At 71.2% G+C, this 55741-nt stretch carries 56 protein-coding genes (1 of these 56 cut by a window edge); 20 read left to right on the top strand and 36 right to left on the bottom strand.

Features of this window, described 5'->3' with window-relative positions:
• Positions 1 to 1075, bottom strand: the 5' portion of a protein-coding gene (locus tag Q9G87_RS32780) for a TIGR02677 family protein (RefSeq protein WP_305920405.1). The gene continues 470 nt to the left of window position 1, outside the view; only the first 1075 of its 1545 coding nucleotides appear in the window; it begins with the start codon at positions 1073 to 1075; its stop codon lies beyond the left edge, outside the window.
• A gap of 140 nt (positions 1076 to 1215) precedes the next feature.
• On the opposite strand from Q9G87_RS32780, the gene Q9G87_RS32775 reads away from it, so the two are divergent.
• Together Q9G87_RS32775 and Q9G87_RS32770 are read left to right on the top strand one after the other, a co-directional pair.
• The gene (locus Q9G87_RS32775) at positions 1216 to 1635 is read left to right on the top strand and encodes an SRPBCC family protein (RefSeq protein WP_305920404.1); all 420 of its coding nucleotides are present in this window, start codon (positions 1216 to 1218) and stop codon (positions 1633 to 1635) included.
• Between the two features lie 70 nt (positions 1636 to 1705).
• Positions 1706 to 2755 (top strand): SRPBCC domain-containing protein, encoded by a 1050-nt coding sequence (locus Q9G87_RS32770; protein WP_305920403.1) that lies wholly within the window; start codon positions 1706 to 1708, stop codon positions 2753 to 2755.
• A gap of 15 nt (positions 2756 to 2770) precedes the next feature.
• Here the strand turns inward: Q9G87_RS32770 and recD2 are convergent, their stop codons facing one another.
• Genes recD2 through Q9G87_RS32755 form a run of 3 tightly spaced genes read right to left on the bottom strand, consistent with a single transcriptional unit; the run spans position 2771 to position 7332 of the window.
• Entirely contained in the window at positions 2771 to 4903 is a 2133-nt protein-coding gene (recD2, locus tag Q9G87_RS32765) for an SF1B family DNA helicase RecD2 (protein WP_305920402.1), read from the bottom strand.
• A gap of 36 nt (positions 4904 to 4939) precedes the next feature.
• The gene (locus Q9G87_RS32760) at positions 4940 to 6196 is read right to left on the bottom strand and encodes an erythromycin esterase family protein (protein WP_305920401.1); all 1257 of its coding nucleotides are present in this window, start codon (positions 6194 to 6196) and stop codon (positions 4940 to 4942) included.
• Positions 6193 to 7332, bottom strand: a complete 1140-nt coding sequence (locus Q9G87_RS32755) for an acetate/propionate family kinase (RefSeq protein ID WP_305920400.1) — start codon at positions 7330 to 7332, stop codon at positions 6193 to 6195. The genes Q9G87_RS32760 and Q9G87_RS32755 overlap by 4 nt, the downstream gene beginning before the upstream one ends.
• 115 nt (positions 7333 to 7447) lie before the next feature.
• Between Q9G87_RS32755 and Q9G87_RS32750 the strand changes: the two genes are divergently transcribed.
• The 4 genes from Q9G87_RS32750 to Q9G87_RS32735 are packed head-to-tail and all read left to right on the top strand — an operon-like array spanning position 7448 to position 11380.
• Entirely contained in the window at positions 7448 to 7948 is a 501-nt protein-coding gene (locus tag Q9G87_RS32750; protein ID WP_305920399.1) for a (2Fe-2S)-binding protein, read from the top strand.
• Positions 7945 to 8913, top strand: a complete 969-nt coding sequence (locus Q9G87_RS32745) for an FAD binding domain-containing protein (RefSeq protein WP_305920398.1) — start codon at positions 7945 to 7947, stop codon at positions 8911 to 8913. Before Q9G87_RS32750 ends, Q9G87_RS32745 begins: the two co-directional genes overlap by 4 nt.
• Positions 8910 to 10940: a xanthine dehydrogenase family protein molybdopterin-binding subunit gene (locus tag Q9G87_RS32740; RefSeq protein ID WP_305920397.1), complete on the top strand. Its 2031-nt coding sequence runs from the start codon at positions 8910 to 8912 to the stop codon at positions 10938 to 10940. Before Q9G87_RS32745 ends, Q9G87_RS32740 begins: the two co-directional genes overlap by 4 nt.
• A gap of 29 nt (positions 10941 to 10969) precedes the next feature.
• Positions 10970 to 11380, top strand: coding sequence for a DUF6328 family protein (locus tag Q9G87_RS32735; protein WP_305920396.1), 411 nt, complete (start codon positions 10970 to 10972; stop codon positions 11378 to 11380).
• Here the strand turns inward: Q9G87_RS32735 and Q9G87_RS32730 are convergent.
• From Q9G87_RS32730 to Q9G87_RS32700, 7 genes are all read right to left on the bottom strand, one after another.
• Positions 11302 to 11655, bottom strand: coding sequence for a monovalent cation/H(+) antiporter subunit G (locus Q9G87_RS32730; RefSeq protein WP_305920395.1), 354 nt, complete (start codon positions 11653 to 11655; stop codon positions 11302 to 11304). The genes Q9G87_RS32735 and Q9G87_RS32730 overlap by 79 nt on opposite strands.
• Positions 11652 to 11912, bottom strand: a complete 261-nt coding sequence (locus Q9G87_RS32725; protein ID WP_305920394.1) for a monovalent cation/H+ antiporter complex subunit F — start codon at positions 11910 to 11912, stop codon at positions 11652 to 11654. Before Q9G87_RS32725 ends, Q9G87_RS32730 begins: the two co-directional genes overlap by 4 nt.
• Complete coding sequence (locus tag Q9G87_RS32720; protein ID WP_305920393.1) at positions 11909 to 12412, bottom strand: Na+/H+ antiporter subunit E; 504 nt, start codon at positions 12410 to 12412, stop codon at positions 11909 to 11911. The genes Q9G87_RS32725 and Q9G87_RS32720 overlap by 4 nt, the downstream gene beginning before the upstream one ends.
• Positions 12409 to 13974 carry a Na+/H+ antiporter subunit D gene (locus tag Q9G87_RS32715; protein ID WP_305920392.1) on the bottom strand — a complete coding sequence of 522 codons (1566 nt, stop codon included), beginning with the start codon at positions 13972 to 13974 and terminating at the stop codon, positions 12409 to 12411. The genes Q9G87_RS32720 and Q9G87_RS32715 overlap by 4 nt, the downstream gene beginning before the upstream one ends.
• Positions 13971 to 14783, bottom strand: coding sequence for a Na(+)/H(+) antiporter subunit C (locus Q9G87_RS32710; protein WP_305920391.1), 813 nt, complete (start codon positions 14781 to 14783; stop codon positions 13971 to 13973). The genes Q9G87_RS32715 and Q9G87_RS32710 overlap by 4 nt, the downstream gene beginning before the upstream one ends.
• Complete coding sequence (locus Q9G87_RS32705; RefSeq protein WP_305920390.1) at positions 14780 to 17518, bottom strand: Na+/H+ antiporter subunit A; 2739 nt, start codon at positions 17516 to 17518, stop codon at positions 14780 to 14782. Before Q9G87_RS32705 ends, Q9G87_RS32710 begins: the two co-directional genes overlap by 4 nt.
• A 128-nt stretch (positions 17519 to 17646) precedes the next feature.
• The gene (locus Q9G87_RS32700) at positions 17647 to 18843 is read right to left on the bottom strand and encodes an alpha/beta hydrolase (RefSeq protein WP_305920389.1); all 1197 of its coding nucleotides are present in this window, start codon (positions 18841 to 18843) and stop codon (positions 17647 to 17649) included.
• Positions 18844 to 19176: 333 nt separating this feature from the next.
• Here Q9G87_RS32700 and Q9G87_RS32695 point away from each other — a divergent pair, with 333 nt between their 5' ends.
• On the top strand, positions 19177 to 19719 hold the full coding sequence (locus Q9G87_RS32695) for an RNA 2'-phosphotransferase (RefSeq protein WP_305920388.1): 543 nt from the start codon (positions 19177 to 19179) through the stop codon (positions 19717 to 19719).
• Positions 19720 to 19774: 55 nt separating this feature from the next.
• Here Q9G87_RS32695 and Q9G87_RS32690 read toward each other — a convergent pair whose 3' ends face one another.
• Positions 19775 to 20731 carry a helix-turn-helix transcriptional regulator gene (locus tag Q9G87_RS32690; protein ID WP_305920387.1) on the bottom strand — a complete coding sequence of 319 codons (957 nt, stop codon included), beginning with the start codon at positions 20729 to 20731 and terminating at the stop codon, positions 19775 to 19777.
• A 64-nt stretch (positions 20732 to 20795) separates the two neighbouring features.
• On the opposite strand from Q9G87_RS32690, the gene Q9G87_RS32685 reads away from it, so the two are divergent.
• The 4 genes from Q9G87_RS32685 to Q9G87_RS32670 all read left to right on the top strand — a co-directional run bounded on the left by Q9G87_RS32685 (position 20796) and on the right by Q9G87_RS32670 (position 24646).
• Positions 20796 to 21950: an epoxide hydrolase family protein gene (locus Q9G87_RS32685; protein ID WP_305920386.1), complete on the top strand. Its 1155-nt coding sequence runs from the start codon at positions 20796 to 20798 to the stop codon at positions 21948 to 21950.
• A 206-nt stretch (positions 21951 to 22156) separates the two neighbouring features.
• Positions 22157 to 23506: a TrkH family potassium uptake protein gene (locus Q9G87_RS32680; protein WP_305920385.1), complete on the top strand. Its 1350-nt coding sequence runs from the start codon at positions 22157 to 22159 to the stop codon at positions 23504 to 23506.
• Positions 23499 to 24161, top strand: coding sequence for a potassium channel family protein (locus Q9G87_RS32675; protein WP_305920384.1), 663 nt, complete (start codon positions 23499 to 23501; stop codon positions 24159 to 24161). The genes Q9G87_RS32680 and Q9G87_RS32675 overlap by 8 nt, the downstream gene beginning before the upstream one ends.
• A gap of 41 nt (positions 24162 to 24202) precedes the next feature.
• Positions 24203 to 24646, top strand: coding sequence for a CBS domain-containing protein (locus Q9G87_RS32670; protein WP_305920383.1), 444 nt, complete (start codon positions 24203 to 24205; stop codon positions 24644 to 24646).
• On the opposite strand, the gene Q9G87_RS32665 is transcribed toward Q9G87_RS32670, so the two are convergent.
• Complete coding sequence (locus tag Q9G87_RS32665; RefSeq protein ID WP_305920382.1) at positions 24647 to 25375, bottom strand: MerR family transcriptional regulator; 729 nt, start codon at positions 25373 to 25375, stop codon at positions 24647 to 24649.
• Positions 25376 to 25457: 82 nt separating this feature from the next.
• Here Q9G87_RS32665 and Q9G87_RS32660 point away from each other — a divergent pair, with 82 nt between their 5' ends.
• Positions 25458 to 26087, top strand: coding sequence for a TetR/AcrR family transcriptional regulator (locus Q9G87_RS32660; protein ID WP_305920381.1), 630 nt, complete (start codon positions 25458 to 25460; stop codon positions 26085 to 26087).
• Here the strand turns inward: Q9G87_RS32660 and Q9G87_RS32655 are convergent.
• The 15 genes from Q9G87_RS32655 to Q9G87_RS32585 form a co-directional block, all read right to left on the bottom strand.
• Entirely contained in the window at positions 26038 to 26973 is a 936-nt protein-coding gene (locus tag Q9G87_RS32655) for a hypothetical protein (protein ID WP_305920380.1), read from the bottom strand. The two genes, Q9G87_RS32660 and Q9G87_RS32655, sit on opposite strands and share 50 nt — an antisense overlap.
• Positions 26970 to 27461 carry a hypothetical protein gene (locus Q9G87_RS32650; RefSeq protein WP_305920379.1) on the bottom strand — a complete coding sequence of 164 codons (492 nt, stop codon included), beginning with the start codon at positions 27459 to 27461 and terminating at the stop codon, positions 26970 to 26972. The genes Q9G87_RS32655 and Q9G87_RS32650 overlap by 4 nt, the downstream gene beginning before the upstream one ends.
• Positions 27462 to 27464: 3 nt before the next feature.
• Positions 27465 to 28688: a macrolide family glycosyltransferase gene (locus Q9G87_RS32645; protein WP_305920378.1), complete on the bottom strand. Its 1224-nt coding sequence runs from the start codon at positions 28686 to 28688 to the stop codon at positions 27465 to 27467.
• On the bottom strand, positions 28685 to 29644 hold the full coding sequence (locus Q9G87_RS32640) for a patatin-like phospholipase family protein (RefSeq protein WP_305920377.1): 960 nt from the start codon (positions 29642 to 29644) through the stop codon (positions 28685 to 28687). Before Q9G87_RS32640 ends, Q9G87_RS32645 begins: the two co-directional genes overlap by 4 nt.
• Before the next feature lie 133 nt (positions 29645 to 29777).
• Complete coding sequence (locus tag Q9G87_RS32635; RefSeq protein WP_305920376.1) at positions 29778 to 30626, bottom strand: aldo/keto reductase; 849 nt, start codon at positions 30624 to 30626, stop codon at positions 29778 to 29780.
• The gene (locus Q9G87_RS32630) at positions 30520 to 31392 is read right to left on the bottom strand and encodes a nitroreductase (protein WP_305920375.1); all 873 of its coding nucleotides are present in this window, start codon (positions 31390 to 31392) and stop codon (positions 30520 to 30522) included. Before Q9G87_RS32630 ends, Q9G87_RS32635 begins: the two co-directional genes overlap by 107 nt.
• A 165-nt stretch (positions 31393 to 31557) precedes the next feature.
• A complete protein-coding gene (locus tag Q9G87_RS32625; RefSeq protein WP_305920374.1) occupies positions 31558 to 32043 on the bottom strand; it encodes a MarR family winged helix-turn-helix transcriptional regulator in 486 nt (161 codons plus the stop codon).
• A gap of 39 nt (positions 32044 to 32082) precedes the next feature.
• A complete protein-coding gene (locus tag Q9G87_RS32620) occupies positions 32083 to 32886 on the bottom strand; it encodes a carbon-nitrogen hydrolase family protein (protein ID WP_305920373.1) in 804 nt (267 codons plus the stop codon).
• A 14-nt stretch (positions 32887 to 32900) separates the two neighbouring features.
• Positions 32901 to 33548 carry an RraA family protein gene (locus Q9G87_RS32615; protein WP_305920372.1) on the bottom strand — a complete coding sequence of 216 codons (648 nt, stop codon included), beginning with the start codon at positions 33546 to 33548 and terminating at the stop codon, positions 32901 to 32903.
• Between the two features lie 31 nt (positions 33549 to 33579).
• Entirely contained in the window at positions 33580 to 34371 is a 792-nt protein-coding gene (locus Q9G87_RS32610; protein ID WP_305920371.1) for an ABC transporter permease, read from the bottom strand.
• A gap of 11 nt (positions 34372 to 34382) precedes the next feature.
• The gene (locus tag Q9G87_RS32605; protein ID WP_305920370.1) at positions 34383 to 35243 is read right to left on the bottom strand and encodes an ABC transporter permease; all 861 of its coding nucleotides are present in this window, start codon (positions 35241 to 35243) and stop codon (positions 34383 to 34385) included.
• A complete protein-coding gene (locus Q9G87_RS32600) occupies positions 35240 to 36289 on the bottom strand; it encodes an ABC transporter ATP-binding protein (RefSeq protein ID WP_305920369.1) in 1050 nt (349 codons plus the stop codon). Before Q9G87_RS32600 ends, Q9G87_RS32605 begins: the two co-directional genes overlap by 4 nt.
• Before the next feature lie 9 nt (positions 36290 to 36298).
• On the bottom strand, positions 36299 to 37369 hold the full coding sequence (locus Q9G87_RS32595) for an ABC transporter substrate-binding protein (RefSeq protein WP_305920368.1): 1071 nt from the start codon (positions 37367 to 37369) through the stop codon (positions 36299 to 36301).
• Positions 37366 to 38067 (bottom strand): GntR family transcriptional regulator, encoded by a 702-nt coding sequence (locus Q9G87_RS32590; RefSeq protein WP_305920367.1) that lies wholly within the window; start codon positions 38065 to 38067, stop codon positions 37366 to 37368. Before Q9G87_RS32590 ends, Q9G87_RS32595 begins: the two co-directional genes overlap by 4 nt.
• An 86-nt stretch (positions 38068 to 38153) precedes the next feature.
• Complete coding sequence (locus tag Q9G87_RS32585; RefSeq protein WP_305920366.1) at positions 38154 to 38714, bottom strand: TetR/AcrR family transcriptional regulator; 561 nt, start codon at positions 38712 to 38714, stop codon at positions 38154 to 38156.
• 118 nt (positions 38715 to 38832) lie between these two features.
• Between Q9G87_RS32585 and Q9G87_RS32580 the strand changes: the two genes are divergently transcribed.
• The 4 genes from Q9G87_RS32580 (at position 38833) to Q9G87_RS32565 (ending at position 43202) form a co-directional block, all read left to right on the top strand.
• On the top strand, positions 38833 to 39507 hold the full coding sequence (locus Q9G87_RS32580; protein WP_305920365.1) for a class I SAM-dependent methyltransferase: 675 nt from the start codon (positions 38833 to 38835) through the stop codon (positions 39505 to 39507).
• Positions 39508 to 39526: 19 nt separating this feature from the next.
• Positions 39527 to 41653, top strand: coding sequence for a DEAD/DEAH box helicase (locus Q9G87_RS32575; protein ID WP_305920364.1), 2127 nt, complete (start codon positions 39527 to 39529; stop codon positions 41651 to 41653).
• Between the two features lie 58 nt (positions 41654 to 41711).
• Entirely contained in the window at positions 41712 to 41888 is a 177-nt protein-coding gene (locus Q9G87_RS32570; RefSeq protein WP_305920363.1) for a transposase, read from the top strand.
• Between the two features lie 258 nt (positions 41889 to 42146).
• Positions 42147 to 43202 (top strand): aldo/keto reductase, encoded by a 1056-nt coding sequence (locus tag Q9G87_RS32565; RefSeq protein WP_305920362.1) that lies wholly within the window; start codon positions 42147 to 42149, stop codon positions 43200 to 43202.
• On the opposite strand, the gene Q9G87_RS32560 is transcribed toward Q9G87_RS32565, so the two are convergent.
• Positions 43190 to 44473, bottom strand: a complete 1284-nt coding sequence (locus tag Q9G87_RS32560; protein ID WP_305920361.1) for an ArsB/NhaD family transporter — start codon at positions 44471 to 44473, stop codon at positions 43190 to 43192. The two genes, Q9G87_RS32565 and Q9G87_RS32560, sit on opposite strands and share 13 nt — an antisense overlap.
• A 226-nt stretch (positions 44474 to 44699) precedes the next feature.
• Here Q9G87_RS32560 and Q9G87_RS32555 point away from each other — a divergent pair, with 226 nt between their 5' ends.
• Positions 44700 to 45254, top strand: coding sequence for a hypothetical protein (locus Q9G87_RS32555; protein ID WP_305920360.1), 555 nt, complete (start codon positions 44700 to 44702; stop codon positions 45252 to 45254).
• Positions 45255 to 45274: 20 nt separating this feature from the next.
• Here Q9G87_RS32555 and Q9G87_RS32550 read toward each other — a convergent pair whose 3' ends face one another.
• The 4 genes from Q9G87_RS32550 to Q9G87_RS32535 all read right to left on the bottom strand — a co-directional run bounded on the left by Q9G87_RS32550 (position 45275) and on the right by Q9G87_RS32535 (position 51912).
• Entirely contained in the window at positions 45275 to 46312 is a 1038-nt protein-coding gene (locus Q9G87_RS32550; protein WP_305920359.1) for a LacI family DNA-binding transcriptional regulator, read from the bottom strand.
• A gap of 118 nt (positions 46313 to 46430) precedes the next feature.
• Positions 46431 to 47984: an SLC13 family permease gene (locus Q9G87_RS32545; RefSeq protein WP_305920358.1), complete on the bottom strand. Its 1554-nt coding sequence runs from the start codon at positions 47982 to 47984 to the stop codon at positions 46431 to 46433.
• Positions 47985 to 48010: 26 nt separating this feature from the next.
• The gene (locus Q9G87_RS32540; RefSeq protein WP_305920357.1) at positions 48011 to 50776 is read right to left on the bottom strand and encodes an FAD-binding and (Fe-S)-binding domain-containing protein; all 2766 of its coding nucleotides are present in this window, start codon (positions 50774 to 50776) and stop codon (positions 48011 to 48013) included.
• Positions 50773 to 51912, bottom strand: coding sequence for a pyridoxal-phosphate-dependent aminotransferase family protein (locus tag Q9G87_RS32535; RefSeq protein ID WP_305920356.1), 1140 nt, complete (start codon positions 51910 to 51912; stop codon positions 50773 to 50775). Before Q9G87_RS32535 ends, Q9G87_RS32540 begins: the two co-directional genes overlap by 4 nt.
• Before the next feature lie 91 nt (positions 51913 to 52003).
• On the opposite strand from Q9G87_RS32535, the gene Q9G87_RS32530 reads away from it, so the two are divergent.
• Entirely contained in the window at positions 52004 to 52717 is a 714-nt protein-coding gene (locus Q9G87_RS32530; protein ID WP_305920355.1) for an IclR family transcriptional regulator, read from the top strand.
• Positions 52718 to 52743: 26 nt separating this feature from the next.
• Here the strand turns inward: Q9G87_RS32530 and Q9G87_RS32525 are convergent, their stop codons facing one another.
• Both Q9G87_RS32525 and Q9G87_RS32520 read right to left on the bottom strand, forming a co-directional pair.
• Entirely contained in the window at positions 52744 to 53718 is a 975-nt protein-coding gene (locus tag Q9G87_RS32525; protein WP_305920354.1) for an aldo/keto reductase, read from the bottom strand.
• Between the two features lie 116 nt (positions 53719 to 53834).
• Complete coding sequence (locus Q9G87_RS32520; protein ID WP_305920353.1) at positions 53835 to 54314, bottom strand: nucleoside 2-deoxyribosyltransferase domain-containing protein; 480 nt, start codon at positions 54312 to 54314, stop codon at positions 53835 to 53837.
• Between the two features lie 58 nt (positions 54315 to 54372).
• Here Q9G87_RS32520 and Q9G87_RS32515 point away from each other — a divergent pair, with 58 nt between their 5' ends.
• Both Q9G87_RS32515 and Q9G87_RS32510 read left to right on the top strand, forming a co-directional pair.
• A complete protein-coding gene (locus tag Q9G87_RS32515; protein ID WP_305920352.1) occupies positions 54373 to 55116 on the top strand; it encodes a phytanoyl-CoA dioxygenase family protein in 744 nt (247 codons plus the stop codon).
• Between the two features lie 7 nt (positions 55117 to 55123).
• The gene (locus tag Q9G87_RS32510; protein ID WP_305920351.1) at positions 55124 to 55369 is read left to right on the top strand and encodes a hypothetical protein; all 246 of its coding nucleotides are present in this window, start codon (positions 55124 to 55126) and stop codon (positions 55367 to 55369) included.
• Between the two features lie 257 nt (positions 55370 to 55626).
• On the opposite strand, the gene Q9G87_RS60845 is transcribed toward Q9G87_RS32510, so the two are convergent.
• On the bottom strand, positions 55627 to 55737 hold the full coding sequence (locus Q9G87_RS60845; RefSeq protein ID WP_371825863.1) for a transposase: 111 nt from the start codon (positions 55735 to 55737) through the stop codon (positions 55627 to 55629).
• Between the last annotated feature and the right edge of the window lie 4 nt (positions 55738 to 55741).

The following is a 55741-nucleotide window of genomic DNA, read 5'->3' as shown; positions in this document are numbered from 1 at the left end:
TGAGCTCGGCATCGGCGTGACCGAGATGCGCGTGCCTGGCCGGCCCGAGCCCGAAGGCCGCGTCCCACAGCCGGTGCGCGTCCTCCTCGCCCGCCGCCGTGGCGAACCAGCGGGCCAGGGTGCGGAAGTCGGCCGCGGCGCTGGAGGAGCGCCGGCGCGAGTCGGTGATCCGGTCGAGCACCTGCAGCAACGACACGATGGCCCGCCGCGCCACATGGTGCAGCTGCCGCACTCGCGGGACGCCCCCGTCTTCGGGGGCGAACCAGAGCCGCAGCCCCTCCCACCGCGCCGCCCGGACCGCCAGCCACGGCGTGGCGTGATCGACTCCTGGCATCGCCGGCAGGTCGGCCCCGTCGAGCGCCCGTGCGTGCACCACGCTCACTCCGTGCCGGGCGACCCCGCTCAGCGCGGCGGCGATGACGTCCGCCCGCTGCTCCAGATTGGTCACGAACTCCTGCAGATAAGCCACCGTGGCGGCCTTGACCTCGTGGAACGTCGTGAGATCCGTCCCCTCGACGCGCAGCAGCCGCTGCAGCTCCCCGTTGAACTGCTTGGTGTTGGTGCGCAGCCCGTCCAGATGCGCCTCGAGCTCCTGCAGGCTGGTGAAGATGCGCCGGTTACGGCTCGGGTCGGGGTCCCCAAGCAGCTCTTCGAGCTCCCCCAGCCGGTCGGCGATGGCATCCAGCACCGCGGTCTGCAGCGCCCCCGCCGAGGCCAGCATCGCCATCGCGTGCTGCACTCCGGCGAAGGCCGCCTCGCCGCGCTTGGTCAGCGAATATTGCAGGTTTTTCCGCTCGTACTCCTCGGCCGTGGCGAAGCTGCCGGCGTGATTGAAGATCACGTCCAGCAGCCGCCACCCCACGAGCTGCTTGAGCGTGCCGGCCAGATCCTGCTCGGCGATCGGCGCGTACCACCCCACGCTCCGCAGCCGCTCCCGCACCTCGTCAAGGGTGAGCGCCGTCTCCAGCCGCTCGTTGGCCTCCCCGAAGGCGTAGAGCACGGCGGTATGCAGATCCGCCCTCTCCGTGGTGGTGAACCGGAACATCTCCGGCGGCACTCGCGGCAGCTCGGCCATCGCTCTGCTCCCCTCCTCATGCTTCCCGCCACCGCAAACCGTAGCGGGGAACGCCGACAGGACGGCCGCGGTTTGCGATCAGATCACACGGGTACGGCGCCACCATTGGCCCGGGCCGGGCGATGAGAAGGGGGACGGACGTGGCTGAGTTCGAGGCGACGCGCGGGATGCCGGCCACCAGCACGATCGTGTACGGCGTCGCGTCCGACGTCGCGGTCATGGACCGCTGGCTGCCCCGGGGCCTGCACGTCACCGACGCCGGCCCCGGCACGGTCGAGGCGGACGGCGACCTGGTGCCCGGCGAGGGAACGCACGAGGGGCTGTTCCGCGCCTCGGAGGAGCAACTGCGGGTGGAGTGGGGCGGCCGTGACCACCCCGACTACGCCGGCTGGCTGCAGGTGGCGGACTCGGCGAGCGGGACCAGCGAGGTGACCGTCCACATCTCCCTGCTCGACGAACCGGACTCGGGACCCCGGGCCGACGAGGTCCGCGAGCTGCTCGACCGCTCCCTCGACCGCCTGGCCGACGAGGTGGCCCACCGCGTCCAGGGAGCCGGCTGACGCGCCGGCCGATCGAGCGGGATTCGGTAAGCCCCCACCACCGCTCGTCCTGATTCGGTACCGTCGTCCCGTGCTCACCGGATCACAGGACACGACCCTCATCGTCATCCGCGGCAACTCCGGTTCGGGCAAATCCACCGTGGCACACGCCGTGCGGGAGGCCTACGGCCGCCGGGGCATGGCCGTGATCAGCCAGGACGTGGTCCGTCGCGACATACTCCGCGAGCTGGACCGGCCGGGCGGTGTGAACATCGGCCTCCTGGACGTGATGTGCCGGCACGCCCTGGACGCCGGCTACCACGTGATCTTGGAAGGCATCCTCGCCGGCAGCCGTTACGGGCAGACGCTTCAGGCGTTGTGCCGCGACCACCGCGGCAGGACGCTCTGCTACTACCTCGACGTCTCCTGGGAGGAGACGCTGCGCCGGCACGAGACCCGGCCGCAGCGCGCCCGGTTCGGCCCGGAGGAGATGCTGCAGTGGTATGTCAAGGGGGACGTCCTGCCGGACGTGCACGAGACGATCATCGGCGAGAGCAGCCCACTGGAGGAGATCGTCCAGCTGATCCTGCAGGAGGCCGGGCTGCTGGTCGATGAGACGGTCCGATCGGCGTCCGCGCAGGCGACGGCCACGCCCCAGGAGGGCCTGCCGGACCGGCCGGCCATCGGCAGGATGACCACCATGGGCGAGCAGCGGAAGGAACCCTTGGTCGACGAGTCGATCGCGATCGTCGCGCCGGCACGGGACGTGTGGCAGGCGATCGTCATCGCCGAGATCCGGGCCGGCTGGTGGGGTCACCTCGACCTCGACGCGACCGCCGGCGGACGGTTCGAGGAGCGCTGGACCGACGACGGCGGGCGGCAGGCGCGCACGAGCGGAAAGGTGATCGAGGTCGTCGCCGATCATCTGCTGGTCTTGTCGTGGGCGGACGAGGGCTGGTCGGCCGCGACCCGGGCCGAGATCCAGCTCACGGAGATCGGCGGCTCCACGATGGTCCGGATCCTGCACACGGGCTGGGGGGCGCTGCCGGACGGCGCGGCCCTGGCCGCGCAGCACCGCGCGGGCTGGCTGATGCACCTGGCCGACCTCCGCCGGTACGTCGAGGACAGCGCCGTCTTCTAGGCGTTCACGCAGGGGTCAGGACTCCAGGGCCAAGGACAGGCGGCGCGCCAGGCCCGTGTTGCGGCGGTGGCCCACCCGGTGCACCGCCAGCTCCAGCGCCTCACGCTGCCCCACCAGCACCACCCAGGCCTTGGCCCGGGTCACCAGCGTGTAGAGGAGCTTGCGGCGCAGCATGATCCCGCCGGACTCGGCGACGATCGGCGCGACCACGAACGGATATTCGCTGCCCTGCGAACGGTGCACGCTGATCGCGTAGGCGTGGGTCAGATCGTCGAGCTCGTCGAACCCGTAGTGCACGCTCTCCCCGTCGTCGGTTCTGATGGTGATCGTGCGCTCGGCTGGCTCCACGTCCGTGACCGTCCCGGTCTCGCCGTTGAAGACGCCCTTGTCGTAGTTGTTGCGGATCGGCATGACCCGGTCGCCCACCCGGAACACGGTCGCCCCCGACCAGTGCTCGGGCTTGTCGTCGGCGGCCGGGTTGAGCTGGTCCTGGATGAGCCGCCCGAGCGAGGTGGCGCCCGTCTCGCCCTTGCGCATCGGGCACAGCACCTGCACCTGGCCGGGCTCGACGCCTTGTTTGCGCGGGATCGCGACCATGGCCAGGTGGGCGACGCGCCGGGCGACCTGCTCGGGATCGTCCAGCTCTTCGAACCAGAACCCGCCTCGTCCCGGCGTCGCCGGCATGCGGCCGGCGCGGATGCGGTAGGCGGCGTCGATGATGCCGCTGCCGCCCGACTGGCGGAAGACGTGGGTGAGCTGGACCCGCGCGATCTCCGGCACCCGCAGCAGGTCGGCCAGCACGTCGCCGGCCCCGATGCTGGGCAGCTGGTCGCTGTCGCCGATGAGCAGCAGGTGGCTGCCCGCCGGGACGGCGGCGGCCAGCCGGGTGGCCAGGTGCAGGTCGAGCATGGACGCCTCGTCGACGACGATGAGGTCGGCCTGCGACGGCCGCTCGTCGAAGAGCGTCTCCGGGTCCGGGTCGGGCTGCTGGGCGAGCATGCGGTGCACGGTCATGGCCGGCAGCCCGGTCAGCTCGGACAGGCGTTTGGCCGCCTTGCCGGTCGGGGCGGTGAGGGTGACCGTGCCGCCTCCCGCCCTGACGATGGTCGCGATGGCCTTCACCGTGTGGCTCTTGCCGCACCCGGGTCCGCCGGTGATGATCGAAACGGTGCTGGTCAGCGCCATGGTGACGGCCGCGCGCTGATCGTCGTGCAGCGTGGGGTCCTCGTGGAAGGAGCGCAGCGGCAGCGTCGAACGCGCCTGCGCGAGCCGTGCCAGCTGGGCGGCGAGCGCGCCCTCGCGGGCGTGCACGTGCTTGGCGTAGGCGACCATCTGCCCCGGCTGCTCCGGCGAGGTCTCGACGACCAGCCGGCGCTCGGCGACGAGCGCGTCCAGCATCGGCCGCACCAGGTCCTGCTCCTGCTCGATCAGCTCCGCCGCCTGAGCGACCAGCGTGGGCACCGGCAGATAACAGTGCCCGTCGCGGGTGGCGGCCGCCTCCAGCCGGTCGAGCAGCGCCGCCTTGACCCGCTGGGGGCTGCGCTCGGGCACGCCTGCCTGCAGCGCGATCCGGTCGGCGATGCGGAAGGCGATGCCCCTCACCCGCCCGATCAGCCGGTAGGGGTCCGTGGCGAGCACCTCGTCGGCGTCCTGGCCGAACGCCTGGTAGATCTTGGCCGCGAGCAGCGGGCTGACCCCGAGCCCCTGCAGCGTCACCATCAGCGCCGCGATCGCCTTCTGCTCGCGCCACGCCTCGACTATCTGCGCCTGCCGCAGCGGCCCGATGTTGACGACCTCGGTGAGCCGCTGCGGCTCGGTGTCGATGACCTTGAGCGTGGCCTCGCCGAAGTGGTCGACGATCGCGTACGCCAGCCGCGGCCCGATCCCCCTGACCAGCCCCGACCCCAGGTAGATGCGGATCGCCCGCACCGACGACGGCGTCACCCGCTCACAGCCGGTGACCGCGAACCGCCGGCCGTAACGCGGATGCCGGCTCCAGTCGCCGAAGATCCGCAGCGTCTCGCCCGGCTGCACCCCGGCCAGGGCCCGCCCCGTGGCCACGAAATCGGCCATGCCGTCGGCGCTCATGCGCGCGACGGTGTATTCGTCCTCCCGGACGTAGACGAGCTGCTCGACCGACGCCTCCACAGCAGAGATCAAACCACCCGCGACCGACAAACGGCATCACATGGCGGTCGGATAGGTCTCCGGCTCGAGGTCGCCCCACGGCTCGCCGTGCAGCGGATGCAGCGCCTTGGTGTGCTCCAGCCAGATGAAGGCGTCATAGCGGCGGCCCACGACCGTCGGCACGTAGTTCGCCCAGCGCTCCCGCTCCGGGTGGTACACCACGCCGATGGCCCGGTGCCCCATGGGCTCGTCGTACCACATCGGCCTGGAGCCGGCGGGCACGACGAACAGCGCCCGGCCGTCGGGCAGGTCCGCCTCGTGCAGCAGCGCCTCCAGGGACGCCGGGCGCGCGGCCGGCACCGGCATGACGTGATGCTGCGCGCCCCACCGGTCCGCGGCCACCACCGAACCGCGGTGGCTGCCGAAGCCCACGAGCACCACGGCGTCGCCGTGCCGTTCGCGGGCGAGCTGTCCCAGATTGGTCATCCCGGCCGCCGCCATGTCCGTGGCGCGGGCGTCGCCGACGTGCGTGTTGTGCGCCCACACGATCCCCTTGGGGCCGCGCATGCTCGCCAGCCGGTCCAGGCTGTCGGCCATGTGCACGTCCCTGACGTTCCAGGACTCGGGCCCGCCGCGGACCATGGCCCGGTAGTAGCGTTCGGCGCCGGCCACGATCTCGGCGTTCTGCCGCACGCCGAGGTCTTCGGGCGCCGCCCTGCGCACCGCGGCGAGCAGGTTCACGACCTCGTCCTCGCAGGTGTCCGGCACCAGCCGGGTGGCCAGGCCGTACTGCTGCGGGTCGTGCCCGTAGGACTCGAAGCAGTGCAGGGCGTCCGTCACCGCCTCCAGTTGCGCGGGCAGGTGGGCGGCGGCGTAATGGCGTACGGCGCGCAGCGAGTCCCACAGGCTGTAGACGTCGAGCCCGTAGAAGCCGCAGCGCTCGGGGTGCGGCAGTTTGGCGTTCCAGAGCCGCAGCCAGCGGCAGAAGTCCACGACCTCGTGGTTGGCCCACATGAACGTCGGCCAACGGGCGAAGCCGTACAGGGCCTCGAACGGGTCGGTGTCGGCGGTGACGGCCTGGTTGACCCGTTCGCAGTCGGGCCAGTCCCCTTCGACTCCGATGAAGGTGAACTCCTTCTCCTCGATCAGCCGGCGGGTCAGGTCGCACCGCCAGGCGTAGAAGTCGTGCGTTCCGTGGCTGGCCTCGCCGATCAGCACGAACCGGGCGTCGCCGATGCGTTCGAGCAGCGGGTCGAGGTCGTCGGTGCGGGTCAGCGGCAGAGCGGAGCTCCGCACCTCGTCGATGCTCGTCATTCCTCCTCCTCCGCGAGCACTTGGAGGCATTCGCGGGCGAGCTGGAGCTCCTCCCGCACCTGGACCACCATGACAGGGACGCCGTACGCGCTGACCGGGCCGTCCTCGTGACGGTTGCCGCCGGCGGGCGGCTGAACCCCGAGCAGGCCGAGGCGGCGGCACACCGCCTCGCGCACCTCGGGCTGGTCCCAGCCGATCTCCCCGGTGAACACCAGCGCGTCGATGCGGCTGAGCGACGTGGCCACGGCGGCGATCTCCCTGCTCACCCGGTGGGCGAACACGCTCAGCGCGAGCGCGGCCGCCTCGTCCCCGTCCCGCTCGGCGGCGACCAGGTCTCTGGTGTCCCCCGACCGGCCGTCCGACAGGCCCAGCAGCCCGGATCGCCGTTCCAGTCCTTCGCCCAGCTCCTCCAGCGACAGGTGGCCCTCGGACAACAACCACACCAGCATGCCGGGATCGACGCTGCCCGAGCGTTTGCTCATCGGCACGCCGTCCAGCGGCGTGAACCCCATCGAGGTGTCCAGGCTGCGCCCGCCCGAGACCGCGCACACCGAGCACCCGCCGCCCAGGTGCGCCAGCACCAGCTCCAGCTCGGCCACGGGCCGGCCGAGCAACTCGGCCACCCGGTCGGCGGCCCACGCGTAGGACAGGCCGTGGAAGCCGTAACGACGCAGGCCGTGCCGCTCGCGCCACTCCCGCGGCAGGGCGTACGTGGCGGCCGCCGTCGGCAGGCCGGCGTGGAAAGCGGTGTCCGGGCACAACACGTGCGGCACGGCAGGCAGCTCCTCGCGGGCCGCCGCCAGCAGCGCCAGCGAGGGCGGCAGGTGCAGCGGCGCCAGACTCCTCACCTCACGCAGCGCCGCCACGGTCTCGTCGTCGGCCACCGTCGCGGTCCGCACGATCTCGCCGCCGTGCACCAGCCGGTGCGCCACCGCCCGGATGTCGCGGTCGAAATGCCCGCCGAGGAAGGCCGACACCTCGTCCCTGGCCGTGCCGGGATCGACTGCGCGCTCGGCGTGCGCGCTGTCCAGCACGCTCCCGCCCTGCACCAGATCGAGGCGCAGGCTCGACGAACCGGCGTTGACGGTCAATATCGCCGCCGGCTCGGCCATCTGCTCCTCGATCGCCCCGCTCATGGGGCTCGGCTACCCGCCACTGCCACCACAAAACGGACGTATCCGGACGAATAGCCGATCTGGCTTTACCGCGGTCAGAGGTTGTCTCGTGAGGAGGCCGGGTAGTCGAAGCGCCATGAACATCACCCTTCAGGTCAACGGCGTCCCGCGCGCGGTGGACGTGGACCCCCGGATGTCGCTGCTCGACCTGCTGCGCGAACGGCTGGGGCTGATCGGCGCGAAGAAAGGGTGCGACCACGGCCAGTGCGGGGCCTGCACGGTGCTCATCGACGGGCGGCGGGCCAACTCCTGCCTGGCGCTGGCGGTCGCGATGGAGGGCTCGGAGATCACCACCGTCGAGGGCCTGGCCCGCGGTGACGAGCTGCATCCGCTGCAGGCGGCGTTCATCGAGCACGACGCGTTCCAGTGCGGTTACTGCACGCCGGGGCAGCTCTGCTCGGCGACCGGCATGCTCGGCGAGCCCGGGCCGAGCGCCGTCACCGAGGACATCCTGGTCGACCCCGATCTGACGCCCGCGGAGATCAGGGAGCGGATGAGCGGCAATCTGTGCAGGTGCGGTGCCTACGTCAACATCGTCAGCGCGATCGCCGGCACGGTCACGGGGGTGGCGCGGTGAGGTCGTTCGAGTACGCCCGCGCCGACAGCCCGCCGGACGCGGTACGCCGGTTCCGGCCGGGCGCCATGTACCTGGGCGGCGGCACCAACCTGGTCGATCTCATGCGGCTCGGCGTGGCCGAGCCCGACCGCCTGGTGGACGTCAGCCGCCTGCCGCTCGACGCGATCGAGCAGATCCGCGACCGGCTGCGGATCGGCGCCGCGGTACGCAACAGCGATCTGGCGGCCGACCCGCTCGTCCGCGCCCGCTATCCGATGCTGGCCCGAGCGGTGCTCAGCGGCGCCTCCGGCCAGGTACGCAACATGGCGACGGTGGCCGGCAACCTGCTGCAGCGCACCCGATGCGCGTACTTCCAGGACGTGAGCAGGCCGTGCAACAAGCGCCGGCCCGGCTCCGGCTGCCCCGCGATCGAGGGCGACCACGCGAACCTGGCCGTGCTCGGCCGCTCGGACGCCTGCGTGGCCACCCACCCCTCCGACCTGGCCGTCGCGCTGGCCGCGCTGGAGGCCGAGGTCCACGTCACCGGGCCGGCCGGGGACCGCATCATCCCGATGCCCGGCCTGCACCGCCTGCCCGGCGACGCGCCCGAACAGGACACCGTCCTGGAGCCCGGCGACCTGATCACCGCCGTCGAGCTGCCCGCGCCGCCGCCCGGCGCCTCGGCCTACCGCAAGGTACGCGAGCGCGCGTCGTTCGCCTTCGCCCTCGTGTCCATCGCCGCCGTCATGGACGTCCGTGACGGGATCGTCGCCGGCTGCCGCATCGCGCTCGGCGGCGTCGCCCACGCGCCCTGGCGGGCCGAACGCGCCGAGGAGGCGATCATCGGCGGCCCGGCCACCGGCGCGGCGTTCCTGGCCGCCGCCGAGGCTGAGCTCGCCCAGGCCCGCCCGCTGCCGCGCAACGCCTTCAAGGTCCCCCTGGCGCGCAACCTCATCGTCAGCACGCTCGAGGAGCTCACGCCGTGAACCGCGTCGAGGGCCGTGTCAAGGTCACCGGGCTGGCCACGTACGCCGCCGAATACCCGGTCGAAGGCGTCACCTACGCCTATCCCGTGCAGTCGCGCATCGCCAAGGGCCGCATCACCCACGTGGACGTGAGCCGGGCGCTCGCCATGCCCGGCGTGCTGAGCGTGCTGTCCGTCGAGGAGCCGCCCGAGCTGGCCGAGGACGCCGACGCCGAGCTGGCCCTGTTCCAGAGCCGCGACGTCGCCTACCGCGGCCAGCTGATCGCCGCCGCGGTCGCCGACACCTACGAGAACGCCCGCGCCGCCGCCGACGCCGTCCGCGTCGCCTACGAGCCCGCCGACCACGACGTCGGCCTGCGCGCCGACCACCCCGGCCTCTACCGGCCGGAGGTCGTCAACCCGGACTACCCCGCCGACACCGAGCAGGGCGACCTCGAGGCGGGCCTGGCCGAGGCCGCGGCCACGGTCGACGTGACGTACACGACCCCGGTCCTGCACAACAACCCGATGGAGCCGCACGCCGCCCTCGCCCTGTGGGCCGCCGACGGCAGGCTGCTGGTCTACGACTCGGCGCAAGGCGCCTCCATCGACCGCGACATCATCGCCAAGACGCTCGGCCTGCCGCCGAACCGCGTCCGCGTCGTCTCCAGGCACGTCGGCGGCGGCTTCGGCAGCAAGGGCACCACCCGGCCGCACGCCGTACTCGCCGCCCTGGCCGCCAGAGCCGTGGGCCGGCCGGTCAAGGTCGCGCTGACCAGGCAGCAGATGTTCGACGTCACCGGCTACCGCACCCCCACGATCCAGCGGCTGCGATTGGGCGCGGACGCCGACGGGCGGCTGACCGCGCTGGAGCACGTCGCGTACGAGCAGAGCTCCACGCTTGTGGAGTTCGCCGAGCAGACCGCGACCCCGGCCCGCGTCATGTACGCCGCGCCCGCGCTGCGGACCGCGCACCGGCTGGTCCGGCTGGACGTGGCCACCCCGTCGTGGATGCGTGCCCCCGGCGAGTGCCCCGGCATGTACGCGCTCGAATCCGCCATGGACGAGCTGGCCTACGCCGCCGGCCTCGACCCCGTCGAGCTGCGGATCCGCAACGACCCGCAGACCGAGCCGGACAGCGGCCTGCCGTTCAGCTCCCGCAACCTGGTCGCCTGCCTGCGCGAGGGCGCCCGCCGCTTCGGCTGGGACCGGCGCGACCCGGCTCCGGGCGTCCGGCGGGAAGGAGAGTGGCTGGTCGGGACCGGCGTGGCCGCCTCCACCTACCCGGCCAGGCGCATGCCGTCGCAGGCCCTGGCCACGATGCAGGACGGCGACTTCCTCATTCAGGTGGCCGCCACCGACATCGGCACCGGCGCGCGTACCGCGCTGACCAGGATCGCGGCCGAGACGCTCGGCGTCGCCCCCGACCGGGTGCACGTGGAGCTGGGCGACAGCGACCTGCCGACCGCGCCGGTCGCCGGCGGCTCGATGGGCACGGCCTCGTGGGGGTCGGCCGTCGTGCGCGCCTGCGAGGAGCTGATGAAGAACGGCAAGGAGGGCCGCGCCGACACCACCGGGGAGGTCGCCGCCGACACGCGGCTGGCCAGGCACGCCTTCGGCGCCCAGTTCGCCGAGGTCCGGGTCAGCGCGGTGACCGGTGAGGTACGGGTGTCACGCCTGCTCGGCGTGTTCGCCGCCGGGCACATCGTGGACGCCGAGCTGGCGAGGTCGCAGTTCATCGGCGGCATGACGATGGGCCTGGGCATGGCGCTGATGGAGGAGACGCAGACCGACGAGGAGTTCGGCGGCTTCCTGCGGCGCGACCTGGCGCAGTACCACGTGCCCGCCTGCGCCGACGTCGAGAGCATCGAGGCGGTCTGGCTGGAGGAGCAGGACGAGCGGCTCAACCCGATGGGGAGCAAGGGCATCGGCGAGATCGGCATCGTCGGCACCGCGGCCGCCATCGGCAACGCCGTCCACCACGCCACCGGCCACCGCGTCCGCGACCTCCCCATTACGCCGGCGAAGATCCTCGTGCCAAGGTTTTGACCCGGTTTGGAGGGAAGGAGAGGTCTCTCGTGCAGACGACGGGAGGCCGCGTGGAACGGGAGATGGAGCAGGAGCGGGCGGACGCGCTGGTCAGCGCCGCCATCGCGTCGATCTGCTACATCGCGCCGACCGCGCAGCACCGGGTGCTGTTCCGGCAGGGCCGCAAGGAGACGCTGGTACGCCGCTCCAACCTCTACGGCATCCTGGGCGCGCTCGCGCTGGCGGTGTCGATGACCACGGCCACCATGCTCGTGATCGACTACCTCTTCGGCCCTGCGCTGGCCTGGGTCACCGCCGGCGTCATCGCCGCGCTGGCCCTGTGGACGTGGTTCGCCCAGGCGGCGCTCAACCGGTCCGACGATCAGCCGTCCTCAGGCGGCAGCGCCGTGCCGTCCCCGTCCTCGGGCGGCGCCGCGGCGCCGTCGTCCCGCGACGACTGACGCGCGTAGGCGGCCCGCGCCACCATGTACGCCGCGACCGCCACGGTGACCACCTGAGCGGCCCCCACCAGCAGCAGCGGCCCCGCCGTCGCCCAGGTGGGCCGGTGCAGCCACATGGCGAGCAGCACCAGCAGCACCCCCGCCACCTGCGGCTTCGTGCCCGCGTGCATGCGGTCCAGGGTGGTGCGGAAGCGCACGAGCCCGGCGCCGGCCGACAACGCCAGCAGCGCGCCGAGCAGCAGGCAGGCCGCGGCCGCCCCGTCGAGCGGGCTCACCGCGACTTCCCCGAGAAGAACCTGGCCAGCGACACCGACCCGACGAACCCCAGCAGCGACAGCACCAGCAGGATGGGCAGGTCCGCATAGTCGTCCGTGGCCACGGCGAACGCCCCGACCCCGCACATCGCCAGTGCCGTCATCGTGTCGAGCGCCACCGCCCGGTCCAGCATCGACGGGCCGCGCGCCGCCCGGTAGAGCGTGAGCGCCGCCGCGCATCCGAGCAGGACGAGCGTCACCACGTACACCGGCATCATCCCAGTTCCTCCAGATCCCGCCCGGTGCCGAACGCCGCCACGATGCGCGACTCCAGCGCGGCCACCTCGGCCCGGACGGCCTCGGCGGCGTCGCCGGGCAGGCCGAGCACGTGCACCATGAGGCACCGCTCCGCGACGTACGCCTCCACGATGATGCTGCCGGGCACGTTCGCCAGCGCCGCCATGATCATCGTGATCATGGCGTCCGACGACGTGCGCAGCCGCACGCGGACCAACAGGGTCGGCGGCGGCCCCGGCCGGAACACCCACATCACCACCCGCGCGGTCGAGACGACCATGTCCCAGCCGAACCACACCAGGAAGCGCGCCAGCGCCACCGGGCGGACCCTGATGCCCGGGTCGAGCATGGGCAGCGGCAGCAGCCACGTCACCACGAGCGCGACCGCCACCCCGCCCAGCACGTTGCCGGCCGACACGTCGCCCCACAGGGTCATCCACACCAGCACCAGCCAGGCGATCAGCGCCAGCCGCGCCTTCACCGGTCCCTCCCCAGCACGGCCTCGATGTACGGGCCGCGCGCCAGCAGCTCCCCCGCCGCCCGCTGCGCCAGCGCCGACAGCGGCCCGGCCAGCACCGTGTACGACAGCCCGAGCGCCACCAGCGCCGCCACCGGGCCGGACAGCGCCACGGGCAACGTCGTCGTGGTCACCGTGGGCTCCTGGCCGGTGACCTCCTCGCTCTCCACCACCGTGCCCGTCCTGGCCTCCCGCGGGGCGCGCCAGAACGCCTTGCCCCAGGTCTTGGCGACCGCGTACAGGGTGAGCAGGCTCGTCAGCAGCCCCGCGGTCACCAGCACGCGGGCCAGCGCCCCGCCGTCGGCCAGGCCGGCCTGCACCAGCATGAGCTTGCCCAGGAAGCCTGACATCGGAGGGATGCCGGACAGGTTCATGGCGGGCACGAAGAACAACACGGCGATCAGCGGCGCCGTCTTCATCAGGCCGCCGAGCCCGGTCACGGACGTCGTGCCGGTACGCCGCTCGATCAGCCCGGTCACCAGGAACAACCCGGTCTGGACGGTGATGTGGTGCACCACGTAGAAGATCGCGCCGGCCATGCCCGCCACCGTGGCCAGCGCCACCCCGAACACCATGTACCCGATGTGGCTGACCAGGGTGAAGGACAACATCCGTTTGATGTCGGTCTGGGCGACCGCGCCGAGCACCCCCGACAGCATCGTGGCCAGCGCCACCCACATCAGCAGCACCGAGACCGGTCCGCCGGGGAACAGCAGCGCCTCCAGCCTGATGAGCGAGTACACGCCGACCTTGGTGAGCAGCCCGGCGAACACGGCCGTGGCCGGGGCGGGCGCGGTCGGGTAGGAGTCCGGAAGCCACGCCGAGATGGGGAACATCGCCGCCTTGATCGCGAACACCAGCAGCAGCATGAGCTCCACCAGCAGCTTCACCTGCTCGGGCAGCATGGTGAACCGCAGCGCGAGCTGCGCCATCGACAGCGTCCCCGTGGCCGCGTACGTGATCGCCAGCGCCATGAGGAACACCATCGACGAGACCAGCGCCATCAGCGTGTACGTGGCGCCCGCCCGGATCCTGGACTCGGTGCCGCCGAACGTGAGCAGCACGTACGAGCCGCTCAGCAGCAGCTCGTAGGCCACGAACAGGTTGAACAGGTCCCCCGACAGGAACGCGTCGGCCACCCCCGCCACCATCACCAGGAACGCCGGATGGAAGATCGCCATCGGTGCGTCGTGCTCCTGCACGTCGTAGGCGTTGGCCACCGAGTACACCATCACGCACAGCGTCACGGCCGACGACACCACCAGTAGCAGCGTCGACAGCCGGTCGGCGACCAGGCAGATCCCGACCGGCGACGGCCAGCCGCCCAGCTCGGTGACCAGCGGGCCGCCCGCGTCCACCGTTACGAGCAGCAGCACCGACACCACGAGCGACACGCCGAGCGTGACGATGCTGATGAGCGACTGCAGGTGCCGCAGCCGCCCGCCGATGGCCAGCTTCACCCCGGCCGCCAGCAGCGGCAGCACCACGGGCACGCAGACGAGGCTCTCGATCGTGTGCGCTGTCACGAGTCCTCGCCCTCCAGCTCCGGGTCCTGTGCGAGCGCCTGGCGCGTCCGCTCGTCCCTGATGGCCGCCCGCATCTGCCGCAGCGCCTCCCGCTGGCGCGCCCTGAGCCTGCGGCGCAGCTCCCGCTCCCTGGCCGCCTGCGCCTCGCGCCGGCGCGCGTGCTCCTCACGCAGCTCCTCGATGCGCAGCACGTTGTCCGTGGCGGCGGCCTCCTCGCGCTGCCCGGCCGCCTCCAGGCGGCCCTGGATCTCCTCCTCCGACACCCCAAGCTCCCGGTGCTCGCGCATCCAGCGCTCCAGCTCCGAGTGCACGCGGGAGATCCGCCGCTCCAGGTCGGCCTCCTCCAGGCGCTCCCGCTCGGCCTGCTCGGCCTCCAGGTGTGCCAGCTCGGCCCGCTGCTCGGCGACCAGCCGCCGGTAGGCGTCCTGGCGGCGGCGCACGGCGTCACTCAGCTCGCCGCGCCGGGCCCGCAGCCGCACCCGCCGGTCCTCGGTGTCGTCCTGGACCTCGTCGCTGCCGGTGAGCTGCCACGAGCGGTGCACCAGGGCCAGCAGGAACGCCGTCATGCCCAGGGTGATCACGATGGCGGTCAGCACCATGGCCTGCGGCAGCGGGTCGGCCATGCCCTGGGTCCCGGTGAAGGGCGGGCCGCCGGCGTCGCCGCCCGCGGTCACGATCAGCAGGTTCACCCCGTTGCCCAGCATGATCACGCCTGCCAGGACCCGTACCAGGCTGCGTTCGAGCAGCAGCGTCACCCCGGCCGCGAGCATCGCGCAGCACGCCGCCAGGGGCAGCAGCGACACGGTCACGTGTTCTCCCCGGCGTCGATCTGCCGGTCCAGCTCGGCGCCCAGGCCGCGCAGGATGTCCTGCACCATGCCGATCACCGACACGTACACGCCGAGGTCGAACAGCAGGCCCGTCGACACGTGCACGTGCCCGATCAGCGGCACGCTCACGTCGGCGGCCAGCATGTCCAGAGCGGCCGAGCCGAACAGCAGGCCGGCCAGCGCCGTCCCCGCCGACAGCGTCAGCCCCACCCCCATCAGCACGCCCGCGTGCACCGGCACCGCCGTGGCCAGCTCGTTGCGGCCGCCCGCCAGGTACCGCACCATGATCGCCAGCCCGGCCACGATGCCGCCCGCGAACCCGCCGCCCACCGCGCTGTGCCCGATGAACAGCAGGTACACCGACAACACCAGCACCGTGTGGAACGTCAGCCGGGCCGTCACCTCGAACGCGATCACCCGCTGTCCCGGCGGCAGCGTGGCCGCCAGCCAGTGCGTGCGCTCGGCGGGCGGGTGCTCGCCCGGCTCGATGCGGTACGACCTGCGCCGCAGGAACACCATGCTGGTCAGGCCCAGGGTCAGCACGACCAGCACCGTGCTCTCGCCCAGGGTGTCCCAGGCGCGGATGTCGACGATCAGCGCACCGACGATGTTGCGCATGCCCGCCTGCTCCGCCGCCGCCTCCATCAGCGCGCCGACCGGCTCCGTGCCGCGCGCGTCCATCGCCAGCACGGCGGCGCCCGTGGCCATCACGCCCACGGCCAGTCCGATCGCCGCGCGCAGCGGCATCGGCAGCCTGCCCTTGACCGGCTCGATCGGCAGCCGCCGCAACACCAGCGCGAACAGGACCAGGGCGACCGTCTCGGCCAGGAACTGGGTGAGCGCCAGGTCGGGCGAGCCGTGCGCGAGGAACAGCAGCGCCGTGCCGTACCCGGTGAAGCCCACGACGACGGCCAGGAAGACGTACGCGCGGGCGAACAGCGCCAGCACCGCCGCCGCGATCGTCAGGACGGCCACGATCGGCTGCTCGGGCCGCTGCCAGCCGGTGACCGGCAGGTCCACGCGCAGCACGCCGCCGTGCAGGAGGGAGAACACGCCGACGCCGACCATGGCCAGCAGCGTCAGCATCAGGTAGTCGGGCACGGAGCCGCGCTGGATGAGGCCGGTGAGCTGGAGGGCGAAGCGGTCCAGGCGGCGGATGAGCGCCCAGAACAGCTGACCGGTGTCGTACACGTGCAGCGCCGCGCCCGCCCTGGCCACCGGCTCCCTGGCCAGGAACAGCGCCACGCCCGCTGCCAGGGCCGCCGCCGACAGCAGCAGAGGTGTGGCGTGCGCGCTCCACAGCGCCAGGTGGCCGCCGCCGTACCAGGTGCCGAACCAGGCGGCCAGCGGCGCCAGCACCAGGCCCAGCACCGCCGGCAACACCGTGGGCGCGAACATGGCCGCGGGCACCGGGTGCACCGGCCGCTCCGCCACGCCCGGCTTGGCGGCGAACGCGCCCCACAGGAAGCGCAGCGTGTACGCCGCCGTCAACGCCGACCCCGCCACCACGCCCGCCAGCACGATCGGGTCGTGCAGCAGCGCCTCCAGAGCGGCTTCCTTGCCGACGAAACCGGCCAGCGGCGGCAGCCCGGCCATGGACGCCCCCGCCAGCACCGCCACCGCGCACACCCACGGCATCGCCCGCCCCACCCCGCTGAGCTCGCCTGTCTCCCGGCTGCCCGCCGCATGATCGACGATGCCCACCACCAGGAACAACGCCGCCTTGAACAGCCCGTGCGCCGCCATCATGGCCGCCCCTGCCAGCGCGGCCCCCGAGCCGAAGAGCACGATGAGAAAGCCCAGCTGGCTGACCGTGCCGTAGGCCAGCAGCCGTTTGAGATCCGTCTCGCGCAGCGCCCGCCAGCCGCCCAGCAGCATCGTGAGCACGCCGAGCGGCACCGCCACCGCCCGCCACAGCGGCACGTCGCCGGCCACCGGGGCCAGCCTGGCCACCAGGTAGACGCCTGCCTTCACCATGGCGGCCGCGTGCAGGTACGCCGACACGGGGGTGGGCGCGGCCATGGCGGCCGGCAGCCACATGCTGAAGGGGAAGATCGCCGACTTCGCCAGCGCCCCCGTCAGGATCAGCACGGCGGCGACCGCGCCGAGGTCTCCCGGGGTGAGCGCGGAGATCCGGTACGTGCCCGCCGCCTGGCCGGTGAGCACGAGCCCGCCCAGCATGGCCAGGCCGCCGAACGTGGTGACGGTCAGCGCCTTCATCGCCGCCTGGCGGCTCATCCGGCTCTCCGGGTCGTACCCGATCAGCAGGTAGGAGAAGACGGTGGTCAGCTCCCAGAACACGTACAGGAGGAGCAGGTTGTCGGCCGTCACCAGCCCCAGCATCGATCCGGCGAAGGCCACCATGGCGGCGCCGTAGCGCCCGAGCCCGTCGTCGCCCTCGGGGAAGTAGCGCGCGCTGTAGACCAGCACCAGCACCCCGACGCCGGTGACGAGCGTCATCATCAGCACCGCCAGCGCGTCGAACCGGAACGACAGCTCCATGCCCATCGCCCAGCTCGTCCCCTGGCTCTCCTGCGGCCCGCTCGGGGTGTGGCCGGAGGCGGCCCCGGGGACGAGCCACAGGGTGTAGCCGAAGGCGGCCGCCGGAGCGAGCGCCAGCAGGGCCAAGGAGCCGCGGCCCATGCGGCGGGCCAGCCAGGGAGCGCAGATGGCCGCCCCCGCATGCAGGATGAGCAGCGACTCCAGCGGCTCCATGGGCTCCTCAGGCGGGACGTACTTTTTCCGGCTACGTCCGCCCAATCTCCATGCTTCAACCCCCGCCGCGACGCAGGCACGGCGGGGGTTGACCCGAACGTCACCAGTCCCAGGACTGGACGCGAAGGTCAGGTCTGAGCAGCGGCGGCGCAGGCTCCGGGGCGCGGCGCGCGGGCCGTGATCAGGTAGTGGTCGATCTGCCGCTCCAGGCAGGACGTGCCGCCCTGGTAGGCGAGGTGGCCGTCGGCGTCGTTGGTGAGCAGAACCCCGTGCTCCAGCTGCGCGGCCAGCCTCTTGGCCAGCTGGTACGGCGTCGCCGGGTCGCGGGTCGTGCCCACCACCACGATCGGCGGCGACCCCTTGGCCCGCACCTTCCTGGTGAACCTGGTGCCCTTGACCGGCCAGTACGGGCAGGCGGACTCGGGGTGGTCGACGCACATGATGGCTCTGTTCGCCTCCAGCAGGTTGCTGTACGTGCCGTTGGGCAGCCGGCCGGTGTAGGAGTCGGCCAGCCTCAGCAACAGCGTGCCGTCACCCTTGAACGCCGCTCCCAGCGCCTGGCGCAGGAACGGCCAGTAGGCCTTCGAGTACATCGCCTGCTTCACAGCAGTGCTGACCAGGGACTCGGTGACCTGCCTGCCGTCGTAGGTGTTGCGCAGCGGCGCCCGGTCGGCCCGCTTGAACAGCGCCAGCAGCCGCTTTTCCGCCGCGGCGACCGTGTGCTTCGTGAACGGGCAGTCCTTGGCCTTGAAGCAGTCGCGCAGGAACGACACCACCGCCACCTGGAAGCCGGCGGCCTGCGACCGGCCGAACTCCTCGCCGGTCTGGCTCGGGTCCTCGGCGCCGTCGAGCACCATGGCGCGGATCCTGGTCGGGAACAGATCGGCGTATCTGGTGCCGAGGTAGGTGCCGTACGACCAGCCGAAGTACGTCAGTCGCTTCTCGCCCAGCGCGGCACGCATGACGTCCATGTCCCGCGCCGCCTCGCCGGTGCCCACGTGCTTGAGCAGCTGCTTGCCGGAGTTGACCTCGCAGCCCTTGGCGAACGCCTGCTGCCACTGCTTGACCTGCTTGATCTCCGCCTTGGTGTCAGGGGTCCCGTCGGCGGCGTGATAGGCGTCCATGGCGAGCGGCGGCAGGCAGCGCACGGGCGAGGACCGGCCGACGCCACGCGGATCGAAGCTGACCACGTCGAAACGTTGCCGGACGGCCGCCGACACCGCCGATTTGTCGACCTTGAGATGGTCGACCCCCGAGTCGCCGGGGCCGCCGAAGTTCAGCACGATCGAACCGATCTTTTTCCCGGTCGCCGGGAGCCGGATCATGCTGATCTTAATCTGCTTGCCACTGGGATTCGAATAGTCCAGTGGCACGCGTAATTTCGCGCATTCGAACCCGTCGCCACAGGAGGTCCAGCTCAAGCGTTGACCGTAGTAGCCGCCTGCCTTTTCGGCCGCGGCGGCCGGAGCCGTACCGGTGAGACCGGTGACGGCGATCAAGCCTGCGAGGGCAGGCGCAATGATTTTGATTGAGTGTCGCATGAACAAAAGGTGAAGGAGAATTCTTGCGAGCCCCTTTAAGCAAGCTGGAATAGATCACTTGCAAGCAGCGCGCCCACCAGGTGACAGGACGCAGCGGGCGCGAGAGCATGGCGGGTGATGGATGAGCGGCGTGTGATACGCGTTTCGAAATATCTGGCCCGGCATCTGCGGCACGATCCGCAGCGCATCGGCATCACGCTCGACGCCAACGGCTGGGTGCCGGTCGAGGAGTTGCTGCGGGCCGCCGCCGAGCACGGGTTCCCGATCACGGCGGCTGAGTTGGCGCAGGTCGTCGAGTCCAACGACAAACGGCGCTACGCGCTCGAGGACGGCAGGATCCGGGCCAGTCAGGGGCATTCCGTGCCGGTGGATCTCGACCTGCCCGCCGTCGAGCCGCCCGAGGTGCTCTATCACGGGACCGTGGCGCGGTTCGTGGCGGCGATCAAGAACGAAGGGCTGCGGCCGATGAGCCGCCATCACGTGCACCTGTCGCCCGACCGGGAGAGGGCGACGCGGGTGGGAGCGCGGCGGGGCGTCCCGGTCGTGCTGGTGGTGGGGGCCGGGGAGATGCACGCGGACGGGCACGTGTTCCGGCGCAGCGCGAACGGGGTGTGGCTGGTCGATCACGTGCCTCCCGGCTACCTGCGCTTCCCGTCGTGAAGCACACCGCGGGCTGGTGGTCCCGGAAGCACAGGCACGTGAGCGGCCGCCCGCCTCATCGGGCGGCGCGGCGGAGCCGGTCGGAGACCTCGCGGAGGACCGGCACCAGCTCAGGCGGGTCGAGGACCTCGAAATCGAAGCCCTTGACCGCGATGTAGATCGCCAGTTCGTCGAGCGCGTTGGAGCCGGTGACGTACAGGCAGGTGTTCGCGTCCACCGCCTCCAGCCGCCCCGCACCCGCCGAGGTCTGGGGCGCGACCGCTTCCAGGGGCGCGTGGAAGAGGATGCGCGCCTGGTAGCGGTACGGTGCGGACGTGATGGCCCTGGACACGTACGCGGCCACGTCCGGCGCGGGCGGCGTACGCGGCTCGAACCGGGCCCCCGGCATCCCCAGCGGCCCGTGGATGCGGTCCACCCGGAACGTCCGCCAGTCCTCCTTGGCCACGTCCCAGGCCAGCAGATACCACCGCCGCGGCGTGTGGACCAGGCGGTGCGGCTCGACCTCACGTTCGGACAGGCCCCCGCGTCCCTGGTAGCGCAGGCGCAGGCGGCGCCGGTCGCGGCAGGCGGCGGCCAGCCCGGTCAGCAGGTCGGCGCTCACGGCGGGGGCGGCCGCGCCGGCCAGCGGCACCGTCGCGGCCTGGAACGCGCTCACCCGGTGCCGCAGTCGTGACGGCAGCACCTGCTGCAGCTTGGTCAGCGCACGCAGCGCGCTCTCCTCCAGCCCGGCGACGCTGCCGGTGGCGGCGGTGTGCAGGCTGATCGCCACGGCCACGGCCTCCTCGTCGTCGAGCAGCAGCGGCGGCAGGGCCGCGCCCACGCCGAGCCGGTAGCCGCCGGCCACGCCGGGGGTGGCGTCCACCGGGTAACCGAGGTCACGCAGCCGGTCGATGTCGCGCCGCACGGTCCGCAGCCCCACCTCGAGCCGTTCGGCCAGCTCCGCGCCCGTCCAGTCGGCGCGCGCCTGGAGGAGGGAGAGCAGGCGGAGCAGCCGGGCCGAGGTTTCCCACATGGATCCCATTCTGCCGCCACATTGGTGCCAGAAGCTGTCACCAATGCTTCCTACAGTCGGAGACATGACGAAGAACGACATCACCCCCTTCCGCGTCGAGATCCCGCAGGCCGCCCTCGACGATCTCCGCGACCGGCTCCGGCGTACGCGCTGGGCCCCCGAGCTGCCCGGCGTCGATTGGGAGCGCGGCGTGCCCACGAGCTACCTGCGCGACCTGGCCGGCTACTGGGCCGACGGCTTCGACTGGCGCGCCCAGGAGGCGGAGCTGAACGCGTACCCGCAGTTCATCACCACGATCGACGGCGCGGACGTGCACTTCCTGCACGTCCGCTCGGCCGAGCCGGACGCCACCCCGCTCCTGCTGCTGCACGGCTGGCCGGGCTCGGTCGTCGAGTTCCTCGACCTCATCGGCCCGCTCACCGACCCGGTCGCGCACGGCGGCGCCGCCGCCGGCGCCTTCCACCTGGTGATCCCGTCGCTGCCCGGCTACGGCTTCTCCGGCCCGCTGCGCGAGACCGGCTGGACGGACGGACGCACCGCCGCCGCGCTGGCCGAGCTGATGACCAGGCTCGGCTACGACCGGTACGGCGTGCAGGGAGGCGACGTCGGCGCCTTCATCGCACCCCTGATGGGCCGCCTCGCCCCGGACAACGTCATCGGGGTGCACGTCAACGGCCTGCTCACGTTCCCGACCGGCGACCCGGCGGTCATGGGGTCGCTGACGGAGGCCGAGCGGGGGCGGCTGGGCGGGATGGAGGAGTGGCAGCAGAAGCTGGGCGCGTACATGAACCTGCAGGGCACCCGCCCGCAGACCATCGCCGCCTCCCTGCACGACTCCCCCGCCGGGCAGTTGGCCTGGATCGTGGAGAAGTTCAAGGACTGGACCGACCCGGCGGCCAAGCTGCCCGAGGACGCCGTGGACCGGGACCGCATCCTCACCAACGTGAGCATCTACTGGTTCACCGAGACGGCAGGGTCGTCGGCGCACACGTACTTCGAGCGGTTCAACGACTTCAGCGCATGGGGGCCGGTGGAGCGCGGGACCGTGCCGACGGCGGCGGCGGTGTTCCCGACCGACTACTCCGTGCGGCCGCTGGCCGAGCAGGTGCACAACGTGGTGCGGTGGTCGGAGTTCGACCACGGCGGCCACTTCGCCGCCCTGGAGACGCCCGGCGTGCTCATCGGCGATGTGCGGGAGTTCTTCCGGTCGCTCGCCTGAGCCCCCGGCGGCATGCGCAAGCCCGGCTTCCCCGCGAGGCCGGGCCTCGCCGTGGCGTCAAGGGGACGCAGGTGCTGGGGCGCTCCCCGGGGCTGTTACGTTAGTGCGCGGTGCGCCGGGAAGTCTGGTCGGCTTGGACTGCCGGCTGAGCTCTCTCGGGGGACGATTCCCACAATGCGTGACGTTGACCGCGGCGGCGATCGGTGATGGTCGCGACAGCGCCGCTCTTAGCGCGATTCCGGCATCCGGGCCAGGTCGTGGCCACCGGTTTCGGCCTGGCCATCGGGATCGGCACGGCCCTGCTGTCCCTGCCGGTCGCCACCACCGAGGGCGAGTCGGCAGGCTGGGTGACGGCCTTGTTCACGGCGGCGTCGGCCGTGTGCGTGACCGGGCTGGCGTTGGTCGACACCGAGGCGCACTGGTCGGTGTTCGGTGAGCTGGTCATCGCCGGGCTGGCCCAGGTGGGCGGTCTGGGCATCATGACGATGGCCACGCTCTTCACCCTGCTCGTCTCGGGGCGTCTGGGACTACGGGCGAGGATCGCCACCCAGGCGGAGACCAAGACCCTGAGCATGAGCGACGTGCGACGGCTCGTGCTCAAGCTGGCCCTGTTCAGCCTGGTGTGCGAGGTGGTGACCGCCGCCGTGCTCACCGGCCGTTTCCTCATCGGATACGGCGAGCCGTTCGTACGTGCCCTCTATCTGGGCGGGTTCCACGCGGTGATGGCGTTCAACAGCGCCGGGTTCACGCTCTGGCCGGACAGCCTCATGCGCTTCGTCACCGACCCCTGGATCTGTCTCACCATCGCGACCGCGGCCATCGTCGGCGGCCTCGGCTTCCCGGTGGTGTTCGAGCTGGCCCGCGACTGGCGGCGGCCCCGCAAGTGGACCGTGGTGACCAGGGTCACCGTGATGGTGACCCTGATCCTGCTGGCGGCCGGCACGCTGGTCTTCCTGGTCACCGAGTGGCAGAACCCCAGGACGCTCGGGGCGCTCGACGACTCGGGCAAGGTGCTGGCGGCGTTCTTCACCGCCGTCATGCCGCGCTCGGCCGGGTTCAACTCCCTGGACATCTCGCAGATGTACCCGTCGAGCTGGCTGACCACGGACCTGCTGATGTTCATCGGCGGCGGCAGCGCGGGCACCGCGGGCGGCATCAAGGTGACCACGTTCGGGATGCTCGTCTTCATCATCTGGGCCGAGATGCGCGGCGAGAGCCGGGTCAACATCGGCCACCGGCGCCTGCCCGAGGCCACGCAGCGGCAGGTCATCACGATCACGGTGCTGGGCCTCACGCTGGTGGCCGTCTCGACGTACGTGCTGCTCGCGCTGACCCCGCACCGACTGGACCAGGTGCTGTTCGAGGTCATCTCGGCGTTCGGCACGGCCGGATTGTCCACCGGCATCACGACTAGCCTGGGCCCTGCCGGGCACGTGCTGCTGACCCTGCTGATGTTCATCGGCAGGATCGGCCCGCTCACGCTCGGGTCCGCGCTGGCGCTCAACGGGCGCGCACGCCACTACGAACTACCGGAGGAGCGAGTCATCGTTGGCTGAGCAAACGAGCAACCCGGTGGTGGTCATCGGGCTGGGCCGGTTCGGCACCTCGCTGGCGCTGGAGCTGACCCGGCGCGGCACCGAGGTCCTGGCCATCGACAACCGGCCCAAGATCACGCAGGCGCTGGCGGGGCAGATCACTCAGATCGCGACCGCGGACGCCACCGACATGGAAGCGCTGCGGCAGCTGGGCGTGCCCGACTTCTACCGGGCGGTGGTGGCCGTCGGCGGCGACATCGAGGCCAGCATCCTGGCCACGTCGCTGCTGGCCGAGCTGGAGATCAACGACATCTGGGCCAAGGCCATCAGCACCCAGCACGGCCGCATCCTCAGCCGCATCGGCGCCCACCATGTCGTCTTCCCCGAGCACGACATGGGCGAGCGGGTGGCGCACCTGGTCAGCGGGCGCATGCTCGACTACATGCAGGTGGATGAGAACTTCGCGCTAGCCAAGACCAAACCGCCCAAGGATTACGTCGGCGTGCCGCTCGGGCGGTCGAACCTGCGCCGCAAGTACGGCGTCACGATCGTCGCGGTCAAGGCGCCGGGCGAGGAGTTCACCTACGCCGACGCCGAGACCGAGCTGTCCTATGGTGACGTCATCCTGGTCTCCGGGCGTACCGAGCAGGTCGAGCGCTTCGCGGAGCTCCCCTGAGTGGGCACGGTCTTGGCTAGTCTGGTGAGCGGAGGCCATTGATGCGCGCACGCGATCTCGCCGTCGAATTCCCGACGGTCACCATGGACACCCCGGCCCTCGAGGCGGCCAAGCTGCTGGCCGAGCAGGACCTACCCGGTCTCATCATCGTCGACGACGGGCGGCCGCTCAGCATCCTGCCGGGCACGCAGGTGCTGCGGCTGGCGGTCCCGCCGTACTGCCAGGACGACCCCGCGCTGGCGCGGGTGGTGGATGAGGCCCATGCCGACCTGTTCCTGCGCAAGCTCGGCGGCAAGACCGTCCGCGAGTGCCTGCCGGAGCAGCCCCGGGAGTTGCCGTTGGCCGACCTGAAGGCGACCGTGCTGGAGCTGGCGGCGCTCATGGCCCGCACGCGCAGCCCGGTGGCCGCGGTCGTCGACGGTGAGGGGCGGCTCGTGGGGGCGGTCACGCTGCAGTCGCTGCTGGACCATGCGCTGGAGCTCTGATCACTGGGGGAAGCCGACGGCGAAGGCGCGCCTGAGGTAGTCCCACGCGGCCGCGCTGAGGATGCCCTTCGTCGCGGCCTCGGGACCTCTGGCGTCGATCCTGCCGTAAATGGCGGACATGACGCTCCTGTCCCCGCCGGCCAGGCCGGCCACGGCCGCCGTCCACCGGCGCGCGAGGTCCTGTACGGCGGGATCCGCCGGGTCCGTACCGCGCCCGGCGTGGGCCTCGGCCTCGGCGGCCAGGCCGGTCAGCTCCTGCAGCCGTTGCGCGAAGCCGTCCTGGCCCAGCTCCCGGTGGCGTTCTCCGAACCTGGCGAGCTGTTCGGGGGTGAAGTGTTCCGCCTGCATCATTGCCTCCATCGTGTCGATGAGCTGGTCGATCGACGGCTCCTGCGCGCTGCTCAGCGCCTCGGCGAGGCCGAGCAGCCGCCGGCGCAGGGCACGCTGGCCCGCCAGCCGGCCTTCCACCTGCTCCAGGTGCCGGGCGATGGTCTCGCGCAAGTCGGCGCCGTCGAGGGAGCGGGCGATCTCGGCGAGCGGCAGCCGCAGCTCCCGCAGTGCCAGGATCCGGTAGAGCCTGCGCACATCGTCACCGGTGTAGACCCGGTGCCCGGCGGCGGAGCGCTCGGCCGGGCACAGCAGGCCGATCTGGTCGAAGTGCCGCAAGGTCCGTACGGTCACGCCCGTGGCGGCAGCGAGGTCGCCGATCTTCCAGCGTCGTGCGTTCACATCACCGACGCTAGGGGCTGACGCGGCGTCCGATGCAAGCGTGTCGCCCAGCCTTCCTCGTGGATCATCGTAGGGTGGTCGCATGGGGAAGACCGCGGCTCGACAGCCCGTACCCGCCCGGCGGGCCGACGCCGAACGCAACATCGCCGCGATCCTCGAGGCCGGGACCCGGCTGCTCAGCGCCGACCCGTCCGCCAGCGTGGCCGACATCGCCAAGGCCGCCGGAGTGGGCCGGGTCACGCTCTACGGGCACTTCCCATCGCGGGAGGCGCTGGTGGACGCCGTGCTCGACCACACGGTCGGCGTGGCGGACGCCGCGCTGGAGGACCCGTCGCTCGACACGGCGCCGGCGCCCGAGGCCATGGTGAGACTGCTGCAGTCGTCCTGGGAGATCCTCGATCGGCATCGCCGGTTGTTCGTGGCCGCGGACCGGGTCATGGCGACCGAGCGGATCAGGGAGCATCACGACCGGCCGTTGCGCCGGGTGGAGCGGCTGATCGCGCGCGGGCAGCGGGACGGGGACTTCCGTACGGACCTGCCGCTGCCGTGGCTGGTGACGACGTTCTTCTCGATCATTCACAGTGCCGCCCAGGAGCGGGAGGCGGGGCGGCTGGCGCCTGAGGACGTGGAGCTGGTGCTGGTCACGACGATGTTGTCGCTGCTCACCTCCGGCGAACGGTCCGGGCGGTCGCGCGACGGTGGTCACGGATGAGTGCGATCACGGTGTCGGCGGTGCGGTCGAGGTAGCTGCGTCCATCGGGCAGGTGCGCCTCCGGGCTGATGTAGCTGTGCCGCCCGATGTGGGTGGCCGGATCGAGCCGGTGTGCGGTGATCTTGCCGGCGCGGGCGGCCCGGTTCCATCCGCTGCGGCGCAACAGCCGCCAGCGCTGAGGGAAGATCCAGGTGCCGACCCGCTCGATCCAGTCGCTGTCGCTCGTGAGCTGATACAGGTGACGGGCGTGGGTGAGATCGTTGGCGCCGTTGTGGAACCCGCCGAGGAGGATCAGCAGGAGCGGGGCACGCAGCTGGGTGTGCAGTTCTTCGACCGCGCCGGTCGCGACCTGGGCGCCGCCGCTGTAGCTGAGCAGCACCACGGGGATGCCGCTGCCGGGCTGGTAGCCGGACAGGCGCAGGTGGTGGGCGATCTGGTTGCCCACGGCGCGGTTGTACAGGGGACGGTAGCGGTGGTCGGCGGCGACGAAGATCTGCATGACGTTGTGCAGGAAGAGCAGGAGCCCGATGCGGTGGCGCAGCCACTCCCACACAGGCCGGTTGACGAGCGGGTCGGCCAGCGGCGAGTAGGGCTGCACCTGGCCCAGCACCCGCAGCTCCGGCGCTTTGGCGATCAGGGCCTTGACCAGCTGGCCTCCGTCCCGCGTGTCGGTGAAGCGGCGTTTCCCGATGCCGTCCAGATAGACCAGGTAGGCGTCCGGAGGACGGTCGGCCTCCGCGCCCCGGGCGTAGGGCATGCCCTGGGGGAGCTCGGTGGTGGGAGTCCGCCAGCCGGCCGTGTAGGCCATCACCTCGTAGCGGGCGAGCAGAGCTTCGGCGAGCAGGACCGGGCCGAGCACCAGGACGAGGAGAGGGAACTCGATCATGTGAGCAGCTCCTGCCCCCTCATGACGCTGATCTTCATGACCAGGCGCCGGACAAGATCGACGGCGGCCGCCAGCCCGACTCCGGCGATGGCCACGCAGCCCGCGGCGGCCCACCAGCCCGCCCCCGTCATCGCGGCGAGCGGGGCGACCAGGCCGGCCCCGACCCCCACGAAGAGCAGCAGGTGCAGCAGGGGCCCGAGCAGCGGGAACGCGAGGACAGCGGCGAGAAGCAACGGGGCGAGCAGGCCGGGTGTCCAGGTCAACGCGGCGACGCCGGACAGCGGAGGGGACAGCACCAGCTCGGCGAGGGTCCATGCGGTCAGTGGCCACAACGCGAACACCGCGCCCTCGACCACGGCGCCGAGCAGCACGAGCAGGACCGCATGGGACCGTGACCCGATGGGCCGGCGGGCTACCAGGGGCAGGATCCGCCCGGCGGCCTCGGACAGCCCGGCGAGCAGCAGCAGGACGACGACGGTGGGTGACATCTCTCAGCGCTCCTGTGGCGAGTCCGCCGGGACCGGCCGGCTGACCCGTCCGGCCCGGTGCAGGTAGTGCTCGAGTTCGTCGGCGGCGCGCAGATAGCCGCCGGCCTCGCGCTGGGCGAGCTGCAACGTGGCCGCCGCGGCCCGGAAACGGGGATCGTCGAGCAGGCGCCGGGCGAGGGCCTGCACGGGTCCCGGAGCGGCGTCCTGAGTACGGATCGACAGGCCGGCGCCGAGCTCGGCCACCCGCCGGGCCACCAGCGGCTGATCGGCGCCCTGCGGCACCACCAGCATCGGGACCCCGGCGTGCAGAGCCTCGTTGACGCTGTTCATCCCGCCGTGCGTGACGAACAGCGCGGCGCGGGCCAGCACCTCTGGTTGCGGCACGAAGCGGCGGGCGAGCACGTTGGCCGGCAACGGATCCAGCGCGGCCGGATCGGTGGGTCCGGTGGAGATGACGACGGTGCCGCCCAGCGGTGCGAGCGCGGTGGCGAAGGTGCGCAGCAGCTGCGGGCCGGCATTGAACACCGTGCCCAGCGAGGCGTACAGCACCGGGGCTCGCAGCCGATCGATCGGGAACGCCGGGTCGGGTGGACGGGCGCCGAGGCTGGGGCCGACGAACTGGTACGACTCGTCGAAGGCGTCGACGCCGGGCTGGAACGCGCGCGAGGTGAAGACCAGGTTGAGCGGCTGGCGTACGTTCGCCAGGTCGAGCAGGGGCAGCCCCCGGGTGTCGTAGCGGCGGGACAACCCCCACCGCGACCGCAGGTAGCCCTGGACAGTTCGGGGCCGCCTCGCCGCCGCGGCCAGCAGCTCCCACGAGGCGCGGGTGGGGCTGGGCACATGCCGGTTGAACGCGAACGTGGTGAACAACGCTGCCGCCGGCACCTGGAGCTCACGGGCGGCGACCGCGCCCCACGGGCAAGCGGCGCCATGCACGATCAGGTCCGGCCGGACGCCACGCAGCTCGGAAAGCACAGCGGGCAGCACACCGACGGCGGTGCGGGCCAGCCCGTCCAGCATGGTGACCGGCATCGGCGGATCGGCGAACGGCCGGTCAACCTCGGGGTAGAGGCACACGGTGGCGCCGGTGGCCTCGATCTCCTTCGCGAACGCGGGCGAGGTGTGATAGGTGGCGCAGTGGCCACGACGGACCAGCTCGGCCACGACCGGCAGCGTCGGATTGACGTGCCCGTGCATGGCGATGTTGAGGAACGCGATGGTGCTCATCGGCCGACCCCCGGTACGGAAGCGGTCCGCCCCTGCCCCAGACCGGCCGATGCCGCAGGAGGACCGTCGACCCGATACAGGCCGGGCCCGCTGACGCGCAGCCCGTCGAGAAAGCGGCCCGCCGACAGGCAAGCAGTATTGATCAGCCGCTGGGAGTGGCCGAAGTCCCACGGGGCTGGCCAGGTCTCGATACCGGTCGGCAGCACGACGGTCGGAATCTGTTGGGACACCTCGTGCAGGTCGCGCTCGATCTGAGCGTGCCACAGCAGCAGCCCCGCCCTGGCCGCGACCGCGCCGGCCCGCCGGGGCGGGATGGCCGGGCGCAGCGGCCAGCTTGTCGGGCCGGTCGACAGCACCACCACGCTGGCCGCCCCTGCCTGCAGGGCCGCGCGCACCGGGACCAGGGCGATCACCCCGCCGTCGACGAGCGTCCGGCCGTCCCGAACCACCGGGGGCAGAACCCCCGGAATGGCTGCGCTGGCCAGCAGCGCGGACTCGAGATCTCCGTGGTCGAGCAGCGCCTGAGCGCCGGTGGCCAGATCCATGGCCACCGCGGTGAAGGGGACCTCCAGCTGTTCGATCCGCGACGGCAGCCCGGCCCGGGCGATCAGCCTGCGCAGGCCGCGATCGGTGCAGATGCTGGCCCGCGAAGGCAGGTAGCCGAGCGGAAACACCTCACGGCGCCGCACACGGGTCCACACGACATCCAGCCAGGGTGCGGCCTTGCCCGGGTGCGCGGCCGCGATCGCTCCGTTGAGAGCGCCCACCGACGTTCCGATGACCAGGTCCGGGACGAACCCGCGCTGCTCCAACGCGTACCCGATACCGACCTGCGCGGCCCCGAGCACTCCCCCGCCCCCCACCACCACCGCCACGGGACGGGGAAGGGCACGCAAGCCCTCGCCGACGCTGTGGAGAGCCGAGGAGGCGGATCTCCGGCGATATCTCACATTCATGGTCCGTCCTCTCTCAGCACGGCGCCGACTCGGAGTCGTTCCTCAGCTAGGACCGGGCGGCCACCCCATCTGTGACACCGTCGGCCGTTGCAGGGTGATGATCGCTGGCATGGAAGGCCCCCCCTTTTGCGGATCAGGCGAGGTCGGCGAGGTCCTGCCCGGTGAGGGTGATCGACCGGGCCGCCAGGTTCTCCTCCAGGTGAGCCGCGGAACCGGTGCCCGGGATGGCCAGGGTGAGCGGGGACAGGGCCAGCAGCCAGGCCAGGGCGATCTGCTGGGCGGTGGCGCCGTGCCGTTCGGCGACCTTGACCAGGCCGGGGTCGTTGATGTCGGCTCTGCCGCCGCCGAGGGGGAAGAAGGGGACGAAGGCGATGCCGGCCTGGGTGCAGGCGTCCAGGACGGCCGTCTCGTCACGGTTGGCGATGTGGAAGTTGTTCTGGACGGCCGTGACGGGGGCGATCGCGCGGGCCTCGGCGAGATGGCCGGCGTCGACGTTGCTGAGGCCCAGGTGGCGGATCAGGCCCTCCTCGCGCAGCGCGGCGAGCGCCTCGAAGCGTTCGGCGAGCGACTCGCCGTGCGGGGGCTCCATCATGCCGATGCGCAGGTAGACCAGGTCGAGGCGATCCACGCCCAGGCTCTCGAGGTTGGCCTCGACCTGGGGCCGGAGGTCGGCGGCGGTGCCCTGGCGGGGACCGCCGGGGCCGAAGACCGGGCCGACTTTGGTGGCGATGACCAGATCCTCCGGGTAGGGGGACAGGGCCTCGCGGATCAGGGTGTTGGCGCGGACGGAGCCGTCCTGGCTGCGGTAGAAGTCGGCGGTGTCGATGTGGTTGACGCCGAGCTCGACGGCGCGGCGCAGGACGGCGCGGCCGGACTCAGGGTCGCGGGCGGGTCCGCCCGGGCCGGTCTGGGGCAGGCGCATGGCGCCGAGGCCGAGCCGGTCGATCGTCAGGTCGCCGCCGAGGCGGAAGTGGTTGGTCATGTCTTTCCTCGTGATGTGATGTGGTGCCTGCGAGACGACGGCGACGACACCCACTCCAGGCGGGAGACGCCCCGGTCTCGCCGCAGGCGATTGCGGGGACTGAGCCCTCGACGAACGTGACCGTCTCCTCGAGCGGCGCGCGGCCTGTGCGGATGTAGTCGACCGTGACGTCCTCGAACCCGATCGACATGCCGCAGAAGAGGACGAGACCGTCCGGGGGGTGCACGATGTCCGCGACGGTCTTGCGATAGACCGACCACGCCATCTGCGGGCAGCTGTGCAGCCCCTCGGCGCGCAGCAGCAGCATGACGGTCTGCAGATAGATGCCGAGGTCGGCCCATTGGGGCGGGCCCATGTCGCGGTCGATGTAGCAGAACAGGGCGGCGGGCGCACCGAAACAGTCCCAGTTCGCGGAAGCGGCCCTCTGGCGCGCCTCCCAGTCATCGCGCGCGATGCCGAGCGCGCCGTAGCGCTCCCGGCCGAAGGCGGATCGGCGCTCGCGGTAGGGGGACTTCAGGTCGGCCGGGTACATCTCGTATTCCCGCTCGTCCCAGGGGTCGCCCGTGGCCAGGCGCTCGCCGGCGCGCTTCTTGAGCTCGGCCAGCGGCTCGCCGGTCACCACGTAGACGTGCCAGGGCTGGAGGTTCGATCCGGACGGCGACCAGGCCGCGGCGGACAGCACCCGCTCCAGCACCTCCCTCGGGACAGGCCGGTCGGTGAATCCGCGCACCGCGCGCCGGCTTGTGACCGCCTCGTAGACCTCCATGATCGTTACCTCCCCGTCCGCTCCACGTGTCTACTTTCGTTACATTCACTACGGTATCACACGCGATAGTATCATTCAATACTATTTGGACGCAGTTGAGCCCCGCGCCCCATGAGGTTTGATCCCCGTCGGCGACGAAGCCCTGACCGGCGCGCGGGCTCGCGCTTACGCCTCGCCGCCTGCGGGATAGGCGAACCGGGTCAGCAGATCCCGCAGCTGCTCGGCCTCGCCGGGCCCCAGGTCGGCGACCAGACGCTCAGCCAGCGGCTCCGCCGCCACATGGGCCGCGTCGAACAGCTCGACGCCCTGAGGCGTGATCTCCACTGCCCGCGCCCGCCGGTCCCCCGGAACGCTCTTGCGTACGGCCAGCCCCTTACGCTCCAGATCGTCCACGACCCGCATGATCCCCGCCTTGTCCGACCCCGTCGCCGCCGCCAAGTCCCGCTGCACCGTGGGCCCGCGGTCGACGAGCACGATCAGCACGGCGAAATGCCGCAACTCGATGCCGAGCGGCCGAAGCGCCTCTGCCATCACGGTGGCCGCACGCCAGTGCGCCTGGCGCAGCAGCAAGCCGAGAGCGAAAGGCGAGGCATCCCCGGAGCGGTCGGTCGCACGCGAGGCAGTGGTTCTGCGAGGCACATCAGCGGTCATGAGACCATATTACCCACTATCCTCTCATTCGAGATGGTTTCATGTGAGAGTACCTGCGATCGTGAAGCGGCGATTGGACAAGCTGGGATTTTTCGCGCGGACCTGGTCGACCCGCTCGGCGAGCAGGGAGCTCGACGCGAGCCCTTCCGACTCGCCGGCGGACGCGACGACCGTGCCCATCGGGTCGATGATCATGCTCTGGCCGGTGCAGGCCGGGCCCGACTGCCCAGCCATGATCATGTAGGACGTGTTCTCGATGGCGCGGGCGCGGGCCAGCGTGACCCAGTGATCCTCCTTGGCCGGGCCCACCGCCCAGGCGGCGGGGACCACGATCGCGTTCGCGCCGGCGTCGACCAGCAGCCGGGCGATCTCGGGGAAGCGCAGGTCGTAGCAGGTCATCACGCCGAAGGTGAGCCCGCCCAGCGGGAACGTCAGCGGCCTGAACTCCGCGGGCTGGATGCGGGCCGACTCCTTGTAGCCGAAGGCGTCGTACAGGTGCACCTTGCGGTACACCCCGATCAACTCGCCGCCGGCGTCGGATGCGAGGACGGTGTTGGAGCAACGGGGGTTGTCCGGCAGCTTTTCCGTCATACCCGCGACGACGGCGATGCCATGGCGCTTGGCGGCGTCGCGGACGGCGGCGGCGAAGGGCCCGTCCAGCGACTCCGCGGCGGGGCTGATGTCGGCGGTGGCGTCGGGGTTGGAGTACATCGCGTTCTCGGGCAGGACCACCAGGTCGAGCCCGTCACCCGCGGCACGCTCGATCAAGGCGTGCACTTTCGCGAGATTCGCTTCCTTGTCGGTGGTGGCGCCGAACTGGGCCACCGCGACCCTGATGCTCATGTGATCTCCTCTGGTCAGTCGAAGTACTTGGCCGCGCCTGAGAAGTCCGAGATGCGGGCTCCTGCCGCGATCGCCTCACGGGCGGGGATCTCGGCGTCCTCCTTCTCCTTGAGCAGCGCCGCGATCTCGAGCGCCTCGGCCGGGTCGAGGATCGCCACCCCATCGGAGTCGGCGAACACCACGTCGCCCGGCTCCACCACGACGCCGCCGATCGACACCGGCACGTTGATGGACCCCTCGATGCCGGAGATCCGTGTGGTGTGGGCGGCGACGCCGCGCGAGTACGCCGGGAACCCGTATCCGGACATCTCCTCGATGTCGTTGATCTGCCCGTCGATGACGGCGCCGACGGCTCCTCGGGTCTTGGCGGTGAACGACACCAGCCCGCCGAAGCACGACCGTTGCTCGTCACCGCTCTGCTCGACGACGAGGACGTCGCCCGGCCGCAGGTCGTCGACCGCGACGTGCACGGCGGTCGAGTCCAGGTGCGGCAGGCGCACCGTCACCGCGGTGCCGGCGAACTTCATGGGCCGGCTGTTGGGCCTCAGCCCTCGGGGGAAGCCGTGGTCACGCAGGTGACCGAGGGTCGAGGTGCAGACCTGGCTCAGGGCCTCGGCGATGCGGGGATCGATCGAGGGGGCGGACGGATGACGGACGAACATCGATATAGCTCCCGATTGGTGTTGACCGGCCCTAGCGGAGGGCCTTCTTCAGGCCGACGACCCGTTCGATGATCACCACGAACAGGACGCTGATGGTGATCAGCACGACCGACAGGGCCGCGATCTGGGGGTCGGTGCGGCTTTCCACGTAGTGGAAGATCTCGACGGGCAGGGTGGTCGCCTGGGGCCCGACGACGAAGAGGGAGATCACCGCCTCGTCGAAGGAGACGAGGAAGGAGATCACGCCGCCGGCCAGCACGCCGGGGGCGATGAGCGGCAGGGTCACGCGGGTGAAGGTGCGCCACGGGGACGCGCCCAGGGTGCGGGCGGCCTCCTCGCACGACCTGTTCATGGTCATCAGGCTCATCGACGTGGTCCTGATGACGTACGGCACCGTGATCGCCAGGTGAGCCACGATCAGCCCACCGTACGTCCCGGTGATCTTGAGTGGAGCGAGGACCAGCAGCAGCGCGAGCCCGAGGACGATTCCCGGCACCATCAGCGGTGACAGGAAAAATCCCGATAGGGCGTCACGGAAGCGGAACTCGTACCTCGTCAGGGCCACGGCGACGGGCACCCCGATGAGCAGCGCCAGCACCGCAACACCCGCACCCACGATGGCGCTCACCTGGAATCCCCGGATGAACTCCGCGTTCTGGGCCAGGCGCTCGTACCACTGGAACGTGAAGCCCCGCGGTGGGAAGGCCATCGTCGACTGGACGTCGAACGAGATGACCACGACCACGAGGATCGGCGCGAGCAGGAACAGGTACAGGAGGGTCACGACCACCCTGGTCGGCCAGCCCTTGAGTCTGGATGTCAACGCCGGCCTCCTCACTGGGCCTCGATGCGCCGCAGCGCCCGCTGGTAGATGACGATGACGACGGCGAACAGCGCGAGCAGGATGAACGCGATGGCCGCGGCGAACGGCCAGTTGAGCGTCGCCGTCGCCTGGTCGTAGATCTCGGTCGCCAGGTAGAAGACCTTGCCGCCGCCGACCAGCCGCGGCGTGACGAACGAACTGATCGTCAGCACGAACACCAGCAGCGCGCCGGTCAGCACGCCCGGCATGCCGAGCGGCCACACGATCCGCCAGAAGGTGCGCCACCGGTTGGCGCCCAGGCTCTGCGCCGCGTGCTCGAGCTCGGGGTTGAACCGGCCGAAGCCCGCGAGCAGGGCCAGGATCATGTACGGCATCATGATCTCGACCAGCGCCACGTACACGCCGAGCCGGTTGTTGATCAACGCGAGCGGCTGATCGATCAGCCCGGTGCCCAGGAGCGCCTGGTTGACCACGCCCTGGTTGCCGAGCAGCACGAGCCAGCCGTACGTCCGGACGACCGAGCTCGTCAGCAGCGGTGCGACGGCCAGCGCCACCAGCAGGCCCTTGGCCCTGGACTCGGTCCTGACCAGGAACAACGCGATCGGGTACGACACCAGCACGGTCAGGACGGTGACCCCGAGGCCCAGCTGCGTGGTCTCCCACGCCATGTCCCAGTAGTAGGAGTCGCCGGTGAACTGCGCATAGGAGTCGAGGGTGAACGTCTCCTCGATCAGGCCCGTGGAATCCCCGCGGTTGAAGCTCATCCGCAGCAGCCACGCCAGCGGCAGGACGAAGGAGACGGCCAGGCCGAGCAGCCCTGGCACCGTCAGGCCCAGGATGGTCAGCCGATCGGAGCGGGTCTTGTCCCTCATGTCAGGACCAGGGCGTCCTCGGCCTGCCACGACAGCCGGACGTTCGCGCCGCGTTCCAGCCGCCCTTCGCGGCCGGCCACGGACTGGACCGACACGGTGGCGTCGCCGACACGTACGCCGTACTCGATGGAGTCGCCCACGTACACGACCGTCTCGACCGTGCCGTGGCCGTCACCCGCCTCGCTCACCTGCATGCGGTGCGGACGGACCAGCACCGTCGCGGATCCCTTCGCGCCGTGGCCGTTGACGGCCCGCATCGGCCCGAGCCCGGCTACGTCCAGCTCCGCGACGCCGTTCGCGGTGTGCTTGATCTCGGCGTCGAAGAGGTTGGCGCGGCCGATGAAGCTCGCGACGAAGCGGTTGGCGGGGCGCTCGTAGATCTGCTCGGGCGTGCCGACCTGCTCGACGACGCCCTCCGACATGACCACGATCCGGTCGGACACGGCCAGCGCCTCGTCCTGGTCGTGGGTGACGAACACGGTGGTGGTACCCAGCTTGCGCTGGATCGCGCGGATCTCTTCGCGCATCGCGTCGCGGAGCTTGGCGTCGAGGTTCGACAACGGCTCGTCGAGCAGGAGCACCGACGGCTCGATGACCAGAGCACGCGCCAGCGCGACGCGTTGTTGCTGGCCGCCGGACAGCTGCTTGATGCGGCGGCCGCTCAGGTGCCCGAGCCGGACCAGCTCGAGCGCCTCCCCGACCCGCCGCCTGACCTCCGCCTTGGAGGCGCGGCGCATCTCCAGGCCGAAGGCGACGTTGCGGGCGACGTCCAGGTGCGGGAAGAGCGCGTAGTTCTGGAACACCAGGCCCATGCCGCGCTGGTGGACGGGGGTCCTGGTCAGCTCCTTGCCGTCCAGGTGGATGCGGCCCGAGGTCGCCTCGATGAGACCGGCGATCATCCGCAGGGTCGTGGTCTTCCCGCAGCCCGAGGGGCCGAGCAGGGAGACGAACTCGCCCTTGTCGATGCCGAGCGTGAGGTTGGCGACGCTGGGACGATCCGTCCCGGCGTACTTCTTGACGATGTTGTCGAGTTCAAGGAAGGCCATCGCGCCACCTCAGCCCGCGAGGATCTCGCGGCGCCACAACTGCGTCCACTTCTCGCGGTTGGCGGCCACCTGCTTCCAGTCGACCTGCAGGACGTCAGCGGTCTTCGCCGGGTCGAGCGAGGTGCGCTTGAGCGCGTCGGCGCTGGGCTTGGCCTTGGTGTTGGTGGGCGCGTAGTACATGGCCTCGGTGAAGGAGGCCTGCGACTCGGGGCTGAGCGCGTAGTTGACGAACGTCTGCGCGGCGGCGGGGGACGGCGCGTCCTTCACCAGGTTGATGGTGTTGATCTGGAAGATCGTGTCCTCGTCCACGATCGCCACTTTCAGCTTGCCGTTGCTCTCGTCGGCGTAGTACTGGCCGCGGGCGTTCCAGCCGACGGCCAGCGCCGCGGTCCCCGACTGGACGAGCGTGTACGAGTCCGGCTGCGGCGCCCACGTCTGCACGTTCGGCGCCAGCTGTTTGAGCCTGGCGATGCCCTGGTCCACGGACTTGGTGTAGTCGCCGCCGGCCTTGCTGTTCTCGATCAGCATGAGCCCGGTGCCCTGGATGTCGGGTTGAGCCGGCACCACGACCTTGCCTTTGTACGTGGGATCCCACAGGGCGTCCCACTTCGTGGGGGCGGGCGTGACGGAGTCGTTGTAGAGGAGCACGAGGCTGTCGAACGTCAGGGCGGGCCCGAAGTTGCCCGCGACCTTGCCACGGGGGTCGATGTCGGCCATGTTCGGCACCTTGGCCGGGTCGAGCGGCTGGAACACCCCGGACTGGTTACCGGTGCCCGAGGTGGAGATGTCCATGATCGAGACGTCGGTGTCCGGGTTGTTCTTCGTGGCACGCAGTGACGCGAGATTCTCGGCGGAGTTGGCTGAGCCAACGAAGTTGACCTTGATTTTCGGATACTTCTGCTGGAAACGGTCGATGACCGATTTCTGGAAGACGTCCTGGAAGATTCCCGAGTATCCCTTGACGGTGATGGTTCCTGAGTCGGGGGCGTCGTTCGTGGTGGTGGAGGCGGTGCCGGAACATCCCGCCACCGCGGCCAGGGCGACGGCGAGCACGCCGCCGGCCAGCGGCTTGAACATCATGGTGGTGCTTCTCCCTGTGGAGATGGGGTCGACGATGGAGCGAGGAGCACGAGGTCGAGCCTGTGGAGCTCCATCTGCCGTGCGTACGACTTGTCGATGTGCCGGGTCACCTGGGCCGCCGCCTGCTCCGGATCCTTGTCCGTGAGCGCGGCCTGAATCGCCCGATGGTCCGCGTTGGTGTTCGCCATGCCGAGCGTGCTGTGCGCCAGATACCAGATGCGGAGGGATCCGCAGTTGAGCCGGTTCACCGCCTCGGCCAGGAACGGGTTGTCGGTTGACCTCGCGATCTCCAGGTGGAACTGGTGGTCGTACTCGACCGCCTCGTACGGCCGGTCGGCCGCGATCTCCTCGTCGATGCGATCACAGATCCGCTGCAGCTCGTCGAGCTGCGCCGGCGTGGCCCGCCGGGCCGCCAGCCGCGCCACCGGCTCCTCCAGGAGGTGGCGTGCCTCGTACAGCCTGGACAGGTCCCTGACCTTGATCCCGCGCACGTAGGGGGTGCGGTGTGGCGGGTAGTTGATGAACTGCTCGTCGGCCAGCCTCTTGAGCGCCTCCCGGATGGGGGTGCGCCCGAATCCGAACCGGGCCAGGAGCATCGCATCGTCCAGGGGCATGTCCTCGACGAGGTCGCCGGTGACGATCGCGCGCCGTAGCGCGCTGTACGCCTGCTCGGTCTTCGTTCGTCCGATGGAGGTCATCCGTATACCCTCGATATATTTGAAGTACATGCAAAGTATGACCGGCTGCCCATATCGGTCAAGACTTCCCGTTAAGAACGTGGAAATTATCCGTTTTGTCCCTTTAGAGCCGCGCGCACGCCAGGCTCGATGGCCGCGCGGAAGGCGGCGTCCAACTCGGCGGGTGAGGCGGCGCTCTCGCCGTCCACCCATGCCCGCAGCAGCCCCATGAACGCACCGACCACGCAGACCACCAGCAGGTCGAGCGCGGCCGACGCCCGCGCGCCCGCGGCCAGGAGTTCCTTCCTGACGACGGCCGCGAGCAACTGCTCGCCGCGCGCGTGCACGAGCCCGCCACTGCGCCGTCCCATCAGCGCCCGGACGAGCCGGCGCTGCTCGTGCACGTGCTCGAACGTCGGCAGGCTGAACGCGAACAGCTCCCCCGGCCCGTCCACCGGCGCGGGATGGAGGAAGGCGAGCCCGTCGAGGTTGCTGAACAACACGTCCTGCTTGTCGGTGAAATGCGCGTAGAAGGTGGACCGGCCCACGTCGGCCCGGTCGATGATGTCGGTGACGGTCACCGCGTCGTAGCCCTTCTCCAGGATCAGCGCCACGAGCGCCTCCTGGATCATCCGCCGGGTACGCCGGACCCGCCGGTCTCCGGACAATTCCCGCCTCCTGTTCAGTACGGCACACCATGGCCGACATGCTCGTTGACCGAGCTCCAGTATGAACGCATCATTCATAAACGAACAGGTCGTTCGACAATGTCGGGAGGACACTGCCATGGGCCTCGGAAAGCTGCTGCACCACCACGCCGAACGCGCCGACGAGGGCGGCACCATCGACCGCCCGCGGGCGTACGAGATCTTCGCCTCGATCGGCTTCGTGGGCGGCCGCCGCGCCGCCTTCACCCGCCTGGCCACCGCGGCCCGCCCGCGGGCCGGTGACCGGATCCTGGACGTCGGCTGCGGCACCGGCTATCTCTCTCGGATCCTGGCCCGGGTCGCCGCGCCCGGCGGCCACGTCACCGGCCTGGACCCGTCCCAGGCGATGATCGAGTACGCCACCGGACGCGCTCCGGGCAACTGCACCTACGTGGTCGGCCAAGGGCAGGACCTGCCGTTCCCCGATGGCTCGTTCGACCTGGTGGTCTCCAGCCTCGCCGTGCACCACATGCCCGCCGCCGCCCGGCCCGAGGCGATCCGGCAGATGTTCCGGGTGCTCCGGCCAGGCGGGCGGCTGCTCATCGGCGAGTTCCGCCCGCCGGCCAACCACCTGGCCAGGCGCCTCGTCGGCCTGCTGTCCGGCCCCGCCATGCAGCACGACCCGCGTGACCTGCTCGGCACCATGATCCCGGACGCCGGCTTCGTGGTGGAGTCCGAGGGCGACCTGCCGTACCTGCTGTATTACGTCCGTGCCACCCGGCCGGACGGGGAGGGGGCGCCCACCGGCTCGTGAACTACGGCATTCTTGACCGGTGGAATTCCGTGACGCGGACCGACTTCTCGCCGACGCGCGCGCTCTGCTCGACGAGCACACCTCCGTCCACCGCCAGGCCAAGGACGCCCTCGACGCGCTCCGCCTCGACCTGGCCAGGGCGGGGCTGGGCGAGATCCCGGTCTCGCGGCTGCGGGACGTGACCGACGGCCGGCTGCGCATCGCGACACTGGAGAAGGCCGGGTACGCCACGGTCCGCCAGGTGCTGGAGGCCTCGCCGTACCAACTGCAGTTGCTTCCGGGGATCGGCGCGCGCACGGCGGGGCAGATCCACGCCGCCGCCCGGCAGCTCGAGCAGGCCGCCGCCGAGGCCGCGAGCATCCGCATCGACGTCGAGCGGCGCGACCAGCCGACCACGGACCTGGTGATCGCCCTGCAGCGCCTGGTGAACGTCGGCCCGGATCTGCCCCGCGCCCTCGACGCCGCCCGCGACCTCGACCGGCGGCTCGCGCCGCTGCTGGCGGAGGCACGTCCGGCGCGCAGCCGGCTGCGAATGATGGTCACGCTGCCCAAGCGCCGCCGCCGCGCCCGCGAGGCGGTGGCGGCGATCGATGAGCTGCTCGCCGGCGCCCGCGCGACCAGGCTGCTGCTCACCCAGGTCACCACGGATCTGCTGCGTCCCGCCGCACGGGACTTCGAGGCGTGGACGGACTTCGAGTCCCGCTCGCCTGAATACTTCGGCCTGCTCGCCGAGCTGGCGGGCGAGCCCGTCGGCACGGGCCAGGGCCTGCTGCCCGACGACCTGGCGGCCAAGGTCGCCGCCCAGCCGCTCGACGACACGCACCGCCGGGTGTCGCTGCGCGGCTACCAGGCCTTCGGCGCCAGGTTCGCGCTGGCGCAGGGCCGGGCGATCCTGGGCGACGAGATGGGGCTGGGCAAGTCGATCGAGGCCATCGCCGCGCTGGCCCACCTCAAGGCGCTCGGCATGACCCATTTCTTAGTGGTCTGCCCCACCAGCGTGCTGATCAACTGGGTACGCGAGATCGAGTCGCGCAGCACCCTGCGGGCCTATCCTCTGCACGGCCAGGCGCGGCTCGCGGCCCAGCAGGATTGGGCACGCCGCGGCGGCGTCGCCGTGGCCACCCTCGACGGGCTGCACCGGCTGGAGGCGGGGGTCGAGGTCGGGATGCTGGTCGTGGACGAGGCCCACTACGTCAAGAACCCGGAGACCAAGCGCTCCAGGTCCGTCGCCGCCTGGTGCGCCCGCACCGAACGGGTGTTGTTCCTGACCGGCACGCCCATGGAGAACCGGGTGGAGGAGTTCCGCGCGCTGATCTCGTACCTGCGCCCCGACCTGGCCGCGGAGCTGCGCACCAGTGACGTCGTGGCGGGGGCGCAGGCGTTCAGGAAGGCGGTGGCGCCGGTCTACCTGCGGCGCAACCAGGAGGACGTGCTCGCGGAGCTGCCCGACCGGGTGGAGGCCGATGAGTGGGTGGAGTTCAGCGGCGCCGACTTCGAGGCCTACCGGCAGGCGGTCGCGGCGGGCAACTTCATGGCCATGCGCCGCGCCGCCTATGCCGAGCCCGCCACGTCGGCCAAGCTCAAGCGCCTGCTCGAACTCGTCGAGGACGCCGCGGCCAACGGGCTGAAGGTGGTGGTGTTCTCCTATTTCCGCGCGGTGCTCACCGCCGTGGGGGCCGCGCTGGACGGGCGGGCGCACGGGCCGATCTCCGGCGGGCTGAGCGCGGTGCGGCGGCAGCAGGTCGTGGACGACTTCTCGGCGGCTCAGGGGCACGCGGTGCTGCTCAGCCAGGTGCAGGCGGGCGGCGTGGGGCTCAACCTGCAGGCCGCCTCGGTGGTGATCATCTGCGAGCCGCAGGTCAAGCCGAGCATGGAGACGCAGGCCGTGGCACGGGCACACCGGATGGGGCAGGTACGCAAGGTGCAGGTGCACCGGCTGCTCACGGTGGACTCCGTCGACCAGCGCATGCTGGCCATCCTGGACCGCAAGTCCGCGCTGTTCGACGCCTACGCCAGGCGCAGCGACCTGGCCGAGTCCGCGGCCGAGGCCGTGGACGTGTCGGAGAAGGAGCTGGCCCGGCTGGTGGTCGAGGAGGAGCAACGCCGCCTCCTGGCCCACTCCCCCGCCGATACGCCCGACAGCTGATGGATCAGGCCGATGACGTCGCCGTCGGCGCCGCGGCACGCGGATCGCTCAGGCGCCGATGGGCGCGCAGCATCGGGAGCGCTCAGGCGCCGATGGCCGCGCGCAGCATCGGGAGCGCTCGTTCCTGTGGGACGGCCACTTCTGGTCCCGCTCCTACTCCGCAGGCTCGACCGGCGACGCCAGCCTCGCCACCGTCCACACGTACATCCAGTCCCAGGACCGGCCCCAGAAATGAGACAAGACCAGATGCGGTCATGCTGGTCCAAAAGTGGCGGGTCAGGGCACGCCCAGGCCCTGGGGCCATCCCGCGCGGGCCTACACCTCCCGCCTGAAGACGGGAGCACTGACCCGCACCTCGGTAGATCGAGCACAGCCATAAAGTCGTCAACATGGTTAGTAGGAAATACATGATATTGCTAATGGTCGGAATGTCCCGTTAGTGAGCTACCCTCTTAACGGAAACATTGACCCGTTAAGAGGACGGACTGGAATCATGGAATATCGGCAGCTGGGTGCGTCAGGGCTCAAGGTCCCGGCGTTGAGCTTCGGGGCCGGGACGTTCGGCGGCAAGGGCGAGCTGTTCGGCGCCTGGGGCACCACCGACGTGGCGCAGGCCAGGCGGCTCGTGGACATCGCACTCGACGCGGGCGTCACCATGTTCGACACCGCCGACGTCTACTCCGACGGCGCCTCCGAGGAGGTGCTCGGCCAGGCGATCAAGGGCCGGCGGGACCGCGTGCTCATCTCCACCAAAGCCGGGCTGCCCACAGGTGACGGCCCGGACGAGGCAGGCACCTCACGGCCCCGGCTGATCCAGGCGGTGGACGGCGCGCTGCGCCGCCTGGGCGCCGATCACATCGATGTGTTCCAGCTGCATGCCTTCGACGCCGCAACGCCGGTCGAGGAGGTGCTCTCCACGCTCGGCGACCTCGTCCGGGCCGGCAAGCTCCGCTACGTCGGCGTGTCCAACTTCTCCGGCTGGCAGCTGATGAAGTCGCTCGCCGCCGCCGAGCGGTACGGCCACCCGCGTTACGTGGCCCACCAGGTCTACTACTCGCTGGTGGGCCGTGACTACGAGTGGGAGCTGATGCCGCTCGGCCTCGACCAGGGCGTCGGCGCGCTCGTGTGGAGCCCGCTCGGCTGGGGCCGCCTCACCGGCAGGATCCGGCGCGGCCGCCCGCTTCCCGAGGGCAGCCGGCTGCACCGGACCGCCGCCTTCGGCCCGCCGGTCGACGACGAGCGGCTGTACGCGGTGGTCGACGTCCTCGACGAGATCGCCGGTGAGACCGGCAGGACCGTTCCACAGATCGCGCTGAACTGGCTGCTCCAGCGGCCGACCGTCGCCTCCGTCATCGTCGGCGCGCGTGACGAGGAGCAACTGCGCGAAAACCTGGGCGCCTCCGGATGGAGCCTCACCGGCGAACAGGTCGCCAGGCTCGACGCCGCCAGCACCACCACGGCCGCCTACCCCTACTACCCGTACCGGACCCAGGAGGGCTTCGCCCGCCTGAACCCGCCCATCGAATCCCGCATCGGTCAGACGAGGTAGCGGAACCACAGGTACGGCGCCACCAGGGTGACGGTGACCGCCGTGACGATCAGGCCGTATTTCGTGAACTGCCAGAAACTGATCGGGGTGCCGTTGCGGGCGGCGATGCCGAGCACCACGACGTTGGCCGCGGCGCCGACCGCGGTGGCGTTGCCGCCCAGGTCGGCGCCGAAGGCCAGCGCCCACCACAACACGTCGTCGCCGCCGTTCGCCTCGACGAGCCCCTCGACGATGGGGCTCATCGTGGCGACGTACGGGATGTTGTCCACGATGGCCGACAGCACAGCCGAGGCGCCGAGCAGCCCCATCGTGGCCAGCTCCAGCCGCCCGGCGGTCGCCGCGACCGCGGCCTCGGACAGCGCGCCGATGACGCCGGTCTCGACCAGGGCGCCGACCATGACGAACAGCCCGGCGAAGAACACCAGCGTGGGCCACTCCACTTCGGCGATGGCCTGCTCGGTGCGTACCTTCGTCACCGCCACCAGCACTCCCGCGCCCAGCAGCGCCACGACGGACGGCTCGTAGTGCAGCACCGGATGCAGCACGAACGCCGCCATCACCAGCGCCAGCACGGCCAGCGACTGCCACAGCAGCCGCGGGTCGGAGATCGCCTCCCGCTCGTCCAGCGACATGATCTCCTGAGCGCGGTCCGCGTCGTAGTGGAACCCGCGGCCGAACATCCACCAGCACAACCCGATGAACACCGCCATCAGGACGATCACCAGCGGCGCCATGTGGATGAGGAAGTCGTTGAAGGTCAGCCCGGCACGGCTGGCGATGATGATGTTCGGCGGATCGCCGACCAGCGTGGCGGCGCCGCCGATGTTGGACGCCATCGCCTCGGCGATCAGGAACGGGGCGGCCGGCAGCGCGAGCCGCTCGCACACCAGGAACGTCACCGGCGCGATCAGCAGCACCGTGGTCACGTTGTCCAGCAGCGCCGACGCGCCCGCCGTGATGAGCACCAGCAGCACCATCAAGCGGAACGGCCGCCCCTTGGCGCGTTTGGCGGCCCAGATGGCCAGGTATTCGAAGACGCCGGTCTCCTTCAGCACGCCGACGATGACCATCATGCCCAGCAGCAGGAAGATGACGTTCCAGTCGATGCCGGCGTGTTCGGAGAAGAACGCGGCCTCCGCGCCGGTGGCGTGGATCAGCAGCATGATCCCCGCGCCGCCCAGCGCGGCCGCGACCCGATGGATCTTCTCGGTGGCGATGAGCGTGTACGCGGCCAGGAACACCGCGACGCTCACCCAGGACAGCACGCTCACGGCGCGATCATCGGGATGTCGGCGAGCACGTCTCGGGTGTGCACAAAGGGTCCTTTCCGGCAAACAGGACAAAGAATCGCCGACCAGACTTCCCGGCACACCTGTCCCCAACGTATCAAGGCTCGTCCAGAAAGCGTCAATCCACCGGCGACATCATGGCTGTTGAGGGAGGCGGCGGCGCGAGCGCCGGGACCCGTGACATCATGGCCGCCGGGGTGATGGGGCCGTGAGATTCGGGGTTCGCCAGTTCGAGCTGGCCCTGATGCACAGGATGCGCGACCTGGAGGCCGCGAAGGTCGAGGACGCGCTCAAGGACATGGGCGCCACCCGGGCCGAGCTGCGTGCCGCGCACACCCAATGGACGGCGATGGCCCACTCCGGCAGGGCGCCGAAAGGACGTTCACTGTTCCGGATGGCGCTCGGCCCGCCCGCGTACGAGGGCGTGCACCAGGTCGGCAGCCTGACCTGCGACGTGGCCCACTGGAGGTTGCCCTCCTGGCCTGAGCTGAGGTTCGAGGTGCTGCTCGGCCCAGGAGGCGAGGTGTGGAACCAGTGGTTCGTGCGGCCGGGCGGCGCCAGGCCGTTGTCGTTCGCGGATCTGGTCCCCTGGAGCTGCGTCGTCGCCGACGTCGGCGAGGCGTTCCCCGGAGCCTGCCACCTCGAGGGCTCGGCCCCGCAGCACTGGACGGTCGGCTTCACCTACGAGGGCACGCGTTACCGCGCCCGCTTCGTCTACGGCCTGTATCAGCGCCTCGACCGCGCGGACGACGACCCCGCCTGATCGGCCCGCCTGAGTGCCGGTCAGCGGGCCGCGTTCGCCGCCTCGCGGGAGGGGCGCAGCTGGGCGGTGGAGGAGCGTTCTACCAGCTCAGGCTGGAAGATGACGTGACGATGCTGGTGGCCGGACAGCTGGTCGGCCTCCTCCAGCACCATCAGCGCGGCGGTGTGGCCGAGCTGCTCGCGCGGCTGCCGGATCGACGACAGCGGCACCGCGGCCGCCGCCGCGAAGTCGATGTCGTCGTAGCCGAGGATCGCCACGTCGTCGGGAACCCGCAGGCCGCGCAGCGTCAGCTCCTGCAGCACGCCCAGCGCGACCAGGTCGTTGCCGCAGAAGACCGCGGTGGGCCGCGCCGACCGGGGCAGGGCGGCGATCTCCTGCCCCGTCGTACGCCCGGTGGCGACGTTGAGGTCGGGCAACGGGATCACGGTCAGCTGCTCGGCCGGGGTGAGCACGCTCGCCAGCCCATCGCGGCGGTCCTCCACCTGCCGGACGGTGAACGGCCCCCCGGCGAAGGCGATGTGGCGGTGCCCCCGCTCGCGCAGGTGCAGCCCGGCCAGCCGGCCGCCGAGCACGTCGTCGACCGCCACGGCGCACCCGTGGCCGACCCGCGAGGAGTTGTCGAACAACACCACCGGGATGCCGCGGGAGACCAGCCGGTCCAGCCGTTCCTGCTGGCCGCGGTCGTTCACCGGGGTGATGAGCACGCCCAAGGGACGCTGCTCCTCCAGCATCTCCAGCAACCTGGCCTCGCGCTCGGCGTCCTTGCTGCTGTTGAACACCATCACGGTCAGGCCGTCGCGCTGCGCGGCGGTCTCCACGCCGCTGAGCACGTCGATGAAGAAGGGGTTGGCCAGGTCGAGCGCCACCACGGCGATCGTCCGGCTGCGCCCCGCCCGCAACTGGCGGGCGGAGCCGTTGCGTACGTAGCCGAGCTGCGCGATCGCGGCCTGCACACGCTGCCGGGTCTCAGGTGCCACCATGTCGGGCCGGTTGAGCACATTGCTCACGGTGCCGACGGAGACCCCGGCGACCCGGGCAACCTCTTTGATGCTCGACATCGTTCCTCGTCTGGTGCGCGGAGCACGAACGACGTGCACCGGGACCAGAGTGATCATATCGCATGAGGTCCCACATGTTGTGAAACGATTTTACGCGATGTGACCAGGGGAGACGACATCAGCCCAGCCAGCCGGGGGCGACCAGGACGGCCCAGGCCGCGAGCGGGCCCATCGCGACGATGACGGCGCCGTAGGCGAGCAGCCGGCGGTAGAACAGGTCCCGCGGCATGCCTCTGACGTTGGCCACCAGCAGCGCGCCCGTCGTGGAGAACGGGCTGACGTCCACGATGGCCGACGACACCGACAGCGCCGCTATCATCGCGACCGGTCCCAGGGCGCCCGTTCCGAGCAGCGGCACGGCCAGGGGCACCAGCGCCCCCAGGATGCCCACGGTCGAGGCGAAGGCCGACACGACGCCGCCAACGTAGCAGATCAGCAGCGCCACCAGCAGGGGGATGCCGATCGCGGCCACGGACGTGCCGACGTAGTCGACGGTGCCGATCTCCTGCAGGACGCCGACGTACGTGACGACGCCGCAGATCAGCAGCACGGTCGGCCAGGCCACCCTCTCCACGGCGCCCTTGTTCGCCTTGGGGGAGGCGAGGGAGAGGATGACGGCCACGGTGACGGCGGTGAGGCCGACGTCGAGCTTGAACACGAGCACGGCCAGGCAAAGCCCGACGATGCCGGCCAGCGTCAGCGCCTGGTGCGGCGTGAGCCGCAGCCCGCCGCCGCCGCCGGAGCCGGGTTCGGGCTCGGTCGTCGTGCGGGTGCCGGGTTCGGGCTCGGTCGTCGTGCGGGTGCCGGGTTCGGCTGCGGTGCCGGGTTCGGGTGAGGGTGCGGTGGTGACCGACGTGGCCGCCGCGCCGGGGTCGGCGGTCTCGGAAGCGGTGCCGCCTGCGGGAACGCGGGCACTCCCGGTGGCGTGCGCCGCCCCGGTGGCCGAAGCCGCTGCGGAAGCCGGGGCGGCGCCGCCGGTATCGGGCGCGCCGCTGGCATCGGGTGCGGTGCTGGACTCGGCCGCGGCGCCGGAGGCGGGTGTGCCCGGCACCGCCACGGCGCCTCGCCGTACCAGGTGGGGGCCGCCGAAGATGAAGAAGACGACCAGCGCGGCGGCGGCGTTGAACGCGAAGCTCGACAGGAACAGCACCACATTGTTACTGGGCAGGTTCGCGTCGCTGGTCACGCCGTTGACGATCCCGCCCAGCACGCTGATCGGCGAGAACGCCCCCGCCTGCGTCCCGTGCGCCACCATGAGCCCGATGAGCAGCGGATGGATCTTGTAGTCGGCCGCGAAACCGAACGCGATGGGCGCCAGGATCGCCGCCACCGCGGGAGCCGGCGCGCCCACGGCCGTGAGCAGCGCCGAGATGACGAACACCACCAGCGGGATGGCCGCGATCCGCCCGCGCACCAGATGCACGGCGGCGCGGACGAGCCAATCGACGGTCCCGTTGTTGGTGGCGATCGCGAACAGCAGCGTCACCCCGACGAGGATCACGAACAGGCTGCCGGGGAACGCGTCCAGGATGGCGTCGGTCTCCATGCCTGCGGCCAGCGTCCCGACGAGGAACGCGCCGACGAGGGCCAGGGCGCCCAGGTTCACCGGGAAGAGGGTGGCCACGACGAACATGACGATCAGGGCGAGAATGGACAGGAGCTCTGCGGACAACTGCGTACTCCGTTCTCCCCCGTACGTTATGGCTGGTCGATCACCTGGTGGAGGAGCTCGACCGGGTGGCGCGCCGTGCGGCCCGCGCCGTGGGCGATCTGCTGGCGGCACGAGACCCCCGTGGCCGCGAGCAGCGTGTCGGGCGAGGACGCGGCGATCGCCGGGAAGAGCCGGAGGCCGCCGATCCTCATGGACAGGTCGTAGTGCTCGCTCTCGAAGCCGAACGAGCCGGCCATGCCACAGCAGCCGGCGTCGATCTCTTCCACCTCCGCTCCGGGGATTCTGGACAGCAGCGCTCGTGTGGCGTCGGTGCCGACGACGGCCTTCTCGTGGCAGTGGCCGTGCAGGAGGATCTTCCGCCCGCGCAGCGCGTCGCCGAGCGCCAGTGTGCCGTCGTCGATCGCCTCGACGAGCAGCTCGGGGACGAGCCTGGCGCGGGCCGCGACCGCCGCCACGCGGGGATCGCCGGGCAGCAGCGCGCGGTATTCGTCCTTGAGCGTCAGCAGGCAGGACGGCTCCAGGCCGACGATGGGCGCCTGCGAGCCGGACAACCGGTCGACCATCGCCTCGGCCATCGACCTGGCCCGGTCGAGCAGGCCCTTGGAGATGCTGGAACGGCCGCAACAGCCCTCGGCGGCCAGCCGTACCCGGTAGCCGGCGCGCTCCAGCAGCTCGACGGCGGCCCGCCCGATGCCGGGCTCGGTGTAGGTGGTGAAGGAGTCCGCGAGCAGGATCACCTCTCGCCCGGCTGCGGGCGGGCGGCGGCGCGCGTGCCAGCGCAGCAGGGTGTCGCGGCGGAAGCGGGGGAGCGGCCGGCGCCGGCTCAGGCCGAGCGGGCCGCGCAGGGGGCCGGCCAGCCAGTTCGACAGCGGGGCGGTGGCCGAGCCCAGGCGGTTGAGCGTCCTGATCGCGCCGAACAGCCGGGCCCGCAGGGGCACGCCGTGCTGCTGCTGGTATTGGTGCAGGAACTCACTCTTCAGGGCCGCCATGTCGACGCCGAGCGGGCACTCCGACTGGCAGGCCTTGCACTCCAAGCACAGGTCGAGGATGCCGTGCAGCCGGTCGTCTCCCATCGCCTGCCGGGGATCGGCCGACGACAGGGCCTTGACCAGGGCGTTGGCGCGGCCCCTGGTGGAGTGCTCCTCCTCGCGGGTGGCCATGTACGACGGGCACATGACGCCCGAGTCGTCCTTGCGGCACACGCCGACGTTCATGCACCGGTCGGCTGAGGCGTGCATGCCGCCGGCGAAGGCCAGCGTGGTCGGCAGCGGACGCGGCTCCGGGGCGGCCGGGTCGCGCAGGTGGTCGGTCATCGGCGGGGCGTCCACGATCTTGCCGGGGTTCAGCAGCCCGCGCGGGTCGAAGACGTGCTTGATCCGCCGCATGGCCTCGTAGATCTCATCGCCGAACAACCGCCGGTTGAACTCCGAGCGGGCCAGCCCGTCGCCGTGCTCGCTGGAGTTCACGCCGCCGTGCCGGGCGGCCAGCTCGGCGATCTCCTCGGCGACCGCGCGCATTCTGCCGATCTCGCCGGGCGCGCGCAGGTCCACGAACGGGCGGATGTGCAGGCAGCCGACCGAGCAGTGGCCGTAGAACCCGGCCCGCAGCCCGTGGGCGTCGAGGATGCCGGCGAACTCCTCGACGTACGGCAGCAGCCGCTCCGGCGGGACGGCCGTGTCCTCGACGAACGCCAGCGGCCTGCGGCTGCCCACGCTGGAGGCCATCAGCAGGCCGAGCCCCGCCTTGCGGACCTTCAGCACCGCCGCCTGGTCGCGCTCGGCCGTGGCTCGGAGCGTGTGGTAGCCGTGGCCGTTCGCCTTCCACGTGGCGGCCAGCTTGTCCACCCGGTCGGCCACCTCGGCCGGGGTGTCACCGAAGAACTCGACGAACAGCAGCGCCTCCGGGTCGCCCTGGAGGATGCCGCCGAGCCCCGCATAGTCCACCCGCTGCCGGGACAGGTCGAGGATGGCCTTGTCGATGAGCTCGACCGAGGCGGCGTCGAAGGCCAGGGCGTCGGCGGTGGCGGCGATCGCGGCTGGGGTGGAGGTGAAGTGGCCGACGGCGATGGCCTTGGCCCGCGGCCGGTCCACTAGGGCCACCGTCGCCTCGGTCACCACGGCCAGCGTGCCCTCCGACCCGACGATCAGCTTGGTGAGATCCCCGTCCGCGGCCCGGTCCAGGCGGTAGCCGCCCGAGTGCCGCCAGAAACGCGGGAACCCGGTCAGATCCACCCCGCGCAGGACCTCGGCCACCGCCGCCTTCAGCCGGGCATCGGCGGCCAGCTCCGGCATGGTGGCGTCGGCGAGCACCACGCTCACCGACTCGACGTGGTCGATGGTGGAGCCGTATCGGACCGAGTGGCTGCCGGCCGAGTTGTTGCCGATCATCCCGCCGATCGTGGCGCGGTTGCTGGTCGAGGTGTCGGGCCCGAACATCAGCCCGTGCTTGCGGGCCGCCCGGTTGAGCTGGTCCTGCACGACGCCCGGCTGCACCCGCGCGGTCCTGCCGTCGATCTGGAGGATCTTGTTCATGTGCCGGGAGAAGTCGACGATCACCGCCGCGCCCACCGTCTGCCCGGCCAGGCTGGTGCCCGCCCCGCGCGGCAGCACCGGCACGCTCAGCTCGCCGCACGCCGCCACCAGCGCCTGCACGTCGCCTGCGTCCCTGGGGAAGGCGACCGCGAGCGGTTCGATGGCGTACATGCTGGCGTCGGAGGAGTAGAGGTGCCGGGTGTAGGGATCGTCCCTGACGTCGCCGCCGATGAGCGGCGACAACTTCCCCGCCAGGCTCATCCGGTCTCCTCCAGGTACGCCAGCGCCGCCCGCATCCCGCCCTCCTTGATCGGCACCCCGGCGGCGAGCAGCCCCATCTCGACCCCGCCGAGCGTGCCCGCCAGCATCAGGTCGTTGAGGTGCCCGAGGTGGCCGATCCGGAACACGCGGCCGGCCAGCCGGCCGAGGCCGGTGCCGAGCGACATGTCGTACCGCTCCAGGATGAGACTCCTGACCGCGTCGGCGTCGTGCCCGTCGGGCAGCAGCACGGCCGTCAGGCTGCTGGAATACTCCCGCTCGTCGGCGCAGAGCACCTCCAGCCCCCACGCCCGCACGGCCCGCCGCGTCGCCTCGGCGTGCCGGTCGTGCCGGGCGAACACCTGCGGCAGGCCCTCCTCCTCCAGCATCATCAGCGCCTCGCCCAGCCCGTACAGCAGGTTGGTGGGCGGCGTGTACGGAAAGAAGCCCTGCCGGTTGGCGGCGATGATCGCATCCCAGTCCCAGTACGAGCGCGGCAACCGCCCCCGGCGCGCCAGGGCCTTCGGGCCGACGGCGTTGAAGCCGAGGCCGGGCGGCAGCATGAGGCCCTTCTGCGAGCAGCCGACGGTGACGTCCACGCCCCACTCGTCGTGCCGGTACTCCATCGAGGCCAGCGACGAGATCGTGTCCACCAGCAGCAACGCCGGATGCCCGGTCGCGTCCATGGCGTCGCGGATCTCCGGGATGCGGCTGCGCGCCCCGGTCGAGGTCTCGTTGTGCACCACCATGACCGCGGCGTGGCCGGCGGTGAGGAGATCGATGATCGCGGCGGGGTCGGCGCCACGCCGCCAGTCGCCCGGCACCAGGTCGACGACCAGCCCCAGCCGGGCGGCCATCTCGCACCACAACGTCGAGAAGTGCCCGGTCTCGAACGCCAGCACCCGATCGCCCGGCGACAGCGTGTTGACCAGCGCCGCCTCCCACGCCCCCGTCCCCGACGACGGGTAGACGACGACGTCGTGGCGGGTGCCGAAGACCGGCTTGAGCCGGTCGAGCAGCTCGCGCGCCAGCTCGGCGAAGGCGGGGCCGCGGTGGTCGATGGTGGGCCGGGCGATGGCACGCAGCACCCGGTCGGGGACGTTGGTCGGTCCTGGGATCTGCAGGAAGTGGCGGCCCACGTCGGTAACACTCCTCTGTGCCGTGTAACGGCACACCGTGCCGCGCTGCGGTTCATTAACATTAGATTTCAGCCCGCAGAGGAGTCAATGGATGCAGAACGTGATCAACGCGCTCCGGGTGCTCGAAGAGGTCGCCGTACGCCAGCCCGCCGGCGTCGGGGAGCTGGCCCGCGGGCTGGGCCTGCCCAAGAGCACCGTGCAACGCTCGCTGCGGACGCTGCATGAGGCCGGGTGGATCAGGCCCGCCGGGGGCGCGGTCACCCGCTGGCAGGTGACCAGCAAGGCGCTGCAGGTGGGGCGCCGGGCCGAGCTGGGGCTGCGGGACGTGGCGCTGCCGGTCATGGAGGAGCTGCGCCAGCGCACCGGCGAGACCATCCATCTCATGGTCCCCGAGGGGGACGCGGTCGTCCTCATCGAACGGCTGGAGACCGACAAGCCGCTGCGCATCGTGCTGCCGCTCGGCATCAGGCTGCCGCTGCACGCCTCGGCCAACGGCAAGGCCGTGCTCGCCCACCTGGACCGGCCGCTCGACGAGCTGCCCGCCTACACCGGCACCACGATCACCGACCCTGAGCTGCTGCGCGCCGAGCTGGCCGAGGTGCGGGCCCGGGGCTACGCGGACAACCGCGGCGAGTGGCGCTCCGACATCGCCGCCGTCGCCTCCGCCGTCCTGGGCCCCGACGGGCCGGTCGCCAGCCTCAGCATCTCGACCCCGGCCAGCCGCATGCCCGACGACCGCAGACCGGAGTACGGCAAACTCGTCACGCAGGCGGCCAGGACGCTGACGGAGTCGCTGCCCTCATGACCGTGCGACCGTCGGCACGGTGACGATTACGCGCTGATCCCGGCCTCCTTGGCGGCCTGGTCGATGGCGGTGAGCTCGTCGTCGGTGAAGTCGAGGCGGTCCACGCAGGCGACGTTGGCCTCCAGTTGCTCGGGGCTGGAGGCGCCGACGAGCACGGAGGTAATGCGCGGGTCGCGCAGCGCCCAGGCCAGCGCCAGCTGCGCGACCGTCTGGCCGCGGGCGGCGGCGACCTCGGACAGCGCCCGCACGAACGACAGCACCTCCGGCGTCACCCGGTCGGGCGTGAGGAAACGGCCCTCGGCGGCCCGCGAATCGTCCGGGATGCCGTTCAGGTAGCGGTCGGTCAGCAGGCCCTGGGCCAGCGGCGAGTAGACCACGCAGCCCACGCCCTCCTGCTCCAGCACGCCCAGCAGCGCCTCCTCGATGCCCCGGTTGAGCAGCGAGTAGGACGGCTGATGCACCAGCAGCGGCGTGCCCAGCCCGCGCAGCAGACCGGCGATCGCGGCGGTCCGCTCCGGCGAGAAGTTGGACACGCCGACGTGCAGGGCGCGGCCGGTGCGGACCATGTGGTCGAGCGTGGCGGCCGTCTCCTCCAGCGGCGTGTCCTCGTCGTCCCGGTGCAGGTAGAAGATGTCCACGAAGTCGAGGCCGAGCCGTTCCAGCGATCGGTCGAGGGTGGCCAGCAGGTGCTTGCGGGAGCCGCCGTAGCCGTACGGGCCGTCCCACATCGGGTTGAAGCCCTTAGTGGTCACCACCACCTCATCCCGCAGCGACTTCGGGAAGATCCGCCCGAAGGCGGCCTCGGCGGCGCCGAACGGCGGCCCGTAGCGGTCGGCGATGTCGAAGTGGGTGATGCCCAGGTCGAGCGCCTTGTGCAGGATCGCGCGCTGGGTCTCGACCGGCTTGCCCTCACCGAAGTTGTGCCACAGGCCGAGCGACACGGCGGGCAGGAGCAGTCCGCTGCGGCCGCACCTTCTGTAGGGCTGACGTTCGTAGTCCAAGAATGACCTTCCCCGATGACCTTAATGAAACGTTTTTACAAGGGGCACGTTACCGAGCGGCGAGCATCTTCTCCACCGCGACCGGGTGAGGAGGCGATCCGCCGCTACGCCGGGAGTCAGTCGCACAGCCGCGCCTGGGCGGCATGCAACGTGCCGTGCAGCGTGGTGTGCACGACCTCCCCCGGGCGGGCAAGCCGCGTCTGCCAGCGCACATCCTCGACCCGCCGGTACCCGGGATCGGCCCCGACGACGAGCCGGCGGAGGACGTTGTCCAGTGCGGCGCCCAGCTCCAGAAGCGCGATGGGCTGATCGCTGTCGCCGGCCGGGAACCAGAACATCGTCAGCACCCCCGGCAGATGCAGGTGGCGGTGCTCCCACGCGATCTGGACCGGCGTCTGGGCGGGGTCGTCGATCGGGAAGCGGCGGCGGCGTGGGTTGAGCACGATCAGCCCCGCCCGCCCAAGCGCGGCCGCCGCCCGGCGCTGCCAATCCTCGACACCGGTGATCCCACCCGCCAGGAAGACGGCGGGCGGATCCCCCGGCGCCGGGTCGTAGGGGTCTGGAGCCTCGTAGTACGTGCGAACGGCGTTCTCCATGCTGACTACATCGCGTCGTGGGGCAAGAAACGTCACAAAGGTCGGAGGGGAGTGCGGCATGACCGATGAATCGATGGTGCGGTTCTACAGGGACAACGGCTATGTGCTGGTCAAAGGACTGCTGAGCAGGGAGGAGGCGCGGGCGTACCGGGAGGAGTGTCATGCCGTGCTGGCGCGCATGCGGGGCATGGACCCCACCTGGGGCAGCGCACGCGAGCTCGCCGGCCGCCCCACGGAGCTGCGTCATTGCCACGACGCGCAGTTCTACGCGGCGGCGTTCGCCCGGCTCATGGTCGATCCGCGCTTCACCGACGTCGCGGCCGCGCTCATGGGATCGGAGAACGTGCAACTCCACCACACCAAGATCTTCGTCAAGCCGGCGGAGAAGGGTTCGCCGTTCCCCATGCACCAGGACGCCGCGCATTTCCCGCACACCAGGCACACGGTCGGCGCGGCCATCTTCCATTTCGACGACGCCCCGGAGGAGAAGGGGTGCGTACGCGTGGTGCCGGGCAGCCACCGCGACGGGATGCTGCCGCACATCGAGGAGGGCGGCTGGCACCTGCCACTGTCGCAGTGGCCGCTGGAGGCCGCCGTCCCCGTCGAGGCCGAGGCGGGGGACGTGCTGTTCCTCACGTATCTCACCGTGCACGGATCCGGGGTGAACCGGGCGGCCGAGGCCCGCACGACTCTGCTCATCCAGTTCCGCGACCCCGAGGACGCCCCGGCCGGCGACGTGCACCGCTCACGCGGGCAGGGGATGATGTTGCGGGGGGTCGATCCGACAATGCACGGAGGGTGAGCGTCCCATGCGGAGGCGGTGGGTGTGGGCGGCCGTGGCCGCGATCGCGGCCTTGGCCGTCGTGGTCGCCGCCGTCGTGGTGCTGCGCGGTCGCGCTGCCACGTCGGAGCAGGCGGGCGACGTACGGGTGGTGGCGCGTGAGCAGGGCGGCGAGCGCGCGCAGGATCTCACCGTGCAGTCACCGGCGCTCGGCACGACGACCCCGGTACGCGTGCTGCTGCCGCGGGGCTGGATGCCGGGCTCGGGCCCCTGACCGGTGCTCTATCTGCTGCACGGCTGCTGCACCCCAACCATCTCGTGTGGGTGGACGAGGGCGACGCGCAACGGCTCACGAGCGGCTTACGGGCGATCGTGGTCGTTCCGGCCGGCGGCCAGGTCGGGTTCTACCGAGGTGCGGGTCAGTGCTCCCGTCTTTAGGCGGGAGGTGTAGGCCCGCGCGGGATGGCCCCAGGGCCTGGGCGTGCCCTGACGCGCCACTTTTGGACCAGCATGACCGCATCTGGTCTTGTCTCATTTCTGGGGCCGGTCCTGGGACTGGAGGTAGGTGCGGACGGTGGCCGCGCTCGTGCTGCCGGTCGATCCTGCGTAGTAGGAGCGGGACCAGAAGTGGCCGCCCCACAGGTGT

Source organism: Nonomuraea turcica (assembly GCF_030718205.1).
GTDB lineage: Bacteria > Actinomycetota > Actinomycetes > Streptosporangiales > Streptosporangiaceae > Nonomuraea.
The sequence above is the reverse complement of the archived record's forward strand: the minus strand, read 5'-3'. Positions and strand labels throughout refer to the sequence as shown.

Bases quoted from the DNA above. Each gene is read 5' to 3' on its own strand.
- Q9G87_RS32760 (WP_305920401.1), bottom strand. From the start codon at position 6,196: ATGACGAGCATCGACGAGGTGCGGAGCTCCGCTCTGCCGCTGACCCGC.
- Q9G87_RS32755 (WP_305920400.1), bottom strand. From the start codon at position 7,332: ATGAGCGGGGCGATCGAGGAGCAGATGGCCGAGCCGGCGGCGATATTG.
- Q9G87_RS32750 (WP_305920399.1), top strand. From the start codon at position 7,448: ATGAACATCACCCTTCAGGTCAACGGCGTCCCGCGCGCGGTGGACGTG.
- Q9G87_RS32725 (WP_305920394.1), bottom strand. From the start codon at position 11,912: ATGATGCCGGTGTACGTGGTGACGCTCGTCCTGCTCGGATGCGCGGCG.
- Q9G87_RS32705 (WP_305920390.1), bottom strand. From the start codon at position 17,518: ATGGAGCCGCTGGAGTCGCTGCTCATCCTGCATGCGGGGGCGGCCATC.
- Q9G87_RS32700 (WP_305920389.1), bottom strand. From the start codon at position 18,843: ATGATCCGGCTCCCGGCGACCGGGAAAAAGATCGGTTCGATCGTGCTG.
- Q9G87_RS32695 (WP_305920388.1), top strand. From the start codon at position 19,177: ATGGATGAGCGGCGTGTGATACGCGTTTCGAAATATCTGGCCCGGCAT.
- Q9G87_RS32690 (WP_305920387.1), bottom strand. From the start codon at position 20,731: ATGTGGGAAACCTCGGCCCGGCTGCTCCGCCTGCTCTCCCTCCTCCAG.
- Q9G87_RS32685 (WP_305920386.1), top strand. From the start codon at position 20,796: ATGACGAAGAACGACATCACCCCCTTCCGCGTCGAGATCCCGCAGGCC.
- Q9G87_RS32680 (WP_305920385.1), top strand. From the start codon at position 22,157: ATGGTCGCGACAGCGCCGCTCTTAGCGCGATTCCGGCATCCGGGCCAG.
- Q9G87_RS32670 (WP_305920383.1), top strand. From the start codon at position 24,203: ATGCGCGCACGCGATCTCGCCGTCGAATTCCCGACGGTCACCATGGAC.
- Q9G87_RS32660 (WP_305920381.1), top strand. From the start codon at position 25,458: ATGGGGAAGACCGCGGCTCGACAGCCCGTACCCGCCCGGCGGGCCGAC.
- Q9G87_RS32655 (WP_305920380.1), bottom strand. From the start codon at position 26,973: ATGATCGAGTTCCCTCTCCTCGTCCTGGTGCTCGGCCCGGTCCTGCTC.
- Q9G87_RS32650 (WP_305920379.1), bottom strand. From the start codon at position 27,461: ATGTCACCCACCGTCGTCGTCCTGCTGCTGCTCGCCGGGCTGTCCGAG.
- Q9G87_RS32645 (WP_305920378.1), bottom strand. From the start codon at position 28,688: ATGAGCACCATCGCGTTCCTCAACATCGCCATGCACGGGCACGTCAAT.
- Q9G87_RS32640 (WP_305920377.1), bottom strand. From the start codon at position 29,644: ATGAATGTGAGATATCGCCGGAGATCCGCCTCCTCGGCTCTCCACAGC.
- Q9G87_RS32635 (WP_305920376.1), bottom strand. From the start codon at position 30,626: ATGACCAACCACTTCCGCCTCGGCGGCGACCTGACGATCGACCGGCTC.
- Q9G87_RS32630 (WP_305920375.1), bottom strand. From the start codon at position 31,392: ATGGAGGTCTACGAGGCGGTCACAAGCCGGCGCGCGGTGCGCGGATTC.
- Q9G87_RS32625 (WP_305920374.1), bottom strand. From the start codon at position 32,043: ATGACCGCTGATGTGCCTCGCAGAACCACTGCCTCGCGTGCGACCGAC.
- Q9G87_RS32620 (WP_305920373.1), bottom strand. From the start codon at position 32,886: ATGAGCATCAGGGTCGCGGTGGCCCAGTTCGGCGCCACCACCGACAAG.
- Q9G87_RS32615 (WP_305920372.1), bottom strand. From the start codon at position 33,548: ATGTTCGTCCGTCATCCGTCCGCCCCCTCGATCGATCCCCGCATCGCC.
- Q9G87_RS32605 (WP_305920370.1), bottom strand. From the start codon at position 35,243: ATGAGGGACAAGACCCGCTCCGATCGGCTGACCATCCTGGGCCTGACG.
- Q9G87_RS32600 (WP_305920369.1), bottom strand. From the start codon at position 36,289: ATGGCCTTCCTTGAACTCGACAACATCGTCAAGAAGTACGCCGGGACG.
- Q9G87_RS32595 (WP_305920368.1), bottom strand. From the start codon at position 37,369: ATGATGTTCAAGCCGCTGGCCGGCGGCGTGCTCGCCGTCGCCCTGGCC.
- Q9G87_RS32590 (WP_305920367.1), bottom strand. From the start codon at position 38,067: ATGACCTCCATCGGACGAACGAAGACCGAGCAGGCGTACAGCGCGCTA.
- Q9G87_RS32580 (WP_305920365.1), top strand. From the start codon at position 38,833: ATGGGCCTCGGAAAGCTGCTGCACCACCACGCCGAACGCGCCGACGAG.
- Q9G87_RS32570 (WP_305920363.1), top strand. From the start codon at position 41,712: ATGGGCGCGCAGCATCGGGAGCGCTCAGGCGCCGATGGCCGCGCGCAG.
- Q9G87_RS32565 (WP_305920362.1), top strand. From the start codon at position 42,147: ATGGAATATCGGCAGCTGGGTGCGTCAGGGCTCAAGGTCCCGGCGTTG.
- Q9G87_RS32550 (WP_305920359.1), bottom strand. From the start codon at position 46,312: ATGTCGAGCATCAAAGAGGTTGCCCGGGTCGCCGGGGTCTCCGTCGGC.
- Q9G87_RS32540 (WP_305920357.1), bottom strand. From the start codon at position 50,776: ATGAGCCTGGCGGGGAAGTTGTCGCCGCTCATCGGCGGCGACGTCAGG.
- Q9G87_RS32530 (WP_305920355.1), top strand. From the start codon at position 52,004: ATGCAGAACGTGATCAACGCGCTCCGGGTGCTCGAAGAGGTCGCCGTA.
- Q9G87_RS32520 (WP_305920353.1), bottom strand. From the start codon at position 54,314: ATGGAGAACGCCGTTCGCACGTACTACGAGGCTCCAGACCCCTACGAC.
- Q9G87_RS32515 (WP_305920352.1), top strand. From the start codon at position 54,373: ATGACCGATGAATCGATGGTGCGGTTCTACAGGGACAACGGCTATGTG.
- Q9G87_RS32510 (WP_305920351.1), top strand. From the start codon at position 55,124: ATGCGGAGGCGGTGGGTGTGGGCGGCCGTGGCCGCGATCGCGGCCTTG.